Consider the following 57,671-nt stretch of genomic DNA (forward strand, 5'->3'; position numbering starts at 1 on the left):
TTGGATATCTCGGATCGATTTGTGCCAGTGATTTCGGTCGGTTAGTGCCAGGCATTTCGGTTCAAATTGTGCCACTTTTAGGTTATAGGTGAACCTATATCGGTTCGATTTGTGCCAGTTGTTTCGGTTCGTTTTGTGCCACTTTGAAAGATCAAGTAAATAATACCTTGTCGCTTAAAAACAAGCGATATGGCCAATACACTTGATCCAATGGACTTAAAACAAATTATTTCCTTACATCTCGATGGATTTAGCAACCGTAAAATAGGTGCCACCCTTGGGATCTCCCGCAATACGGTAAATACTTATATGCGGCTGTTCAAGGCCAGCGGCTCTTCCCTTAAGGAATTATTGGCCCTTGATAATGCTGGCTTAGAAAAGCTTTTTCCTTCACACACTACTATTGACAACCCTCGTTATGAGGAACTGATGTTATATTTTGAGGGGGTCAACAAGGCCCGGAATCATCCAGGGTTTACTTTTTTATACCATTATCAGGAATATGTAGCGCAGGCTAAAGATCCTTATGGTTATACCCAGTTTATGGAACACTACCGGCGCAAATATGCCAAGGTTAAAGGTTCGATGAAACTTGAACACGATCCTGGGAATGAAGTCTTTATTGATTATGCCGGCAAAAAGCTCCAAATTATTGATAAGGAAACCGGTGAACTAATCCCGGTAGAAGTATTTGTAGCCATCCTTCCCAACAGCCAGTACACTTACGTGGAAGCCTGCAGGAGCCAGAAACGAGAGGACCTGATTACCTGTTGCTGTAATGCCCTGCACTTTTATGGAGGCGTTCCCAAAGCCATTGTCTCCGACAACCTAAAATCAGCGGTAACCCGGGCCAGCAGGTATGAGGCTGACATCAACAGGAGTTTTAAAGACTTCGCACGGCATTACGACTGTGTGATAAATCCTGCCCGGGGCTATGCCCCGCAAGATAAAGCCTTGGTGGAGAATGCCGTAAACCTTGCCTACCAGCGAATCTATTATCCCCTTCGGGAAATGAGCTTCTTCTCTTTGGAAGATCTGAACCGGGAGATAAAACGCTTGTTGGAGCGGTACAATGACCTGTTGTTCTCCCGCAAGGAAGCCAGTCGCAGGGAACTCTTCCAATCTGTGGAACGGGAATACCTAAAGCCCCTGCCAGAGACAGTCTATGAACTGAAAGGCTACCGAAGGGCAAAGGTTCAGAAAATAGGCTATGTATACTTCTCCCCGGATAAAAGTTATTACAGCGCACCCTATCGTTACATAGGAAAGGAAACCACCATCCATTATACCAGTTCCGTTGTAGAAGTATATTATTATCATCAGCGGATCGCCCTGCACCAGCGCAACCCATCAAAAGGCAGTTATAATACCAACAAAGATCATTTAAGCAGTACCCATAAATACTATAGCGATTGGAGTCCTGAATTTTTTAAAAAGAAAGCGGCCATACATGGCAAGCACGTGCTGGGCTGTATTGAGAAAATAATCACCGCGGTAGACTATCCTGAAATAGGATATAAACGAGCTATGGGGGTCATCCAGCTCCATAAATCCTATGGCTCCCAGCGATTGGATGATGCCTGTAAAAGAGCTTTGCAGGCAGACGCGGTTACTTACCTGCGCATTAAAAATATCCTGAAAAACAACCTGGACAAAAGCTCCCTGTTTTACCAGGATCTCGAAGAAGATAAACCACACATCCCGGAACACGATAACTTACGGGGTGCTTCTGCATATAAATAATAAACCATTTAAATCCAATGAATATGAATAACAATCAGACTATTGAAAAACTTAAACAAATGCGCCTGGGGGCTATGGCCCAGTTGCACCAGCAGCACATAAAGGACAATCGTATAGAGAATATCACTGCTGATGAATACCTCGCTCTGCTGATCGATCACCAATGGGAAGACCGGCAGAACCGGAAGATAGAGCGGCTCTTAAAACAGGCCGGCTTTAAACAAGAGGCGAACCTGGCCGATGTAAATTACACCCAGCAACGAAACCTGGACAAGAACATGTTTACCCGCCTGGGGACACTGGATTTTATCACCAGAAAGGAAAATATTATCCTTACCGGGGCGTCCGGGGTTGGCAAAAGTTACCTGGCCCAGGCTTTAGGTCATCAGGGGTGTATGATGGAATACAAAACCATTTACACCAATACTGCCCGCCTTTTTAAGAAATTAAAACTGAGTAAAGTGGATGGCACTTATCTTAAGGAACTTGGGAAACTCATTAAAGCGGATGTACTGATCCTCGATGACTTTGGCCTGCAGAGTTTTGATAACCACGCCAGGGAAACACTGATGGATATCATCGATGACCGGTACAACAAAGCTTCCACAATTATATCTTCACAAATACCTGTATCCGCCTGGTATGATATTATTGGGGAAGGAACTATTGCAGACGCTATCCTAGACAGGATCGTGAACTCCTCGCATCGGATCGACCTCAAAGGAGAATCACTAAGAAAAGGAGCTTTAAAGAACGAGTAACATTAATTTTTTATATAATTGCAGTATCTTTCAAAGTGGCACTGTTTGACCGAAACAGGTGGCACCATCACTCCGAAATAGCCATTTGTTTCCGGGTCATAAGAAAGCCACGTTGGTAAATAAACTTTCCCCAGTTCTAACATTAGAATTCAATTTACAGGGTAATTACTTAAAAATAATATTTTTTACTTTTAAAAAGTTCGCTTTTAAGAGAAGCTTACAATAAATCATTTTACCTAAAAATCACATCTAGAGTGTAATCACCTCTTCTTTGCTGGCAATAAGACACTTTCTTATCTTTATTAATTCAGCATTTCTCCATTTTCATCAAATATCTTGAAACTTTTATAGGATTTAGAAAAGAAATTCTCTTCAGTTTCTGTGAGTAATTCTTCAAAATCATATCCTGGGATTTTAAAATCTTTCGGTATACTTAGCATAATTACATTACTATTTTCTAGTAGAATGTATCGAACATATTTTCTATTGGGATAAGAGATATAGAAGGATATTGCATTATTGTAATTTAATTTCTCAAGTTTTTTAGGCATTTCTTTTAGAACTCTATTCCTAAAATTCGAAAATGACCTATCTCCAGTAAATTTAAGATATAACTGATTCTCTGAATTTGTACTTAAGAGTTTATTTATAAAATCATGTTCTTTAATTCTATTGGTTAAAGAATCTTTTCTAAGTAGAAAGTTTTCTAGAGGAGTAATACTGTCCTCAATTGGCATTGTAAGATCATATATTATTTTGCTATTTTTCTCTTTATCTCGAATTTCCGCCATCCAACAATCTCCGCCATAACTATAAGAATATATATTACCGATAGAGGTATCTAAAATTTCAAATTTTTCAAGTTCATTTATTTCTTCACGTAGAAGGTCTTTAAGTTCTTTATTTGGGTTCTTAAATCTTGATTGTAGAACTGGCGGCATATGCTCTTCTAGTTTTGTAATTCTTTGTTCTATTTCATTCTTTTTAATAGTATCTTTTATGAAATATTGATAATGTTTTAAAGTATTATAAAAATGTAATTTATTGAAAGCATCAACATGCTCATCCTGAATTAAATCTGAAATAGTTTGTTCAAAAAACGCCTGATTTTTTTCATCCAATGCGGAAAAAGCTTTACCTATTTTTGATCCATCCGAAAAGTAATGTTGCTGGTTCTCATTATCGATTCTCAAATTTGACCCCAGTAATAATTTTGGAATATTAAGATTTAGCTTACTCAATTCTTCTATATACGTTTTTCTCGCGTTAGAAGCAATATTACTATTAGCTACCCTTGAAACCTGATCGTTCATCACATTCAAAAATGATTTTATAAAGACACCCCAATTTGGTATTTGGGCTGCCAAACTAGCCATCCTTTTTTGTTGAATAATTGGACCATTATCAAAACTACACGAACCAACGTGCTGGTTGAAACGCATTAATTTCAATGCTTTTTTTTTAGAAATTAACTCCGCAGTGAAAAATTCCAATTCACCGTTAGATTTTTCTTCGTTTTCGGCATATTCTAAAGATAAATTAAGTAATTCCTTAAATTTTGAATCTTCATTAAACAAGCTATCAGCAAAAAATGATCTTTTTTTCTCCCAATCATTTAAGCTTTTTTGGAAAGAAATAAATTCCTGATTTTTAGAGCGCTTTGGTTTATGTGTTTTTACTGCATAATAATTAACTAAGGAATCGATAATATTTTCCTGCCGATTATATAGTGAGTTGTGGTTACTATCAATATTGAAAAATAAATTTTGATTGGGTAAAACAAGAAAGTCTGTATATGAAACCCAGTCAGCATATTTTTCGGGTAAGATGACTTTTGAAAAATGCTTCTTAATCTTAAAACCTCTAATATTTGTTGAATTTAATTTCTTATTTGTGTAGGAAGTATAATAAAACTTAATATTTTCCCTAGACAATGAATCTGTATAATCAATTGTAATGCGATGCTCACTGTTATTTTTTATTTGAAAAGATTTAATTTGTAGTTTTTGTTCGCCATTGGAATATTCTACCCTGTTTTTTAAAACCAGTAGATCTCGATCAATTTGAAGATTTGGGAAATTTTTCAACAAAGAGTCTAATTCTACTTCATTGGTCAAAGCAAGAATAAATTCTTCAGGTTTATTCGTTTTTATTTCAAAATAATCCCCGGTTCCTTGAGGCAGTGATTCTATATTGGATCTGGGACTGTTCTGATACTCGGTTTCCAACGAATCTATAATAATATCCAATACTGGAATGTCTTCTTCAGCTATAATTTCATTTTGAGAAAAACTCTCTTGACTTGAAATTAATAATAGAAGTAGTAAAAATAAATTCCTCATTCGTATGTTTTGTGTATTTATGGCATTGGTCAGGGTTGACAACAGTAGATATTCAGGTTTTGAATTATTTATCTTTTCAATTACCAATTGTTTATTAACCGATGGTACCCTTTGTTTTTTACTTCGACAGCTTATAATTATTCACAAGTACTGAAGCAGAAATATTTAAAATCCGTTCTAATTCTCGAATCACATCTATTGTCAATCTTTTCTTTTTGTTTAAGATCTCCGAAACCCTGCTTTTTCCTCCAATAATTCCAACTAAATCTTTTTGTTTGAGATTCATTTCTTCCATTCTTATTTTAATTGCTTCTATTGGATCTGGAGCTTCTATTGGATAATGTTGATTTTCGTAATTCTCGACTAAAAGTGATAGGATTTCCGCTTCGTCTCCTTCTTTTGAATTTGAGTCAGCATCAAAAATTACTTCTACTCTCTCTAAAGCTTGTTTGTAATCTTTTTCTGTCTTTATAGGTTTTATTTTCATAGTCTTTTGTTTTAAATCGTGGCCGCATTTACTTTTTCATACTCGGCGTGAGTTCCCACAAATCGTATAAACGCCCATTGAAAAATACTCAATAATCTTTTAGAAAACTTACATTTTTATTTTTTTTAAATTGTCGCTTATTCTTTTTCCTTAACTATTTTCACAATACGATTGAACATTATTTCTGACATATTCCAATTATAACCATCAAAATTCACCGTGTTTGTAAATTGAATTACTACCACATCTATATCTTTATGATACTTGGCAATAGTTTGATAGCCTGGTATTAAACCAGTGTGCTCATATCCATAAATGGAAGAATATATCTCTTGTTCTTTTTCATTTCTAAATACGGAACCATCATTTAAGGCTCGAATAAATTTGCTCAAATCTTCTGCCGTAGCCAACATGGAACCTACATTATCCGTTTTTAAATCCTTATCATATCCCACATAGTAACCGCTCATTACATCATCTATGTTTACCTCCTGGATAGAACTAAAAGTATTTTTTAGGTTCAAAGGATCTAAAATTTCTTTTTGAATGTATTCGAATTTATCATATCCAAGCACCCGGTTCATAATTCTTCCTAGTAATAAGTAATTGGTATTGGAATATTCATAATCTTCATTGGGTTTAAAATTGGCAGGTTTATCCAAAACCAAAGCAAGTTGTTCGTCAGTGGTTTCCTTAGGAGCAACCCAATACATATAAGTGTCTGTAAAGTTTGGAATACCACTTCTATGCTGTACTAACATCCGTAAAGTAATTTTATCGGCATATTCTATTCTACCTTTCAATTCTGGTAAATAATCTGCGAGTGTTTTCTCCAATGATAATTTTCCATCATTAACCAGCTTTGCCACAGCTAAGGCATTATACAACTTACTTACGCTAGCAATTTTAAATAATGAATTCGGGTCTGCGGGGGTTTTATTTTCTCTGTTTTTATAGCCCGAAGTATAAAATTCTGATTGATTCCCTTTCTTGTTTACACATACAATTATCCCATCAAATCCGTAATCCTCTGCTTTATTTACCTGTTTTTGAATTGAATCCGGTAATGGAACTATCCAGGCTTGTAATATAGGCCAGGGCACAAAGTACAGGAAAACGATTGTTGCAGCGAACAATATTACTCTAATTATCAAAGTCCTTGTTTTCATTTTCATAGTATTTCAGCACCTGTTAAAAATTAGCCACAAGGCATATGATTGTAGACAAGTTATGGGATTAGGTAGGCGGTTTTTTGCGATTAACAATGTTACTTCTCAGGCAAACTAATTTAGTTATTTTCTTTCTAAGGCTGCCCTTTGAATTGTATTATCGTCATATCCTACAGTTTTTCTAAAAATAGGGAATTCAAATAAAAAGAAATTTAGGTAAACTGTCGCGAGTAATTTAATACCCGTTCTGCCAATTACCCTCCATTTCGCAAAAGCTTCATTTCGTGAAAAGCGCTTCTCTACACAAGTCTTGGACCCCATCGAAGAAATTGCGACTTCCATTACGCTAACCCGATGAAAAATCGGAACGCTCCATTACAATTTTTCGATGAAGTACGCCAGATTGGAATTCAGATCATACTCTTTCTTTCTCAATAAAGTGGTGGTGTTTCCTGATCCATATGCAAACATTATCCTTACGCCCCTCCCCTTTTTAAGATGTAAATAACAACATCCTTTCCCGGACAGCGGCATAAAGCCGCTGCGGCTTCGCCCACTCTTTTTATACGCTTTACCAGGCCAGGATGTTATAAAATAAATGCATCAAAAAAGTTAATGTAACGGCGCTATAGGGAGTAAATCTACAAGTAAAATATAGTGTCAATCCCAAAACCTAAGAGTTAGATCGAGTTTGAGTTTAAAATAAAAAATAAAATGCTCTGGATATAATAAGTAAATTGACAATATGAAACTATCTGCCAATTTTGGTACCATTATCAATAAATTTTTCTATTAAATTATACGTGAACGGAAGCTGGAATTCCAATCGTGAAAAAATATCCGCCGAAATGCTTCTTCTGCTAAAGGGTACGACTTTTACATACTCCTGAATTTCTCCTTCAGACCGGCCGTATTTATACTCATAAGGAAAATCTCCTTTTTCATTAGTTATAATATTTGGATTATCCTGGTTGGGGACACTAATGTAAAATTCACTGTTGTTTATATTACCGTTTTCATTGAAAAGCTTTTCCTCCTTCAAATGCTGAAATAATTCTAGGGCAGTATTTACTGCAGGATCAATAAGATCGATATCTTTAGTCATAAACCGACGGTAACGGAGACTCCCATCATCTTCACGGTAGTTATATAATTCGTTTAGTACACGATCGATTTCCCTTGTTAAATAAGGATAATGAGTACAGCCCAGAATAATAGATTTTAAAGGTTGTTGAACATTTGCCTTTCTAATCTTTTCCATTAAAGAAACAAGGTGATAGCGCACATAATTTTCAGCATCGTTAATTTGCAGAATATTACAATCATCGCTGGCCTGGGTATCACAAAGCATCTTGAAATCGTCATAGTCAAAATTATAAATATCCATAAGAGCCTTATCTATTTTTAAATTCCCCTTAAGATCGGGCCCTTTATAGCTTTCACGTGGCTCGGTTAGTTCTTTATCGAAATAATCGGAATCTTCATCTACTGCCTCTGCGATTCCAACTCCTCCTTGCTGAAAGACTTCAATATTTCCGGTGTAGCCCAGTTTGTCTTTTTGTTCGTAAAGGGTGTTTACATAGCCCTTGGAGGAAACTGTTCCAGCCGTGGCCATTACAGCTATGGTAGCGTCTTCATCGTGCTCCAGTTTTTCCAGAGATCCTCTTACCCCGGCATCAATAACTCCAATTACTTTTATATCTAACTCCGCCAATTTCATAAAAGCTTCAATATTCTCTTTTCCATAGGCCGTAGCCGTATTGCAGGCAATAACTAGCGCCTTAATAGGAGATTTGTCGGTGCTGAATGTTTGGGATTCCGGTGAGGTATAATATTTGTTTCCAAGGATGAACTGTACATCTTTAAGAATATGCTCTAGTAATAGCGCATCTTTATTTTCTGCAGAATAATTTCCATAAGGCATATTGGCCTGATCGGCCAGGTAAATGAATTCTTCTTTTTTAAAGTCGATTTCACCATCGGCACCTGCAGCAAGAGATTCATTGTTGAAGCCATCAAAATTAACAATGGCATCAAGCACCGTTAACCCACCAATTCCGGAATCAAATACGCCTATTGGAAGGCTTTTTTCCCCTTCAGGATAATCCTTGGTATTGATGTAATAAAAGCTATCCTTATCATTTAAGATGCTCTTTGTGATGGCTTCTTGGGCCCAAAGGAGGCTGGGCAGGAATAGAAATATTATGAATAATGATTTGTATGATCTCATGATTCTAAGGTTTTGTGGTTTGTGGGGTGATAAGTTTTCCGGCAGCAGCTCCTGTGAGTTTATTATCTTCCAGGCTTATCTGTCCGTTTATGATGACGGTTTCAATTCCCTGGGGATATTGATGAGGTTCTTCAAAAGTGGCCATATCTTTAATTTTTTTAGGATCAAAGATTACCAGATCAGCTATACAGCCTTCCATTATTCTGCCCCGGTCATTGAGTCCAAGGAGATCAGCCGGCATCGAAGTCATTTTTTTTATAGCTTCGGAAAGACCTAGCACTTTTTTCTCTCTTGCATATACACCGAGAACCCTGGGAAAGGTCCCGTAAGAACGGGGATGTGGATGATTTACGCCCGGTTCGGATAATTTCCCGTCTGAAGCTATCATGGTTGTAGAGTGTTTCATGATCCGGTTTACATCATCTTCGTGCATAACATGATAGATCATTTGCGCTCCACCGTTTTTTTGGGCCTCAATGATTAGGTTTACAGCATTGGCGGGAGTAGGCTCGAGCTTTTCCATTTCCAGCCAATCTACCATGGTTTTTCCCTGCAATTCCGGTTTCCAGCCGAACTTTCTGAATTGTAGACGTTCTAATTCGTCTCCAACCCTCACGTGGATTATATTATAAAGAATTCCTTTCTCTATACTGTCTCTTAATTTCTTATCCTGAAGTCGTTCCTTAAATTTTTCACTTCCCCCTGCGCGTGCCCAGGAAGGGATTAAAGCCGATATTCCTGTAGAACTGGCTGTATATGGATATTGATCTAATCTCACATCTAAACCGGCTGCATTGGCAGAATCCACCATTTTCAGCGTTTTTTCACTTGCGCCCCACATCCCGGCCCCCAGGGCTTTATGGTGACTGAGTACTACCGTGATATTGGCCTTTTCAGCTATTTCAATAGTTTCTGAGACAGCTTCGATCAAGCCCAGGCTTTCATCGCGAATATGGGAGGAATAAAAACCTCCATGTTTTGCTGCAACTTTGGCCAGGGCAATTACCTCTTCGGTTTCAGAATATGTCCCTGGCACATAGGTTAGCCCGGTACTTAGACCAAAGGCGCCGTGATTCATGGCTTGAGCTACCAGTTCCTGCATTAGCAATAATTCTTCTTCGCTTGGGTTACGGTTCTCTGTGCCCAAAACCCTCTCGCGAACCGAATTATGACCTACCTGGTAACCCACATTAACCCCTAACTTCAGCTCGCTTACTTTGTCAAGATAGCCGGGGAAATCATCGGGGCCGCCTCCGTCTGCCCCGCCAATGAGAAGACTTACTCCCTGGCGCATGGCACTTTCTGCAGTAGGTAGCTCTCTAATGTTTTCTATATGAGCATGGGTATCAATAAAACCTGGAGCCACAGCCTTATATTTTGCCTCAATATTTTTACTCGCTGTTTTATCTTTGAGGTCTCCCAACTTTACAATTTCATCCTGGTTTATTGCGATATCCTGTACCCTTGGTTCATCTCCTAATCCATTATAAATAGTGGCATTCCTTATAATAAGGTCATAATCCTGCGCATTAATATACTGTCCAAGGAGGAGCAGGAAGCTGAGTGGAATCATTAATTTGAATTTCATATTGCTCAGTTCTATATGTTAGTTTGAGTTTGTAATAAAAGAACTTAGGTCCTTTGCCAGATTTGCCTTTCGGGGCTCATCTATTTCCAGGTATTCCTTTTCCAGATCTGCTAAAGCCTCAAGAGAGATCTCGGCTTCGTCTGCAATACTTTCATACCAGGAATACAGGTTTTCTTTATTTAAATTACAGATTTCTTTTTGTAAAAGATGTTCTATTTTCTGTTTAGGCACCTCCAGAGTTTGACCCTTTAAATAACCTTCAACCTGCTTCCGGATATCTTTTAGGTAAGCGGTATTATACCTGTTATTTAATACAACGATCAAACTCTTATCATCGATATATCTTTTAATAGAAGTGAGGTTTCCTGCCCAACTCCCGGTGTGATAAACTACCTTCCCCAGACTATCATCATTATAAATATGCCATCCAAATCCGTAATCGGAGCTGTCTTTTTCTGGCTTATAAACCTGGAAGATTTTCTGCTTACTTTTTTCGCTGAATATTGCATTGGTATTTAATATACTATCCCATTTAACAAGATCATTTATACTTGAAGATAATCTGCCCGGGCCTAATCTGCCGCTTAAAAAGGTATAGTAATATTTCCCCGGAAGATTCTCCGGCTTGGTATATGCACAGGTTTTAAGGTCCAGCATATACGCGGGAGCATAATTTTTCATTTTCCAGATCGTGTCTCGTTCATAAAAGGCACTCGATCTCATATCTGCAGGTTGAAAGATGTTTTTATGTAGAAATTCATCTAGTTGTTCTCCACTAACTCTCGCAATTATTTCTGCCAATACAACATATCCCGAATTGGAATAGCTATATTTCTCCCCTGGAACGCTTTCCAGATCTGGCTTTTCAGTTTTAAAATAGGAAATTATGTCTTTATTGTATGCAACCTTAGTAGTGTCCCAATTTTTTCTAAAATGGCTGGCATAATTTACCAGGCCTGAAGTATGAGTTAAAAGATGTTTTATGGTAATTTCAGAGTAGGGAAAATCATCTAAATAAGTCTGAACATTATCTTCAATATTTAATTTACTCTGTTGTTCTAATAAAACTATAGCTGCTGCTGTAAATTGTTTGGAAACGGAGGCTACCTCCATAGGAGTATTAGCTTTAAAATCCTTATCAAACTGGAAATTTGCTTTACCGTATCCTTTTTTCAACAGAATTTTGCCATTCTTCTTTACAGCCACAGCACCACTAAACATTTCTTTTTCCTCAAGTTCCCGAAAAAATCCATCCAACGTCTTGTCAGTAGTAATTTCATTTGAATTCTGTGAAACGGACTCTGGTTTGGTTCCACACGAGAGATTCCCTAACAAGCCTAAAAGAAGGATGAAAGATAATAGGTTTCTAGTCATTATTGAAATCCTTGATTAATAATTAAAAATCTAAATGCGGAAAAACATGATGCCCTCCCGCGATTTAGATTAAAATACCTATTGAATTATGGCTAATTCATTAGAAACCGGGATTTTGTGGCCCTATCTGTGGATTGGCATTTAATTCGCTTAATGGAATTGGTAATATGAATTTCTCATTGGGATATGAAGCTTCAATTACCTGTCCTTCCCCCTGATCTATACTCACTCCTTTTTTATTCCTGTTTAAATCAAATAGTCTATGACCTTCAAAGGCCAGTTCCTTTCTTCTTTCTAATAGGATTCTATCAACTAATTCATTCCCGACTTCTGAGACCTCCTCAGCACCAGGATTTGCTCTGTTTATCACTTCCTGTAAATCTTGTTGAGCAAGCTCGTTTTGTCCGGTCTTCGCATAAGCTTCAGCTCTTATTAAATACTGCTCTGCTAGTCTTAAAATTTTAATATTATCATCATGCAAAGTCCCATTAGGGAACTTATTCACGAAATAAGCTTCCTCTTCTGCTCCCGGTTTAGAACCTTCTAAAATGGCAAGCAAGCGAACATCACTTTCATCATAAGTAGCAACAAGATCCTCTGTTACCAAGGCATCTGCATATCCAGTCACGTCAAAAAAGTGTCCCAAACCATTGGTCCCAGCATTATCTGCTATAGTATTGATAACTTCCATAAGGGTTTCTTCATTGAAATCCACCGACCATAGATCCATATACCTTTCATTTGGAATAAGTGAAAAAACACTACTTTCAATAACATTTGTACTATAAGTTATGGCCTGCTCGTTTTCTTCTTCATATAAGGCCACTCTTGCCGCTAAGGCGTATGCCGCATTCACGGAAAACCTGCCGTCCTGATTGGCTTCTGTCATTAATGAAACCGCTGTACTGAGATCTGAGTTTATATGTTGATAAACTTCATTTACCGAATTTCTAGATGGGGAAACTTCATTTTCATTAATTTCGGTGATTAGGGGTATACCAGGGTGGCTAGCATCTGCAGTAAAATTATAAGGTTGTGCAAATAAACGTACGAGGTCAAAATGAGCCAAACTTCTTAAAGCGTAAGCTTCTCCAAGTAATTGTTTTATTTGAGCTTCCTGACCGGGAAATTGCTCCAGTAAATTTTCGCCTCCCTCAATTACCCGTGTAGCATTTACCGCCACTTCATATATTGAATTCCAGGCACTTTCTACATAAGAATCCTCTTCACTTACAACGAAATTATTGAAATCAAGATATCTCCCCGTATTTCTCAAACTTAGGTAAAGATTATCAGCCATAAGTTCAGGCATAACATATACATTCCTTCCATAATACCCATTGCTTTGTAAATTACTATATACCCCATTTACCGCAGTTTGAAGCGTATTAATGTCTATTACTGCATTTTCTGCAGCTACATTTTGTTCCGGATCTATTTCAAGGAAATCCTCGCTACAAGAGATAGATAAAAAAGTCCAGAAACTAACTAATATAAATTTTATAATTTTTTTCATTGTGCTTATTTTTAAAATGAAAGATCTAATCCAACTAAAAGCTGTCTTGAAATAGGAATTCTGAGATCAGATTGACCTGTAATTCCAACTTCTGGATCCATTTCTATTTTATCGTCTTTCACCCAGGTCAAAAGATTATTCCCTTTCAGATATAACCGCAGATTATTTACTCTTATACGTTCTATAAAATTTTCAGGCAGATTATAAGATAGGGTGACATCCCGTAATCTTAAATAAGTACCATCATACAGAAATCTTGTGGAGTGTTGGCTTGAAAGTCCTGATTGAGAATTACCCCAAACCACTTTAGGTACATCAGTGATATCACCAGGGTTTTGCCATCTGTTCTCATAGATATTTTGTGTCATATTGCCTCTGTCATTAAGCCTTGCACTCCCGTCACTGTTTGTATACCTACCCCAATAATCATAAACTTTATTTCCATAGTTTAGGTAAAGCATGAAAGAAAAGCTTAAGTTCTTATAAGTTAACGTGTTCGTTAATCCAGAATAAAAATCAGGCAATGCGCTACCTTGTTTATAAGGTTCCGCTTCGCTATACTGATTGGTAGTATTAGTTTCACTGCCATCGGTATACCATAAAGCATCCCCATTTTCAGGATCTGCTCCTGCAAAGCCCGGCATAAAGAAAGTATAAAAGTCTTCTCCTACTTCTCTTTTGTAATATCCATCAACTATTGCTTCGTCATCCTGCAATTTTGTGATTTCATTTTCGTTAGAAGTAAAATTGAAATTACTAGTCCACGTAAACCCATCAGGATTATCAATATTTACAGTATTAAGTGCAAACTCCCAACCCGAGTTTTTCATTTCACCAATGTTTGCTAAAAAATTTGTTATCCCGTTTGTAGCAGATATAGGAACTCGAAATAAAAGATCTGTGGTTGTCCTATTATAATATTCAATAGTTCCTGTTATACGATGATTAAAATTAAAGTCCACTCCCACATTGAAGGGTTTATTCTTTTCCCAGGTTAAACCAGGATTTGATTGTTGACTATATACATATCCTGGTTGACCATTATAATCGGCTCCTGTGGAATATAAACCCCTCGAGGCAAAATCCCCAATTTCCTGGTTACCATTGACTCCATAACTGGAGCGCAATTTTAATTCTTTTACAACTTCTGCATTCTCCAAGAAATCTTCGGCAGCAATATTCCAGGCCCCTCCCACAGACCAAAAATTAGCATACCTAACATCAGAACCAAAACGCGAAGAACCATCTCTACGGCCGGTAGCATTCAAATAATATTTATTTCCAAATGCATAACTGGCATTAATAAAATAAGAGGAAATCGAAGATGCTGTTCTACTATTTGTAGCATTGAGAAAAACAGACGCATTGTCTAAAGTTGTCAAGCCAGGTGCTCCATAATTACTAACGTAGGCATAAACAGAACTTCTTTCAATTTTCTGAGCCTCTTGTCCTAAAGTAAAATCCAGATTATTATCATCGTTAATTCTCCAGTTGTACTTTAATAGGTTAGTGATATTATAATTAATTATTTTATTGTTATAGGCTCGCCCCCTACCACCGTCATTTCTACCCTCTCCAAAAACAGGATTATCAAAACGAAATTCATCCGCTAAATTGAAATCAACATTTCCTTTTGTTTGAAAACTAAAGTTTTCTGTAAAATCATAAGTTAAACTAAGATTACCCAGGATTCCATAAATTTTGGTTTCACGGATATTTTCTTCTACGAGTCCCACTGGATTATAAGTAAGGAGAATATCAGTATTATACCTTCCATCCTCATTATAGACCGGTTCCCAAGGCACCACCCTAGCCAATGCCCTTACTGGATTATGAGCACTTCCAGCATCGCTATTGGTATTTAATTTCTGATTATTTGCAGCAACCCCAAAATCAATTTTAAGCTTATCGGTTGCCTGATGATTTACATTTAATCTAGCATTCAGTTTATTATAGCCAATTCCTATAATCACTCCTTCCTGCTCATAAAGGCCTAAGGATGCGAAAAATTGTGTTTTTTCTGAACCGCCATTCGCGCTAATATTATACTGCTCATAATTTCCGGTTCGGGTAATTACATCTACCCAGTCTGTATCAATTGTTCGATCAACATTACTATATATATAATCTTCTGCCTCTTGTGGCGTATCACCAGCATTTACCCTACTTTCAATGAGTAATTCAAGATGCTGATCGGTATTGAGCGGTTTATTACGATCCGGTAGGAGCATTTGACTAACTCCGCGCTGAGCACTAACATCAAAGGTTGTTTTTCCTTCCTTTCCCTGCTTTGTAGTAATAAGAATAACCCCGTTTGCACCTCTTGATCCATAGATGGAGGTGGCAGACGCATCTTTTAAGACCGTTATGTTTTCAATATCTTTGGGGTTAATTCCAGCAATAGTATTGGAACTGGTAGCAATTTGAGAGATATTACCTGAAATCACAGGAATCCCATCTATAACATATAAGGGATCAGAACTTGCGTTAATAGAGCCAATTCCCCTAATCCTAATATTTGGAGCCGCACCTGGTTGACCGCTCTCGGTTGACATTTGCAAACCGGCTACATTACCTTGAAGGCTTTCTTGAAATGAAGCCAATGGAGATTCGTCAATTTTACTAACATCTACATCAACTGCAGCTCCTGTAAATGATGCCCGACTTTGCTTTCCATATGCAACTACTAATACCTCACTTAACTGATCAGCATCTTGCAACATTACTACTTCTATCGGGGAGTCCAGATCAGTGATTCGGTAGGTGAGTGATTCCATTCCCACATAACTAAATTCCAACACATCCCCTTCCTCGGCTTCGATGCTAAAAACGCCATCAAAATCAGTTTGCGTTCCTGTATTGGTATTTTGAATTATTACATTTACGCCCGGCAAAGGAAGCCCATTGTCATCCAGAACCTTTCCTTCCACTACCTGCTGAAAATCATCAGGATCTAAAATACTCTGCGAGGTTAATGACCGATCTGAGGGATGGTCTGTTATATATTCTGAAGCCTCTGAAAAATCATCTTTATATAGGACGATATTATTATTAATTATCCTAAAATTAATATTCGTTGATTTTAAAATTTGGGACATTACTTCCTGAACATTCTCACTGGAAAAACTGATATTAATTTTCACTTTCTCATTTACTAACTTATTGTTATAGAAAAAATTATAATCGGTTTGTTCTTCAAGATCATACAGGATAGCTCTCAATTCTGTATCCTGATAATTTAATTCAATGTTTTGACCGTATACCGTTAAGCTAGAAGCTGATATTTTTACAATCGTGAGACATAATATTAAGGAATAGATCTTCATAATTCTGATTAACTTTTTAGAAAAATCATCGGTGTCACGAATAGGCAGAGGGCCATTCAACTTTTTTTTCATAGTTTTGAAGGTTTAGTTATTATTCTGGTTCATTCAAAAAGAAACAATGCTAAACAGTAAGGGGAGTGTTGCCGCACTTCCCTTACCTTTTTAATTGTTTTCACTTAATATAAATATCTTTTGTTTTTTATCTAACTGGTATTTTATAGGAGAAGAAGCCTCAATTAACTCAAGGACTTCCTCTATATTTGTTTTACGCTTTACTTTACCCGAAAATGTATAAGTGTTAATCACACTATCTTTAATTTCAATTTTCACATCGTACCAGCGTTCCAGACTAGTAAGTACATTTTGTATAGGCTCATTATCAAATATGAGAATCCCTTCCTTCCAAGATATGATTTCAGCAGTGGAAACTTGCTCTATATTTATTTTATCCTCTGCCTTATTAAAGATGGCTTTCTGATCTGGAGAAAGAGCTATACCAGGCAGGTTTTTAGTGTTTTGAAGTAGTTCTACTTTTCCACTTACTAAGGTAGTTTCAATAGTTTGATCCGATTTATACGACTTAATATTAAAGCTGGTTCCTAATACTTTAACCTGTAAATTGCTCTCAGTATTTACAATAAAAGGTCTGGCCGTGTCCCGTTCAATTTCAAAAAAGGCTTCCCCTTCCAGATAAACGTTACGATCTGAGTCGTTAAAGTCTGAGGCTATTTCTATAATGCTACCTGAATTTAATAAAACCTTACTTCCATCGGGCAGAATGTATTCCTCCATAATACTGGGTTTAGCTTCATACACAGCCAGGGGTCTAGATGATAATTCTCTGTCCGTTAAATACCAACCACCACCGGCTAAAAGAGCGATAAAGATTACCGATGCAATCTTAAGGATTAAGCTCCGATTGATTCCTTGCTTTTTTCTTAAAAGGAATCGATCAAATTCTTTATCTATATCCACGTTTTGATCAATCTGAAACTTACTTACATACTCAGCTTTTACTCTATTATAATACCTACGGTTCTCAGGTGAGGCCTTCACCCAATCTATTACTGATTCCTGAAAACTTCTGTCTCCTGAACCTTTTATAAATTGTATTAAATCTTCTTTTCTCATAATTCTTATATAGATATGACGATACAGAACAAGGTTACCCCTATTCAGTTTTTGTTTTTTTAGTATTTTTTTTGATAGATTATTAGAAAAGCCCCATATACTCTTGCAGTTCTCTTCGAAATAAGCGCAAAGCTTTAGCGATTTGATGTTCTACAGTTTTGATGGAAATATTCATTTCGCTGGAAATCTCCTTATATTTTAAGCCTTCAAAACGACTTTTAATAAAGATCTGCTTACAACGAGGAGGAAGTTCATTCAGAATTTGATTCACTTTTTCTTCTAATTCTGATTCGATGAGAAGAAGATCTGGGTGATCCTGTAAGGATGTTTGATTAAGGGAAGCTCTTTCTCTTTGAATTACATCATGGTAATTGGCTTTTACCTTCTGATGCTTAAAATAATCCAAACATTCATTTTTTGTCATTCTGAATAAGTAAGCATTCAGATTGGAATCTATATTTAGTGAGGCCCTTTTTTTCCAGAATTTGAAAAATACATTTTGGGTAATCTCTTTTGCTTCATCCTCATCTTCCAGGTAACTTTTAGCAAAATAGAACAGCCTGTCGAAATAGAGACGGAACAAAGTCTCATAGGCAGTATTCTCGCCCTTTTTAAGACGATTGATAAAAAAAGAGTTATTTACTATACCGTGAGCCAATAGTGGAATATTTTAAACAAAACACCTTAGTATTTCGTAAATATAAAATTATTTAACCAAGAATATGATTTTAGTAGAAGATTTTAGAGTTTTGATTAAGTGTAAACTTCTGAAAATATTTGCAATATGCAGAAATAAAACGAAAAAGCGACTACAATAAATTTCATCGGGGCAAGCCCACAATGCATTTTATTAGAACACGTTTTCAAACTTTATAGCATTTATTAAAGAGGCGAGCCTCGAGGTATTTACCCTCCTAAAATAAAAAGGCTCCACATCTCTATGCAGCCTTGCCTTTCCTAATAGAGGGAATTGAACTATCTTAATCCAACCTCTGTTTTTTTTACACCCCTGTAAATTGGCAAAGGCTCCATTCCGGGAAAAGCGCTTCTCTATAAAGTTCTTGGACACCATCGAAGAAATTGCGACTTCCATTACACTAAACAGATAAAAAATCGGATCGCTCCATTACAGATCAAAATTTTTCGATGAAATAAGCCAGATTGGAATTCAGATCATAGTTTTTTTCCCAACAAAGTGGTGGTGTTTCCTGATCCATATTCGAAATCATCCTTTCGCCCCTTTCCTTTTTAAGATTCAAATAACAACATCCTTTCCTGGACAGCAACATAAAGCTGATTCGGCTTTGCCTACTTTTTAAATAGGTATTATCAAGCTAGGATATTAAAATAAATGCATCGAAAAAGGTTATGTGACGGCGCTTGAAGAGGTAAATGAAAGAATCAAAAAACAATTATATTTCTCTAGGTTCTCTTTATTTTACTTCTTTTTTCTACTTAAAAAGCAAATGTTTTAGATCAAAAAAATTGGTATAAATTTATCTACTAATCCTAGTACCATTACTATGAATTTTTCTCTTAAATTATAAGTGAACGGAAGTTCGAATTCAAATCGGGAAAAATATCCGCTGAGATGTTTCTTCTGCTAAAGGATACTACTTTTATATACTCCAGAATTTCTTCTTAAGACCGGCCGGATTCAAACTTAATTTACATATATTAATATTGGAAAGAGTTTCGTGGATTTAAAAATTCAAGGTATCTTATAAGTATGCTTAATTTCGAACTAATTTTGGATAAATTGACCTCAATTTTATAAAAAACAAAAATTATTGGCTTAGGCGGTAAAAATCATAATAACAGTGATTAACGGCTGTAACACCTTGCTTCAAAAATTGAAATGCATTAGCATAACATTCTAGAAGCTCTCATCCAACCTTTTATTTGAAATCAAAAAAATATTCTACCAAGATAATTTAAGCAGCACTACCTATAATTAATCCAAAATCTAAAACTTAAGAATTATCCTCTATTCCTGCATCGGGTGCATTCTTTTTCACTGAAGTAATTCCATTTTCCATAGCATTTAGGGTAGTGTAAACTTCGCTTGTGCCGATAACCTGACCGTTGGTTGACTTCAGATTGAATCTATGACCAGCAGCCGTTTCTTTACGTTCAAAAAGTTCATCAAACTGAGAATTTTTCCGAACAGACTCTATCCCATTCATACAAGAAGGCTTTGCTTTGTAGCCTTCACTGCTTAAAATCACTTGACCATTTCTGGCCTTTAGGTTAAAACGGAATTCTCCTGCTTTATCTTTTTTAATCTCAAATTTACCCATAGTAATAATTGGTTTTTAATGTTCTTTTTAAAGATATGAAAATTGTGTCAAATAAAAAGCTTTAACAATGCCTTCTCTATTAGCCAAAATTTCACATAGCAACTAATACTGATAGAATTAGTAATTACAAATACATCAAAAGAACACGGTCAAATTTAAACCAGTTCAATCTACTCTATATAGGTAATTAGAAAAATTCTTTGCATTTCCAATGTCTGGCTAATTTCTCTCCACCCGGCACAATTCACCCCACTTCAAAATGATTTGAAATCATCACACAATCACATAAAACATTACATATCAGTAATATATATTCTTTCTTAGTAAGTATCTTAAATACAGGTATAGAATTTGGATTTAGCACAATACGATTTCCTTAAGAGTTATTATGCAATTAAAAATATATAAAATTCTGGGGCTATGCATACTCTTTGCTCTGGCCTCATCTTTATACTTGCACAAGAATTTCTATTATTCGATTTGGCTAGATAATCAGATTACTATTTTATTCCTACTTCTTATCTTCGTCTTTTTCATAGTTTTAATTACGAAACTTAGAAGATTATAGAAGTAGTTAAAGGCTACTTTTTTATTCTACCCTGAATTTTAGTCTAAAGTTTTATCACTACCTCCATTAACAAATAAGACCTGACCGCTGGTCCAGTTTGAAATAGGAGCTGTAAAATACAACACCGCTCCCGCAAAGTCTTCTGGTTCACCCAATCTCTTAATTTTGGTTTCAGGTCTTAGAAAGTCTTACCTTGCTTAACTACTAATTTTATATATTCAGTCATAAATTTCTTAACAATTTAAAAAGAACATTAACTGTTTTAATACCTTTATTCGCACGAATCTGAACCCTTTTGAGTATTACCGGGAAAGTGGGTTAAAATTAATCTAAAGCGCTTTTAGCTATCTGGTTTAAGAGTTAGTTTTAGGCTATGATTGAGAAAAAAATATTTAACGATACCGAAACCGCATTTAGATTAAAAACAGATTTAGAACTTAATAGAGCGCTGCTTCTCTTTAATGTAATGGGAATTCCTTCATTAATTAAACCTGGAATTTTATTGACCAAATTCTCTTTAAAGGCAAGACTTCCTATACAACCATTAATAAAAAGTACCATTTTTGACCAGTTTTGTGCTGGCACCAGCAAAGATGATTGCAAACCGGTAATTAAAGAAATGCACCAGGTAAACCTCTCCAGCATTCTTGACTATTCTGTGGAAGGTAAAAAGACAGAAGAAGAATTTGATGCCGCCTTCCGGGTAAAAAAAGACCTCATCAAATTTGCACAGGAAGAAACCGAAATACCTTTCGCGATTTTTAAACCTACCGCCCTGGGAAGTTTCGAAATTTGGCATAAGCTTAGTTCGCATATTAACCTTAACGAGGAAGAAAAAGTAGAATGGCAGAAAACAAAAGCCCGGGTGGAAGACCTTTGTGAAGAGGCTTACAAGCTAAATGTACGTTTATATGCTGATGCCGAAGAAAGTTGGATGCAGGATGCCGCTGATGATCTTATGAAAGAGATGATGGAAAAGTACAATAAAGATAAAGCTCTTATTTTTAATACTTTTCAATGCTACCGCTGGGATCGGCTGGATTACCTTAAAGCATTGCATAAAAAAGCAAATGAAAAAGGTTTTAAAATTGGTGCCAAGATTGTACGAGGTGCTTATATGGAGAAGGAAAATAAACGTGCAAAAAAATACGGGAAGAAATCTCCCATTTGCGAAAACAAAAAAGCTACCGATCTTAACTTTAATAATGTGATGACGTATTGTTTAGACAATATTGATGATATAGCTGTTTTTATTGGAACACATAATGAAATGAGTAACTATTTGGCTTTACAGGCTATGGAAGACCAGGGAATAGCCAAAGATGATCCCAGGGTATGGTTTAGCCAGCTTTATGGTATGAGTGACCAAATTAGCTATAATTTGGCAAGCAAGGATTATAATACGGCCAAGTTAGTACCTTTTGGCCCCGTTAAAGAAGTAGTTCCTTATTTATTGCGAAGGGCCGAAGAAAATTCTTCTGTTGAAGGGCAAACAAACCGGGAACTTAATTTACTGCAGGGCGAAAAGAAAAGAAGAAAACTGGTTTTAGAAACTAATTAAGCATTCATTATCTAAAAAAAATTGAAACAAAAAACCCCGAAATTCTAAGATTTACGGGGTTTTTGTTTTTAAGACGATAATTGGGAAAAATCCTGAAAAGATATTCCACTTATCAATTCCTTTCTTTCAAATTAAAAAAAGCGATTAATCAACTTTAATATCTGGAATCTCTTTCATTTTTCCGTTCTCAGATTTTCCTAAAACAATTACCTCCTTGCTCTCCTTGTACTCCTCTATAGCAAGCAGCAGTTGTTCTTTGGTATCTCTTCTAATCTTGATACCGCTTCGTTGGTTCTTATTCCGGACTTCAATATAATATCCATCTCTCAAATCTTTAGCTTTTGTGGAAGGTCTGCCCATAGTCAATTTTTAAATATAAAATAGTAAATATTTTCGTTCTGTTACCAAAAACCGGTAAGATAATTAATTTTTACTACATGGTTAAGCTTAGAAGTTTGAAAACGAAGCTAACATCTAAAAAAACTTCATTTTTTCATCAAATTTGAAAGATTCTACCAACTTCAAGACTTTTAAAATCTCGATTTTCGAAAAACTTTAGTTTTAATATGATTTCAATCATTAACCTTCCTTTATTATAGCTGTTACTTTGTTACCGAATTAAAATTGAAATAAAACCCGAAAAAATTTCTAAATTGAAGAATCACACTTTTGGTAATAAAAAATTGAAAAATGATTTTTATAGATAACGAAGGAATTAATGATCCCACGATAAACCTGGCATTAGAGGAATATGCGTTGCGTAATTTTAATCCTGAAAATGATTACTTATTATTTTATATAAATGAACCTTCTATTATAATTGGTCGAAACCAAAATACTCTGGAAGAAATTAATTTTGATTATGTAGAAGAAAACGATCTTCACGTGGTGAGAAGAGTTTCTGGCGGAGGTGCCGTATATCACGATTTTGGCAATTTAAACTTCAGTTTTATCACAAATCACGATGTAAAAAGCTTAAATAACTTTGCGAAATTTACCGAGCCGGTAATAAAAATTCTTAGAAAAATGGGAATTCCAGCCGAATTAAAAGGCCGGAATGATGTGTTGGCAAACGATAAGAAAATTTCAGGAAATGCACAGTTTTCTACGGGAAAAAGAATGTTACATCACGGCACTCTACTGCTGGATAGTGATCTGGAAGAAGTTGTAAAAGCCCTGAATGTAAAAATGACAAAAATTCAATCTAAAGGACACAAATCCAGCCGTAGCCGGGTAGCAAACATTAGTGAATTCCTCTCAGAAAAAATAGAAATTGAAGAGTTTAGGGCGTTAATTCTTAAAGGGTTATATAACGAAAGTGAAGATTTTGAAACCTATCATCTCTCTGCCGAAGAATGGAAAGCAGTTTACGCCCTAAAAGATGAAAAATATGGAACCTGGGAATGGAACTATGGTAAGTCTCCTAAATTCAATATTCAGCGCAGTAAACGTTTTCCTGTAGGCGAAATTGATCTTAGGATTTTTGTAGAAAAAGGGGAAATAATAAATTTTAAAATCTATGGAGATTTCTTCGGAAAAGAACCTGTAACACAGCTGGAGAATCTTTTGCTGGGCGCGCGGTATGACCGGCAGGAAATCAATAAATTACTGGAACCGGTAATAATTGAAGATTACTTTGGCGCCCTACCCAAAGCAGATTTTTTAGAACTGGTATATGGCAACGATGAAATTGAAGCCTCATAAATAATCCTAAACCACATCGGAAGATTTTAAGCTCGATTAATCAAATAAATTGAAGAAAATAATTTTAAAAAATAATAAAATGAAGAAAGCATCCCTAACCGAAAATCTGGAATATAGCGAGAAATCGCCGGCGGTAAAAGTATTATTCGAAACTGAAGTCAGTAAAGAAATAAGAATCGCCTTTAAATCAGGACAGGGCCTTAAAGAACATAAAACTCCATTTCCCATCGTGGTAGAAATATATGAAGGAACTATTGATTTTGGAGTAAATGGAGAAAAACATGCCTTAGAAAAAGGAGATTTAGTTGCTCTGGATGGCAATGTACCCCACGATCTAAAAGCCAGGGAAAACAGTATTGTAAGACTTAGCCTTACAAAAGCAGATACTACCCAACGGGTTGAGGATGTGGCAAAAAATTCCTGATTTTTGAAAAAATAAGCTGCTCCAAAGCATTTCAATGTGCATAATAGAGTGAAACAATTAATACAGGGATTTCATTAAAATTCTTTGTATTAATTGTTCATTTTAAATTACCTGCGATGCCATCTTTTAGAAAACCACCAGATTGCAGCGTGAATAAAGGCCGTCATTCCGCAAATAAGCAGAATATTCCTCATTACCATAAAGCTTATATTTCCTCTAAAAGAATCTCCCAGAGACCATAATTCAAGTTCTGTCCCCTTATTTACATAAATGCCTAAAATGATAAAAGCGCTAATAGCAATAAGATAATCTATTATAAAAAGTATATGATTAGCATATTTCCATCTAAAATAAATAGCAGGGCCGGTGATTAAAAGCCATCCACACCATATACTAATTTGAAAATTCTGAATCGCTTGTTTTGAAGTTTCCGCAGTAGGACTTGCTGAGAACACCTGGTCCAGTTTGAATAAGAAAAAAGCCATTATACAAAATCCAAAAAAGGCAAACCCCCAGTTAATTACTTTTATAAAGGTCATAAATTCAATTCTCAAATATTAAAGAAAAAAAATCAGGCCTTACGGCTGCAAAAAACCAGAAAAAGGCCTGATAAAAAATTTGAATAATTAGGGTGTAAGTACAACCTTTACACATTTATCTTCTTTCTTCTTAAATAGGTCATAGGCCTTTGGTGCCTCGTCCAGCTTCATTCTATGAGTAATTATAAAACTTGGGTCAATAAGTCCTTCATCTACTTTATCCAGCAAAGGTTTTAAATAACGCTGAACATGAGTTTGTCCCATTTTAAAAGTCAGCGCTTTATTCATTGCAGCCCCAAACGGAATCTCGTTAACCATACCAATATAAACCCCCGGAATAGAAACCGTCCCCGCTTTTTTACAACTCATCATAATTTGTTGTAGTACATAAGGTCTGGACATTGGTAATTGAAGAACTTCCTTGGTTTTATCTACAGCCTTTCCAAAAAGCGTATCTCCGTGAGCTTCTGCTCCTACTGCATCAATACAGGAATCGGGGCCTTTGCCATTGGTCATTTCCATAAGTTTTTCATAAACATCATCCCTATCGGTTGTTCTAATAAGCTCTACCCTGGAATGTTTTTTTGCCATATCAAGTCTTTCTTTTACTGAATCTATGGCGATTACCCTTTCGGCTCCCAACATAAATGCACTTTGAATCGCAAACTGTCCAACAGGACCACAGCCCCAAATAGCCACGGTATCTCCTCTTTTAATATCAGCATTTTCAGCTGCCATATAGCCTGTAGGGAAAATATCTGATAGAAAAAGTGACTGGTCATCGCTTAAAGTTGAAGGAACTTTTATAGGGCCAACATCAGCATAAGGAACTCTTACATATTCTGCCTGTCCACCATCGAAACCGCCGAGCATATGGGAATATCCAAAAATTCCTGAAATGGAATGTCCTAAATTCGCTTTGGCTTTTTCGGGGTTAGGATTGGAATTATCACATAAACTGTAAAGGGTATCGTCACAATACTCACAATTTCCACAGGCAATGGTAAAAGGAACCACTACCCTGTCTCCAACTTTAAACTTTTTTACTTCCCGGCCGGCTTCCACTACTTCGCCCATAAATTCGTGACCTAAAATATCTCCTTTTTCCATGGTAGGGACCATTCCATCTACAATATGAAGATCTGACCCACAAATTGCAGTAGAAGTTATTTTAAGAATAACATCTGTAGGTTCTTTGATTTTAGGATCGGGAACAGTGTCTATTCTAACGTCGTTTCTTCCGTGCCAAACTAATGCTTTCATAATTTTTCTGTTTTTGGTGGTTATTATATACTTTCTATTAATTTAAAATTATAGGGATATTATTTTTTACTCGTGATCACTTATTCTCGGCAGTGCATCCATTGCTGGACCTTCAATTACTTCGCCCGATGGTGTAAACCTGCTCCCATGACAGGGGCAATCCCAGGATTTTTCTAAATCGTTCCAATGAATTACACATCCCAAATGCGTGCAACTTGCCGATACTATTTCGTACCGGTTATTTACGTCCCGGGAAACTCCAAACTTCTTACCTTCAATCTCCACTACTCTACCTTCTCCCGCGCCTAGTTTTTCTATTTCTTCAGTAGAACTTCCCAGGATATGATCTTTGAAAAATTCTTTCGCAACATTCAGGTTTTCCTTGATAAAAGATTTTGACGATTTTACCGGATTAACCCGCAACGGATTAAATAATTCTTTATACTCATTTTCCTTTCCGGTAATTAAATCGGTAATGATTTTTCCGGCAAGGCTTCCATAGATCAATCCGTCTGTAGAAAAACCGGTGGCTATAAATTCATCTTTATGCGTACCTTTTCTCCCGATAGATGGTAAAAGGTCTGCAGGTTTATAATTTTGACCACCCCAAAAATGTGTGAGTTTCTCTACCGGAAATTTTCCATGTAAATACTTTACCAGGGAATCCATTAATTCGGAATTATTATCAGACTGGCCTACTTTATAAGATTTTCCAACCGCCATCACGTAAGACTTTCCATTCCGTTTATAAGAACGGAAAGAGTATTTTTCTTTGCCTTTATATTCCCAGAAAATTCCCTGCGGATAATTCTCTGTTTTCAAACTTGCGGCTACGGCATATTCGCGGTAAGGCCCTAAAGTAGTATCAAACTTTATATCAATGCCTTTAGAACTATGCGCGGCATGTACCAAGTATTTACTTGAAACATCGCCTTTCGCAGTATTTAAATTGTAATGACCATGCTCCAACTTTTCAACTTCCTCTACTTTTGAATCCTGAAAAATCTGGCACTCTTTTGAGTTAATCTTATGGGCCAGTTGGTTTACATATAAAAAAGGATTAAACTGTGCCTGATTGGGATATTTAAGGATTTTAGTGGCTTCAAAAGAAAATTTCTCAGGAGAAACGTCTTCAAGAGAAACTCCCAGTTTGGACGAAACCGAAATTTCTTTCTCAATTTTATTGGCATTATCCGTAGAGAAAAGATACATGGGTTGCCGTTTGAAATCACAGTCTAGCGCTTCCTCGTGAATAATTTTTTCTATAATTTCTATAGCTGAAGTTCGGGCTTTTAATACCTTTTTAATAGTCGTTTCATCATATTTAGAATCTAGCGAAGAAAGTAATTCGGCTACTGTATGATAAAGGTTTCCCGTACTATGCCCGGTGGTGCCCATTCCAATCTTTCCTGCATCGAGAACCGCAACTTTTAAACCAGCTTTTTTGAGAAAATAAGCCGTAGATATCCCGGTAATTCCCCCTCCAATTATACTTACATCTACTTGAAGATTATCTTTTAGAACCGGAAATTCATGCGCTGTTTCAAAAGAATTCCAGATGGTATTTGAAATCATAGTTTATATGTTTTAAAATTAAATTCCAGGCAGGTAATCAGTTTTCAGAAATTGAATTACCACACTGTAAACACCTTGTAAATAGGGATTAAGCAAGGCTACATTATAAAATTAGAAAGGACATGGAATAATTTATACTAATTTCTGGCAAAACCTTTGTTAATAATGCACGGGAAAGAAATAGGTCTTAAAACAAGCTTCAGTACCAGTAATATCTACGCTGAAGTAATTTTTTTCTTCCGAATAAATGTTAAACGAAAACCAGATTTCTAAATTTTCTTATTAATTTTTTCCTATTGAAGAAAATGCTGGAAGGATGATTATTTCTGAAGATTACGTTCTGCATCGTAAATTTCCAGACAAAAAGACTTTAGTATTTATCTAATATAAGCAACAGACTTACTATTTGAAACTATAGGGAAATTACGAACTGGGATGGTTAAATTTTGGGACGGAAAACGAATCTACAATAAGAAGAAGGGCTAATTGAATTTCAAGTTTTTGATCCAAACTTTAGTAAAAAAATTAAGTAGAAATTTATTTTGTATTACTGTTTTTATCCTCTTCATCAGTTTCAGGTTTTGATGAAAACTCCGGGTTAAATTCTTCTTTTTTGGCTTTTATGTTATCAGTCTTAGAATCACGATTAGCGTGTCTTTTTCTCCAAAAAAATATAAGAAAAAAGAGTACAATAAAAAACAGAATATACCAGATAGAAATCATAATCTCTTGTGTTTGATTACTATAAAAGTATCAATAGAAATATGCATTGCGATGAAATCTCTAATAAACTTTAGTTAATCTTTCTAAAGAAATATTAAAATACTCCGCACTATAAGGGGTGAAAATTTAATGATTCTCAGTCCTAAACACAGCCCTTGAAGTTTGCAGTTATTTGCTTCTTACTTCCGCTTACTTCTAAATTACTTTCCCGGCAAGATATCTTTGTACGGCATAAATATCTATGCTTTTATTAAAGCGTTTACATACGCTTGGTACATTTTCACTGGAAATCCAGATTTTTAATTCGGCGTCTAAATCAAAGGTGCCTGCAGTTTCAAGAGAAAACCTGGAAATGTGCCTATAGGGTAGCGATAAATATTCTTGTTTTTTCCCGGTTAGCCCCTGGATATCTATTAAAATAAGTCGTTTGTTTGTAAACATAAATATATCCCGTAACAAGGAAAAACCCAATTCAATTTCTTCGGTTTCAGTTAATAATCGGCCATATTTTTTATCTAATTCTTCTTTAGAAATACTGGCCGCATTGCCCATTAATTTGTTCAATAAACTCATGACTTTTTCTTATAAATTTAAGTACTACTAACTTAGTAATTCTTTTTAATCAATTATAATTTGATATTTATTCAATAATCCGCTTACCTGATCAAGGCTGAATTTAGCCCCTTTTAATTTATTATTTTCCGGATCTATAATATAATTCTGCGCACTGCTGAAGTCGGCTTTGGTAAGATTTGTATTCTGAAATACAGCCCCGAAAAGATCAGAATTCAGGAACTTTGAATGCGATCAATAGGCCGATGAAAAATCTACTTCCATAAGTTTTGAATGCTGAAAAAGAGTTTTATTCAGCTTCATTCCAAAAAAGGAAGAGTGGTTTAGAATACACTGATTAACCGAAATAGAGAAGGCAAAAGGTTCACAATTATTAAACAATAAGCCCATCATTTTACAGGCTTTAAAATTGCAATTTTGGAATGAGGTATGATCAAGATTTACGTTACTCAGGTCGCATTCTTCAAATTCACAATCTATAAAAAGAATTCCTTTTAAATTTCCGGTAGAAAAATTACAGTTAGTAAATTGGCAGGATTCATAACTATTAGCGAAGCTATAATTTAGCAGATTTTTATTGTTAAAAACCTGCTCTTCAATTTGGTTTTCCATAGGTTAGAAATACATCTTTTAATTTTTTTGAAGCTGTACTTTTAAAATTTAAGTATCTTAAAATATAAGTCGGCATTGAGCTATAGCTCACCTCATGGAAATTCTGTACAATTTTAAGCTTTTAATTTCTATAATTTTCACCGCTTCTTTTTATCCCAATACACATAGAGGATAAAAAGCACTAAACTTACCAAAGAGCCCCACAACAAACCACTTTTTAATTGCTGAGTGCTATCTCCTATTAAGGCGATAAAAATTGTAAGTGGCGTAATTCCCAACAAGGTGGCACCAATAAATTTCCAGTAACCTATTTTTAAAATTCCGCCTACAAAACTAATTGCATCATTGCTTAGAAACGGATTGATCCTGGTGACAATCACTGCCCAAAACCCATAATCGTCTAAAAAGTCACTTATCTTATTTTCAGTCTTTGGCCCCAACAGTTTTTGAACGATTACCGGCCCAAAATAGCGACCTATAAAATAGCCTACCGAAGAAGCGCAAAAAATGGCCGTAAAAACTATTAAGCTTCCCCATACGGGCCCATAAGCTAAAATTGAAACGATCATTAAAGCTACCGATGGAATTACTAAAAGAAACATTTGGGCTATCATAGCTATAATAAGCACCAAAGGACCTATCCATCCAAAATTGGAAACCCAGGCTTTTATTCTTTGGTTATCGTTACTGGTTAAAACCTCCCAGGCTTCATTAAAAAATTGATGCATACCAGGGATAAAAAAGTAACCGCCAACAAGAACTAGAATTACGATTAATGAAAATATTAAGGGGGCTTTACTTTTCTTTACGTTCGTATTCTCTTCCGTTTCCTTCATACAATCTATTTGAATATTACTTCAAGGATATTTGCTTTTCCGCCTTTTCCTTCGTTAGAGATAAATAACCTACCGTTTTCACTAAAAGTAAGTCCTTCGGCCTGCTCAAAATCATCTTCATGTAAACCGTAACGCTTTTTTAGTTTCATATCACTATTCGCAATAACCAACTGGGGAGCCCGACCATCCAGAATGTAAAAATCTTTATTTTTGGGATGTATGGAAAGTGCAGAAGGTTGGAGCTTTTTATTGAGTTTTGTTTCTCTTTCCCTTAATAAGCTGTCTTGCATATTTAAACGATAAAGCGGATTTCTCTCCAATTCTTTATTGGTTAAAGAGAATTGATAAACTCCTTTATAGTTATCGTCTTTTAGTTCTCTATCTTTTATGGCCAGCAGCAAACGTTTATTATTTTTGTCCCAGGCTAAGCTTTCCAGGTTTTGTTTTTCGGTTAAAAAATTACTGTAGGTTTTTGTTTTTGAATTACCCGATAAAAAATCGCTAACTTCAAAAATTTCACCATCGCTTCTCAAAACATAGGCAGTTTTACCTACAATACGAATATCTTCGTAATCACCCGCGCCCGCGAATTCTATACTTTTCTCTACTTTTGAAGTTTCAAGATTAAAAATAAAAATGATGCCATCTTCATCCTGAATGCAAGCCAACTTATTATCACCTACCCAGTCTATTCCCGAAACCTCATCAAGCTCTTTAGGCAGCTGCCATTCATTAATTATCTCGTAAGCTACAGGTTGATCCTGCAGGGTATCTTTGGTTATAAATTCATTATATCCAAAGAGTATTAAGCCGGCAAGGCTTAATACTCCCACTACAATTAGCGTTGCTATTTTATTCACCATTTTCATTTCTTTAATAATTACCAGGTGGTAACTTCCGTATTCACCGCTCCCGTTTCTTCAAAAATAATCTTAGTATCGGTTGGCTCTTCATCAAACTCTACCTGGTAATAAGTGTTTTCAGAAATTTTAAGCAACTCTACCTCATCTACTTTGGTTTTATCATAATCGGTAGTGATTGTAGTTTTTATTGCTTCAGGAAGTTCCTCGTACACAATGTCGTATTTATACTTCAAAAGACTTCCTTCAGTATTTAGAATTGCTTCATGATCTACATTATCAATATCAAATTCGGCTTCATAGATATCGGCTTTCTTCTCCCATTCTACACCTTTTGCATCAGGAAATTGTTCGGTAAACCCATTTAATACTACTGAAGGGATCTCAGAATTTCGCATATCATCATCTTCGCAAGCGGTAAATCCCATGGCGATAGCCAGGATTAAAAAAATTGACTTTTTCATCTTTATAATTTTTAATTTTAAACAAAGTTGAACTACAATACTGGAAGAAATCTGGAATTATTGAGGTGCAGGATTTTATTTAGGAAATAAATACCAGTTTAGCGCGGAAATCTTAGTTGAAAAGTGTGTTTTTGTTCGTAGTAATAGGTTAACTGAAACTCATACTTTTTAGCAATAGTTTGGGCAATGGCCAATCCTATTCCCGTGGAAGTTTTGGAAGAAGAATCTTTTTGAAAGCGTGAAAATACTTTTTCTGGATCTAAAGCACCGTTATTGGCAGTATTACGTATAATAAAGTTTTTTGCAGAAATTTCTATTTCAATCTCACTATTTCTTTGGCCGTGAATAATAGCATTTTTCAACAAATTTGAAAGCAAAATTCTCGCCAGGCCTTTATTCATTTTATATTTTAATGAAGTCGTACTTTTTAAATTAATCTTCATTTCTTTATGACCGGCAAGGTCTTCAAAATCACTTTTTAAGTCGGTAATTACCGCATTGAAATCTACTATTTCTTCCTCCGGAAATTGCTGATTTTCAATTTTAGAAAGCAAAAGCAAAGACTTGTTCATTCGGGTTAAACCCTCTAAGTTATTTAAAACTGAAGCTATTAACTCAATTTGCTCCTCGTTTAATTCTTCCTTTTCTACTAGCAACTCCAGTTTATTGATGCTAATAGCCAAAGGAGTTTGTAATTCGTGTGCGGCATTTTCTATAAATTGTTTCTGGCTGTTATAACTGGAAATAGATTTTCCCAGCATTTGCTCTACGCGTGTATTTAGCAGGTTAAATTCATCAATATTTGAAGGAACAGTTTCAATTTTTTGATCTTTCCCAAGCCTGAAGTCTTTGAGCTGTTGCAACAAAGTATAAAACGGGTTCCAAATTTTCTTCAGGATTAAATTATTGAGTAAAACTATACTCAAAATCAAGCCTACATAAAGAAGAATAAGGGAAAACAGTAAATCTTCAATAAGGTCGTCTTCCTCGACCATAGAAGTTATAATTTTCAGCTTATAAAATTCGTCATCTTTTTTAAAAACGGTTTCCAGCAGCCTTACCGGTTCATATTCATCTTCGTTTTGCATATACATAAGCGTATCACGATAAAAATCTTTAAAACTTATCGCGCTATTTTTATCTATAGGCCGTATGGTATAATTGCCATCTTTAAATTGTGAACGTTGAAGTAACTCAGCATCTTGTTTTGCCCGTTTAATCACCAGCATTTTTTGATTATCCAGGCCATCGTCCAGGCTGTCATAAATTTCATCCAGCATTTCCAGGTAGAAAATTACCGCCCATATCCCCAACAGAACCAGCAGTATTGCCGAAAAATAACTGGTGGTATAATTTAATAATTTCATTGGGTAATTAATTTATAGCCAATTCCATAAACCGCTTTAATTTCTATATCGGCACCGGCGGTTTTTAGTTTTTTCCGAAGATTTTTAATCTGGGAATATATAAATTCAAAACTATCGGCCTGGTCTATATGATCGCCCCAAACGTGTTCTGCCAAAGCCGATTTATTTACCAGCCTGTTTTGGTTTGATGTAAAGAATAATAGAATTTCGTATTCTTTTCGGTTTAAATTTAAGGGATTATCATCTATACTTGCTTCGTGCTCGTCCAGGTCTATACTAAGGTTGCCAATCTTTATTTTATTATTCCCGTTAAACTGGCGTCTTCTTAATACAGCTTTTACGCGGGCATTTAACTCTGCCATATGAAAAGGCTTGGCGAGATAATCGTCGGCACCGAGGTTTAGACCTTCAAGCCTGTCGTCTAAAGAATTCCTGGCAGAAACAATAATTACCCCGTCTTCTATATTCTTTCGCTTCAATTCTTCCAAAAGCTGAAAGCCACTACCGTCTTTTAAATTAATATCCAGCAAAATACAATCGTAGGTATAAACCCCAATTTTATTACGAGCCTCGGCGATACTTTCTGCTGTTTCTACCACAAAATTCTCTTTTAATAGAAAATCTTTCATGTTCTGCAACATATCCTGTTCGTCTTCTACAATTAGAATTTTCATGGCTATATTTTTAAAACTTCAGTTAGTTTGTCTTCGCACCTATAAAGATTATAAATGGAAATCTATCTGAAGCCTGTACATTAGATTATTCCATTCTGGATCTGGGCTATCTCTAAAACTTAAATCGGTTTGTATTTTTAATTTATGCTTAGCTAAATATTTAGAAAGTCCCAAAGTATACTGTTTTTCGTTAGGAAACAGGGAGCCTATAATATCTTCTTTCACCTGGGTGAACCTACCTACAACTTCTATATTATTATCAAATAAATATCCACCTTGCAGGTTAATGGAATTCCCCACATTTACAACGGCACCGGTGCGCGTTCCATCTTCTTCTATCGCTATAGGATTCTCGGCATCCCGGTGAGCAAATTCACCTAAAACTGATATTCCTTTATATTTAAACATAAAGTCTGCAAAGAAGGTAGAAATATCGGTCGAATGTAAACCGTTTTCGGTAAACATATATGCCCCCATATTAGAGCGGGTTTTTACCGCATCGTTATTATGATCATAAGTAACGCCCATTGCTAATTTAGGCGTTTCATACCTTTCTAAAGAAGCCTCTCTATAATCCTGAAATTCTCCAAAAGGTAAAGCTTCCAGGCGTCCCGTATATTGAAAACCGCCAAGATTGCCGGTCACTACATTTCTTCCTTCCCCCTGTGAAAAAGCAAAAATTTCTTTTACTACAAATTGGTTCCCCAAATAGATTTTATGGTGTAATTGTACCCCAATATCCCTGTCTATATTAAACCTGCTATTTAATAAAGACCTGTCTACAAACTGCAGGTCTCCAGAAGATACTACACGTTCCCTGTTGCCCGGCAATTTAGCTTGGCCGGCCCATAACACAAAATTCTCATAGAAATTCCACTTTAAAACCGCATCAAGTATGTACCGGGGCGTATTATTTGTAAATTCTGAACCTCCCGAAATATCCCGGTTAGATAGCCCTAACTCAATTTTATATTTTAATTTGGGAGAATAAGCAAAACCATCAAATTTTAATCTGGCACGCCTAATTAGAATATTAGAGCTTTCTGATTCAAATCCTTCAAATTCAGAGTCGCGCCATTCATTCACAAATAGAGATTGAAATCTTGCTCCAAACCTTAGGCTGAAAGAACTATCTCTTGCCACCGTATTTATTATCCCATTCCCAAAACTGTTTTCGGTAATATCCTGGGCTTGCGCATTACTAAAGAATAAAATTGAGCTTAGAATAAGTAAATGTTGAATCTTCATGGAATATGTTTATCTGCTTGAAACCTTATAATTTGCAAGAATAATATATAAGTTTCAAATCTGACACTTTTTTTACAATTCTCCCAAAAAATACAAATATGAATCTCAAAACTGGAAAAAAATGGGAAGGTATACCAAACTTTAAAATAGAAAATTTGGCAGAATTTTAGGATTTATAACTGTCAAATTCCAAATTCTTTCCAGATTTGAAGGCTTACTTCGCATCGAATAAAGAAACAAATATTATGAAAAGAGTAATTTTATCAGGAATTTTCGCATTGTGTACAATGGGAATTTTTGCACAAACAAATACAAATAATTTACCCTCTACAGCCCAGGAATATATTCAACAGAATTTTTCTTCTGCTGATGTAAAAGAGGTTAAAGAAAATAGTAAATGGAAAATTTGGGAAGATGAAAAATTTGAAGTAGTTCTTTCTAACGGCCTTGAACTGGATTTTGACGAAAATGGAAATATTTCTGAAATTGAAAGCCAAACCGATGTAGTAATACCTACTTCTGCCCTGCCATCTAAAATGGCTTCTTATTTGCAAGAAAATTATGCTGATGCACAGGTAATTGGATGGGAAAAACAGAAAAAAGAGCAGGAAATAGAACTGGCTGACGGTACCGAACTTGAATTTGATGGCGAAGGTAACTTTAGAAAAGTAGACTAAGTTATTCGAGTTTTTTAATAGATTATTAATGTAAAAGCGCCCATTGGTTATAGACCTATGGGCGCTTTTTTTTAGAATATTTTTCCGTAAATTCTTTTAAAATCCTCACGCCTTAATCAGGAAACTCTCACAACAACAGCTCACCCTTCACTTAATATTCTAAATATGATGCGGGTCATATTTTAGCAGTTTTCAACTTCTTTCCTTTACAAATTGCAATCTTAACTCCTTATTTTAAATAGGATCGGCCAGGCTTAATTTAGCCTACGCCGCAAATAATTATTAGAATATGACCAAAACAAACCAAATGCACAGTTTTCATATCCCGGTAATGGGAACAGCTTTTACAATTGACAGTCCGCTACGGGTCGCTAAATATGGAATATCTTCGGTAATTTCAATTATAGACGACGAGCTTATTGAAAAAATGAACGCCTTTTACAGCAAGAAATTTAATTTGCCTTATAAAGAAATTCCGAAGAAAAATCCCGATTCCCGCGCAGCACGTATTACCTCTTATTTAGACCTGGTAAACAATATCGTTCAGGATAAGTTTGAGAGTTTTAAAAAGGAATTGACAGAAAGCAAAACAGCTTTAGAAAATTACCTTTCCATATTGCCTAATCATTCTGAAATCAAGCAAGGTTTTCAAAATTTGCTGGATAACGGCGCCGATGCGAAAGAAAAATTGAGTACATATATTGAAAACCATCTTAGCCCCGGCAGTATAGATGTAAATATTATGGCGAAAATTGATAAGGATAATTTCGCTAAAAACGAGCAGTTGCCGGTAGAATTCAATGATGCCCATGCTGCGCTACGCGGATTTGCCAATTCGAAACTTTCCTCTTCTATTGTACTTTCGGCAGGATTAAACCCCAGGCTTTATAGCTATTTTGAAAATTTCAAAGATTTCTTTCCTGATGCAAGTGGCAAGCTTAAAAAGAAAATTATCCTGAAAGTAAGCGATTTTAGATCGGCTTCAATCCAGGGAAATTACCTGGCCAAAAAAGGTTTATGGGTTTCAGAATATAGAATTGAATCGGGCTTAAACTGCGGCGGCCACGCCTTTGCTACCGATGGTCACCTGTTGGGGCCAATTCTGGAAGAATTTAATCAGAAAAAGGATGAACTTGTTCAATCGGCTCATCAATTAATGAGCAAAGCTTTAGAGCAGAAAGAAATTCCGGTTCCTCAGAAACCTCTTGACCTTAAAATAACAGTTCAGGGCGGGGTTGGTACGGCTGAAGAACATAACTTCTTGCTGGAGCATTACAAGGTATCTTCTGTAGGTTGGGGAACGCCATTCTTACTGGTACCTGAAGCTACATCAGTTGATATTGAAACGCGTAAATTACTGGTAAAAGCAAAAGAAAAAGATCTTTATCTAAGTCATATTTCACCTTTGGGCATACCATTCAACACCGTGAGGGGAACCACCAATGAACAACTAAAAGAAAAACGAATTGCTGAAAATAAAAGCGGTAGTTCCTGCCCTAAAAAATTTCTGGCCCTAAGTAAAGAATACGATGAGAAAGGAATTTGTTCTGCTTCTAAAAAATTTCAGGATATAAAGCTTAAAGAACTGGAAGATAAGAAAGATAATTTCTCCCAGGAGGTATTAGAAAAAAAGAAGAACAAAATTACCGAAAAAGCCTGTTTATGTGTTGGGTTGGGAAATGCCTCTTTTCTTGAAAACGATATTAGAATAAAAGGCCAGGCACAGGGCGTTGCCATTTGTCCCGGGCCAAATATGGCGTATTTCTCAAAAGTTGTATCGCTCTCAAAAATGATACAACATATCTACGGAAAAATTTCTGTGATGGAGATGCCTAACCGGCCTAATATGTTTGTAAAAGAATTAAAAATTTACCTGGACTATTTCAAGAATGAAATTGAAGAATTTATGGATGAACCTTCTACGAAACAGAAGAAAAAATTAGAAAAATTCAAGCTTAACCTTTTAGACGGAATCTCCTATTATCAGGAATTATTTACGAATAAAACCAATCTTTTTCAACAAAGTAAAAATCAACTGCTGGGGGAATTGGAAGAACTAAAAGATTCTCTAACCGGAATAAATTTAGAACCGAAAGTTTCAAGAGCGATTTCAACTTAGATTCTAAAATAAATTTAGAAAGACGACTTTTTACCTGTTTTTTAAAGCGGAAGCAAGAAACTTCCGCTTTAAAACAGGTTTTTATTTATAAAAATAATTTTATCCCTCCATTTACTACAAAACCATCAACCGGGGCATAAATATCCCTAAATTGAGGATTGGAAATAGAACCGGTATATATAGAATCAAACCGGGTTTGACGGGTATCGGTAAAGTTTTCGAAATTCAGGAAAATTGAGAAATCTTCCCATAACTTTTCCATCATTAAACCAAAAATCCAGTATTCCTGTCCGGTTGCGCCGTCGCTTAACTGCTGCGGACTAAAATAATAACCCTCCAAACCAATTTTAAGTTTTTCATGCTGCTCATACATCAAAACATTATTTAAACGGTGTTTGGAAACCAGCGGCATTTCAAAGGTATTTCCGTTCTCAGTGCGGTCTACATCTGCATAAGTATAACCGGTAAATAATTTAAAATCTTTATAGCCAAACTTTAAATTTGCTTCTATTCCCCTGCTTTCCACAAACCCGTTTGGTTGTAAATATTCAAAAACGCCTTCTGCAGTATTTTCAAGAATTATGGGCTTATCAATTTTAGTATAAAAGAAAAGTGTATTGCTTGTAAATTCTATAGTTTCAAAAAGTTCGGTTCGGTAATTAATATCAAAATTTCCCCCAATGGAATTTTCGGCTTGGGTAGTGCTCACATCAATAGGCATCACATTTCTAAATTGAAGTCGTTCTGCATCTTCGGTAAAAACCGAAGGTGTTTTGTAGCCCATTCCTCCTCCAATCCTAGTGGTAATGGCATCAGAAATTGTGAACATTGCCGAGATTCTTGGTAAAACAAACCATCCATATTCATTTTGATAATCTGTTCTAAGTCCGCTTTCCAGTTGAAACCAGTCAGTAGCCCGCCAATTATTCTGAACAAAAGCTCCATACGTTAGATGCTCATAATCTACCACGGGAGCATCAGTTAAAATATCCTGTTCAAAGCTATCTACCCATAAATTGAGGCCACCAATCCATTCCATTTTATCACCACCCAAAACTACAGAAGCTTCATTATAAGAGGCAAACTGGTTCCCTGCAAAAATATAGTCACCGGTTTGAATTTCCCGGTCAAAAAAACTGAAACTATTTTTTAGGTTAAAGCGATTATCATCATTCCACGAATGCTCAAAACCAGACTGTAAAGTGGTTCTAGCCGTATTATTTCTCTCAAAAAATGGGTCTTCCACGTCTTCACCTTCCAGGTAAGCTATATTCCCACCGGTGCGTTCTTCCACCGTAGTATTCACTCCCACATCTAACTTCGTATTTTCTGAAAACTCGTAAAACACCCTGGGATTTATAGTATAACGATTAAATTCAGGAATAGCGGTTAAACCAATATCTGCAGGGTCGTAAGGAGATCCAAGGTTGTAAGAAGCAAAAACGGTAGTCCCCAATTTCCCATAGGTATCAGCATAAAATCCGCTAAGATCCAGGCCCAATGCTGAGGTTGCATTCAGCATAAAATTAAGTTCTCTTTCCTCTCCCGGAGTTTTGGAAATAAGATTTACCAGTCCGGCTATGGCTCCACCGCCGTACAGAGTAGACGAAGAACCTTTAATTACCTCAACCTGTTGCAGGTCTAAAGGTACAATTTGAAGCAAGCTGAGACCACCGGAAAAACCGGAATAAAGCGGATATCCGTCTTTTAATAGCTGTGTATATTTTCCATCCAGCCCCTGGATTCTAATACTTGAATTACCGGAAATTGCTGAAGTTTGCTGAGTTTGAATTCCCGTAGTTTCGTTGAGCAACATCCTAATGTCACCGGGTTTCATATTTCCTTTTTCGGTGAGTTCTTCGCCAGAAATTACTTCTACCCGCGTAGGTAAATCGGCAATACTACGCCGGGAACGGGTAGATTGAATAATAACTTCTTCCATTTCTTCCCCGCCGGGTTCAAGAAAAATTTCCAACGTATCCTGGGTGGCTCTGGGAAAATCCAACGTGATTTCTTCTGAAGCAAAACCCACAAAACTAAATACAATTGTTTGTTTACCATTTGGGATTTTGGTTAAAGTAACTTCGCCGTCTATATTTGCAGTGGCTCCAATATCTGTTCCCGAAACTACCGCATTAGCCCCAAGTAAAGGCATTTTATCTTCAGCATTTTTAATTATGGCTTCCAGGGAATTTTGTCCCACAGCGTTAAAAGCGACCAGGAAGATCGCCAGTTTAAATAAGATTTTAATCATTATGAAAATTTAGGTTATTATTAATTCTGTTTTCAAGAAATAATAACCTGTTTTGGCGGTTGCCAAACTCTTTCGGCATAATCGGCTTCAACACTTTTAAAAGTGAGTCCGAATAAATTTGAAAATGGTATGGGGTGAAGGTCAGGGACCGTCACAATTTCATCTGTATTTGGAATAAAACCCGTACAACTTCCGCAGCTTATAAAAGGAGAGCATAAGGCGCAATCATCGTTTTGCTGATCCTGATTTTCAGAAATTTTTATCTCAGAAGCTGATTCACAATCATCGCCTATACAGCAAGGATATGCTGAAACAAGCAAGCAAAATATGCCTAAAAAAGTTGCCAGGATTTTCATATTTTCAAAAGTAAGAAATTCCTGAGAAGGAAGATTATTTTTAATGATATCCGTCATATTTAATTTCGAGATTCCGCAATAAATTAGACCGAATTTTAAAGCAGAATTATTTCTTATCGTTATTATACACCTTCTAAATTAAATATTATGAGAGCTATGACCACAGAGGAAAGTATTAAGCTACTCGCCCATAATTATATAGGCAGGCTCGGCTATATTTCCAGGGCAAGAGGAGAAATAATTCCGATTACCTATTATTATAATCCTGAACAGCACAGTATTTTAACCTATTCGGGGCAGGGAGGTAAAATTGAAGCCATGCGCAAAAATCCTTTGGTCACTTTTCAGGTAGATGAGATTTCATCATTAGAAGAATGGAAATCGGTTTTATTGTACGGCAAATTTGAAGAATTAGAAGGAGCAGATGCTAAATATATGCTGCGTTTATTTTCTGAAGGCGTAAAGAAAGTAATAAAAAATACAGGAAATCCCTGCCCAGATTTTATTGAAAATTTTTCCAGTAAAAGTAACTCAGAATCACCTGTAGTTTACCGTATTAATATTGATGAAGTTAATGGACGCCAAAGAGAGTAGGTTAAAGCTAAATAATTTGTAATTTTTTAATAATTTTAAGCCTATTAATTCACTTGATTAAGCAAACCACCGCATTTAATTAAACTTATAATATGCAGGGGAAACCCGAAAAATTAATAAAATTAATTTGAAGAAATTTTACTCCACTTATTCTAAGACCAGAACTGGACCCGAGAGCCAAAGCTCCCACTCAGCCAGGATAAAATCTCAATTATTTAGAACCACATCCCAGCAAACGCACGAGGCGTATATGGCAAACAATTGTTTAATTTTCGCGGCAAGCTTCGGAGTATTTTAATCACGATTATCAAATAAATAAAAGATTTATTGATGAAAATTTTTAGGCTTGTAAACCTGATACTTACGTTATTTTTTGTATTTACAAATAGTGTATATGCCCAGTTTAATGTTGACGGGCAAATTGTTCAAAGAGGCGAATACCGCCACGGTTACGGTAAACTTATTGAAGAGAACCAGGATGCAGCTGCTTTTATTGCGCAACGCGCCCGTATAAATGTACAATATGAACTGGAAAAATTTAAATTCTATGTGAGTATTCAGGATGTTCGTACCTGGGGAAACGCCCCGCAGGTAAAAGCCAACGATAATTTTCTTTCCCTGCACGAAGCCTGGGCCGAAACTTTTTTATCTGATAATTTTAGCATCAAATTAGGCCGGCAGGAACTCAACTATGATAATTTTAGGTTCCTTGGCAATTTAGATTGGGCATTACAGGGAAGAGCTCACGATTTCGCACTCTTAAAATATGAAAAAGGCACAACAAAGTTACACGCCGGGGCAGGTTATAACCAGGATAACCAAAGCCTAAGCGGGAATTTCTTTAGTACACCCAACCAATATAAAGTCGCTCATTTTTTGAGGTATGAGAATTTTAGTGGAAAGTTTAATTTTTCGGTACTCTTCTGGAATAATGGATTACAATATTCTAAATTAGACACTAACGAAGAAGTAATTAATACCGGCATCTATTACCGGCAAAGTCTGGGTTTTCCGACTTTAAAATATCAGTTAGGAAATACAACCTTAGCAGGTTTTTATTATCATCAATTCGGTAAAGATTTGCAGGGCAGAAAAGTGAATGCTTTTGATGCCAGTGCCCAGATTTCTCAAAGCATTCCCCTGGATTCAGAAAACGGAAAAAATCTAAAATTTACCCTGGGAATAGAATTGCTTAGCGGCACAGACCCTGGCGGTAATAACGGAGAGAACAATTCTTTCTCTCCGCTGTATGGTACTAACCACGCCCATAACGGATACATGGATACCTTTTATGTTGGCGGCCGGCACGAAAATTCTGTGGGTTTACGGGATATATTTCTTAGGACGAGGTACAATTTGAATCAGAAGTTATTTGTGTCTCTAACCAATCATGCTTTCAACAGTTTTACGCCTTATTCTGGATATGACGATTTTCATCTTGGTTATGAAACAGATCTCGCCCTTGGATTTATTCTGAATAGATCGGTTTCCCTTCAGGCGGGTTACAGCCAGTTTTTTCAAGACAACAATCTTGTAAATTTGCAAAATGTACAGAACCCGGCCGGAACGCAAAACTGGGTCTATCTTATGCTAATGTACAGGCCCACAATGAAAAATAGGTTTATAGGTCTACTGTTTTAAAAAAGACGATTAACTGATTAATTTCTGAATGAATTCTGTTCAAATTATCTAAAAAGGTCTTAAAAGATTTATTGTCAAATCATTATCGCCGGATTTATATAACATAAAAATTTCATCAGCTTATATGTTTAAAATTGTGAATATCTATTAAGCATATTGAATGGCTGACGCTTTTTAAATCCTATTTTTGAAGCCCTAAAAAAATATAGATTATGAGCGTAATTTGGTTTGAATGTAAGGTGAAATACAAAAAAACACACGAAACCGGAGAACAGAAAATGACCACAGATACCTATCTTTTAGATGCCGTATCTTATACCGAAGCTGAAGCAAGAATTAGCGAAGAGATGACTGCCTACACCAGTGAGGATTTTAGAATTATGAATATAAAAGTCGCTAATTTTTCTGAAGTGCATCCTTTTGAAAATTCTGATAGGTGGTTTAAATCCAAGGTTTCCCTCGTGGCTTTAGATGAAGAAAGTGGAAAGGAAAAAAAGACAAATATTTACCTGTTAGTCCAGGCGAATGATGTGAAAGAGGCTTTTGAAAATACTACCAAAGCAATGGAAGAAACTATGGGAGATTACTCCATCCCTTCTATTACGGAATCTCCAATTTTAGATGTATTTCCATATTTTAGCGGTGAGGAAGAACAACTGGAAAAATTTAATGTGCTTGATGCCGATGAGTCTTCAGAAGCAGAAACGGCTGAAGATACTGAAGAAGTTGTATAAAATTTATTTTCAAAATAGAAATAGGCTGGCTTAAAGTAAAGTATCAAATCAATTGGCCTTAGATTCTAAAGTGTTTTTGCTATAAAACATCTTAGATTCTGAAACCAGTTCAGAATGATGAATTGAAAACTTTTAAGCCAGCCTCTTTTTTTAAAGTTTCTCTTAAAGAATTTTCAGTTTAGATAAAACCTAGTTTTTAAATTTCTTCCAGATTTTAATACCGAGTTTTATAATAACAAAAACTACAAAACCAACTACCAGGCCGGTTAGAAATTCTACGATAATTCCAGGAATATTTTCAAATAAACCGTGGAAGAAATCGAGATTGTGTACAAAAATTCCTCCCGAAACCAAAAGCAAAGCTATGGTACCAATCACCGATAAACTTTTAATAACTTTAGGAAGCGCACTTACCAGAAATCGACCAATTTTATCAGAAAAACTATTTTCTTCCTCGTTTAAATTTATAAGTTTCGCACCAAACTCATCCATTCTTACAATTAGGGCTACAATACCATAAACCCCTACGGTGGCAATAATCGCAATTAGGGTAACCACAAGAATTTGCGTAAGTAAAGGCTCCTGCCCTACCGTACCCAGGGCAATAATTACAATTTCTACCGAAAGTATAAAATCGGTTAAAATTGCAGATTTTATCTTCTCTTTTTCCCGGCTTAAAACTTCTTCTTCTGATAGTTTTTCGAGTTTCGGTTTTTCCTTTTTATGAGAATGAGGAAATAAGTACTCGTGAACTTTTTCGGCGCCTTCATAAGCCAAGTAGAGCCCGCCAATTATAAGAATAACCGTAATTGCCGATGGCAGAAAAGCACTTAACAAAAATGCCGCTGGCAAAATAATAAGCTTGTTTAAAAAAGAACCTTTAGTAATTGCCCATAAAACCGGTAATTCCCGGGCAGACATAAAACCTGAAGCTTTCTCTGCATTAACCGCAAGATCGTCACCTAAAAGTCCTGCTGTTTTTTTTCCGGCCACTTTTCCCATCACCGCTACATCGTCCATTAAAGCTGCGATATCATCTAAAAGGGCAAAAATTCCTGACGCCATAATTATTTACTTTAATGCCGAAAGGTAAGTGTATTTAATAAATTGAAATCTAAATATTATTGTAATAATTCTTTCAAATTGAATGCACTATGGAATTAACTGCAATGAAGATCTCTATTTAAAAATATTCTAAATAAAATTTGTGCTTTAAAAGAGAACATTTTACTTTCGCTTTAATATTTATTTAGACCTATTCTAATTAGATATAAAATCAACAATGATTATCCGGTAATGGCCGGGTTAAAATTTGGGTAATGGATAAAAATAAACCGGGAAAAAAGTTCAGAAAATACATTAGAACCCTTCATTTATACCTTGGGCTGGCCACAGGTTTAGTTGTTTTTATAGTTTCTATTACCGGTTGTCTTTGGGCGTTTCAGGAAGAAATTACCGCATTAACTTCTAAAGTGCCAGAAGTTGTACCGCAAACCAACCCGGAGATAGATCCATTAGAAGCTAAAAATATTGCGCAAAGTGTTTTTCCTGGAAAATATATTCACGGCACTTTATACGGAGGAGGAAAAAAGCCTATTGAAGTTATTTTTTATGAAGAAAAACCGGAATTTTACCAATCGGTATTTCTTCATCCCTGGACCGGAGAAATTCTTCATACAGAAGATCATTTATCAGGATTTTTTCATTTTGTTTTAGATGGTCATATGCATTTATGGTTGCCTAAAGAAATAGGAAGCGAAATTGTAGCCTGGAGTACTTTTATTTTCTTTCTTATGCTGGTTTCTGGCATTATACTTTGGTGGCCTAAAAACAAAAAAGTTAGAAAACAACGCACCTGGTTTCAATGGAAACCAACCACCAGGTGGAAACGTAAAAATTACGATTTGCACCAAATTGTTGGTTTCTATGCCAGTTTTATAGCGGTTATTTTCATCTTTACCGGGCTTGTAATGACTTTTGAAACTTTTGCTAAAGTATTTTATAAAGGTATTGGAGGAGAAAAAGAAGTGGTTTTCGCGGTTCCTGAAAATACAAATGGAAGCTTTAAAAATGTACCAGGAAAAGATGAACCCATTAGAGAACTAATGCCCTTTTTGAAGGAAAAGTTTCCCGGGGCAAAAGACTTTGAAATTCATTATCCCCATGATGAAAACCATAGCATTTATGTAGAAGTTAGCAATAGTGATGGCATTTATTACGATTCAGATTATAGATTTTACGACCAGAATGACCTTACTGAAATTCCTTCAAAAACTATTTACGGGGTCTACGAAGAAGCCGGTGTAGCCGAGAAAATATTAAGGATGAACTACGATATTCACGTGGGCGCAATCGCCGGTTTGCCGGGGAAAACTCTGGCCTTTTTAATTAGCTTATTATGTAGCTCCCTGCCGGTAACGGGCTTCCTTTTATGGTATGGTAGAAAAGTGAAAACAAAAGCTCCCCAACGGCAGGAAAAACAGGTTTTAGCTACTTCAAATTAATAATTGACAATTGCTTTATGCAGGAACCGGTTTTCAGAACAACCTCAACTTTTAGCAAAAATATCTTCCCAGGTATAGTTTTCACTTCTAAATAATCCTTCCAATATATTCCTGCGTTTTTGTAGGTCTTTTTCAACTTTCTTAGAGTTTAACGAAGGAAAATTATAAGACTCACCCGCGTTATCTCCTATTAATAAATTTGAAGCGAAATTCTTTTCCATAGCTTCTAAGAAATCAGACAAAGAAGAGCGTAGAACATTTAATTCCTCCCTGTATTTATTTTCTTCTATGGAATAAAGAAGAATGCTAAGTGCTTCGTCTAACCTTGCAATATTAATACTAAAACTGTCCCGTTTCTTACTTTGCCTGTAAAAATGAACTACCGGATATGCGTGATGATTTACCGCATGTTTATCTATTAAATTTTGTAGCTCTGAGATTTGCTGGTAGGTGAAAGATGAATCAAAACTTAAAATATTCGTTGCTATTTCCCGTGGCGTTTTTCCTAGGTGATAAATACTTTTAGACAGGGTTCTTTTATTTACCAGTGCCGATGCAACCGAGAGAAAATAGGTCATTGAACTGGTAAAGAAAATAAAACCAAAGAAGGAAAATGCACCGGTTAGCATTTCAAATATTGCGGTTGTTGGTGTGAAATTTCCCATTCCCAGGGTGGATAGCGTATAACTTGTAAAATAAAGGCGCTCCCAAAAGTTTGCTATTTTACCACTGCTATTGGTGATAGCTTCGGGATTTGAAGAGAAAACCAAAAACAGACCACCCCAAATTAGGAGAAGCCAGAAAAACAGGATCATAAGATTCACGAACAAACCATTATAATTGTATGTTTTTCTACCAAAAATCTTTACCCCAAACTGAATGATCTTATCAGATAAAATAGAAATATTCCTCGAGACGAACCCGGTACCACTTCCCGAAAGCGTGGTGAAAAAAAAGTCGTGAATTGCTATAAGTAATAAGACAATTCCGATAAATAGTAATATTCCAGACATTTATTATTTTTTAAAATTTTTCTTCAGACTTCTAAAGGTAAAAACAATTTGATTAATCTTTCGTATAAATTCAAATTGGTAGCAGCGCCTGGCATTGATTAGTGTCTGGGCTATATTTTTATGAAAATTTTAAAAAAGACCCGCTTAATAAGCTATACCTTAGATACTCATGTATAATCTATGAGCATAGTTATGAAATATACAAGAAAGTACTGGTTGCTTCCCTTACTGTTTTTTGTTTTTACATCCTGTAATGATAATAAACAAGAGCAAAGCGTAGAAGTAAAAACCGAGGAAGAAGTTAAAGAAAAGAAAGAAGAAATACCTGATATTGCCGACAGCAGTTTTAAAGATGGGATGACAGGTACCGTTTATCATTATTATTTAAAAGTACGAACCGCTTTATTTAACGATGACCTGGAAGCTGCTAAAGATGCTTCCCAAAATATTGCAAACAGTTTTGATGATGATTTTGCCGAATTAAAATCTCTTTCGGAAGAAATGGCGAAAGCTGAAGATATTGAAAAGTTAAGAAGTACTTTTTCTGATTTTTCTGTTGAAGTTGAATCCCTATTTAAGCAAAACCTTTCTGAAGGAACAATTTACAAACAACACTGCCCAATGGCTTTTAATAACAAAGGAGCATTCTGGTTTGCAGAAGTTGAGGAAATTAAAAATCCTTATAAAGGTGAAGAAATGCCGAAATGTGGCAGTATAAAAGAAACAATCAAACCAAAAAAATAAATTATGCAAAAGGGAAATTATGCAAAATTTGGATTAATGATGTTAGTCTCATTCATAGTAATGTACGGCATCATGTTCTTAAATGCTGATAAGTTTGAATATGTGATGTTAAGCACGATGCGAACGTATATGACACTTTTAATGATAACAGCTATGGCGGTTATTATGCTATTATTTATGCTGGGGATGTATAAGAACAAAACCCTTAACGCAATTATATTAGTGGTTTCTATAGTTGGTTTTGGTTCTGTTTATTATATGATGCGTACACAAACCGGGATTTCAGACGTTCAATATATGAAAGGGATGATTCCCCACCATGCTTCGGCAATTTTAACCAGCCAGGAAGCCGATTTAGAAGATCCCGAAACCAAAGAACTTGCTAAAGAAATTATTGCCGCTCAAAAAAGAGAAATTGCTCAAATGAAGAAAATAATTTATAGACTGGAAAATGAGGAGGAATAATACATAGAAAATAATTTCCAGTAGTGTAGCAGTAGAATATCCTGCCTATTTATAGATTTTAATTTTTCTACTTCTAATCAGGCTTTGCTGCGCTTTTCCTTATAAAATAGCTTTCCACTTAAGAATAGGAATACCAAAGGGATTAAGGAGATTGGACTATATTCTTCTTTGTTCAGAAAACTTACAATTAAAAGAATTGCCGCAATTATTACGATCATCAAGTTTTCAAATCTTGCTTTATTCATCATTTATATTTTTTGAAACTTTTTTTAATTGATTCTCAATATCTTCAAGGTATATTTTATCCATTGGATTTGAATAGGGATCAGAAATTTGCTTTCCTTCCTTGTAAAGTTTCCTGGCTTTTTCCAAAGACGATTTATATTCAGTGGGTTTATCTAAATTCAAAAAAGCTAATGCCGAATAATATTGATTTTCAGCTAAATCATTATTTTGAGATTGTTTTTTAAATAATTCAATTGCCTGCTCAAATCTCTCGGTTTCTAAATAAAGTACCCCGAGATGTAAATAATCATAGGCACCTACAAAATCTTCAGCCTCATTTAGTTTTATTTGGTTTTCAATAATTGCTATTGCTTTTTCTTTTTCCCCAATTCCTTTATAACACAAGCCTTTTGCTATGTTTAAATGATAAGTTCCATTTTGGCCCTGACCAATGTCGTAATCTACCAAACTATCTAACTTTTCAATATCCTTAATCGCTCCTTTATAATCTCTAAAAAATTGGTAGCGACACCAGCCCCTATATCCAAGATGTTCTTTTGGGTTGAGCTCTACAGCTTTATCTATAAGTTTTTTCCAGGTTACAAAATCTCCACTTTTAAGATAAGCAATAGATTTTGCCCAGTAAGCATAATCGAATGTGGGATCTATGGCTAAGGATTCGTCCAGAATAGTTTGGTATTCTTTACTAAACTGGTAATGCTTTCCAGCCTCCATCGCTTTTATACAGGCTTCGTATTTTAATGTGTTTCCCTGATATTTGTATGCTTCGCAATTGGGTTGTGCAAATAATCCGGAAAATGAAAACACCAATAATATTAAACTTAGCTTTTTCATTAAGGCAAAATTTCGGTTAGTTGGCCATCTTTAATTTTAAAAATGAGATACATATAATAGTCAATAGGATCATCCTGGCGGTAAAAAATTCCCCATTTTTCAATACCTTTGGTTATAGTTACAAGTTGATTAACTATTTTATTATCAAACTCAATTTCCTCGAAATTTTCATCAGATTGCAATACTCTAAATCGGCCTGTTTTACCTTCACAGTTTACTATAAAACGCAACCTGATAAAGCCGTTTTGATCACTATCTGACAAGGTTTCGTATTTTGACTTAAAAGTGTTTAGAATAGACGATTTTTCTCCGGTATAAACAGGACCCTGGCCTAAATTGAAATACTGAAGAATCTGACTATCACCATTGCAAACTTTAAAGGTTACATCATCAATCTTTTCATTTTGCGCTATGTCACCAACCCAGCGTGAATATGATTGTTTTTCAGTATTTTTTCTATCAGATTTGCAACTTAGCAGAGCAAATAGGGTAGATATTATTAAAAGTGATTTTTTCATTCGGTTTGTTCAAATGGCCAACAGATCCATATAATTTTTACAAGCATTCCTTTCTATCTATTTTAAAAATTCAAAACCTACATCCATTTAAAATAAACTTTAATAGATTGGAAATATAGATCCTATAATGACTTATTTATTATCCCCCATTTTATTAATAATCTCTCTTAAGAGCCCATTTTGTTCTTCTCGTAAACTGATAAATTTGTTAACCCACTTAAAGATCAAATAAAGTATTCCAAATATTATTGCGAAATAAACAATCATAATTATAATCGGAAAAAAAGAAAAAAAGCTCATATTTTATTTTTTAGTTATTAATTATTGAAAAAAGCGTGTAGGGAGCGATTGCCATTTTGTTAATGAGATCTTAAAAATAGAAAAAATATTGAATTTTTTGCTCAAATATTAAGAAATACCTGTCCAAAAATTGGTATCTTTTAATAAACCTAAGAGTAAACATATTATAAACTCTTTTATAAATACTTGTTCAGAAAATGAGCAAGAGGTTATTGATTATTTTAAAGCAAAAAATAGAAGCTACTTATAGGCAAAAAAATTCTATAATTTTTACGAATCCATAGGCTGGAAATTGAATGGTAAAAATCCGATCACAAATTGGCAGGCCTTTGCCCGAAGTTGGATGCTGAAAGCTGATGAAATAAAAAATGATCCAAAGTCTAATTCACCGTCCCAGAACCGAGACAACTTGCATACTGGCACCTATAAAAACTATGGAGAGCCTTTATAGATTTAAAATTGGATTAAATTCAAAATTTAATCCAATTTATTTTTACGTTTATCCTCTTTTTTATTTTACTTAGTTAACGAAAACAACTTGGGACAGTTGTAAGTGCAATACTGCTTTCGCACAGTTATTTAATGTTTGTAAAGGTGAACAGTACTAATTAAAATTAATTATGAGTTTAGATGTTCAGTTAATTAGAAAAGTATATTTAAGTTACGATGAAGGTAAAACGCATATTGAGAAGGAAGAAGAATTGTATTGGGCCAATATCACTCACAACTTAAATAAAATGGCAGCGGAAGCTGACATTTATCAAGCATTATGGCGACCTGAAGAAATTAATTCGACCAAAGCAAAAAATATTATTAAATTACTTGAAAAAGGATTGAAGGATCTAAAATCAAGACCTGAATATTTTGAACAATTCAACTCGAGTAACGGATGGGGTTTATATGAGAACTTTGTGCCATTCGTTGAAAATTATCTGAAAGCATGTAAAGAATTTCCCGACGCTGAAATTTATGTTAGCAGGTAATTTTTGCTTTAACCAAAAAGTAAAAAAACAACAAATTGCTTTCTACAAAAAGCATAAAACAAGTATATTTGCTTTTTACAGAAAGCAAATATGGAAAATTTATTATTAGAATTTCAGTCAAAAATTGCACGGATACCCTTAGCAATACAGCGTTATCTTATTGATCAAATTGATTTAAACAACAGGCTTATTGCTATAAAAGGAGCAAGAGGTGCGGGAAAAACAACATTGCTTTTACAGCTAGCAAAATTACATTTGCCAATATCATCCAGTCTTTATGTGAGTTTAGATCACCTCTATTTCTTTGAAAATAAACTGTATGATTTAGCGAAACAATTCAACCAATTTGGAGGAACGCATTTATTGCTTGATGAAGTTCATAAATACCCTAATTGGTCAAGAGAAATAAAACTGATTTATGATAACTTTCCAGAGCTTCATATTATTTTTACATCATCTTCGATGCTCGAAATCTATAAAGCTGAATCGGATTTAAGCCGAAGAGCTGTTGCATATGATCTAAAAGAACTCTCTTTCAGGGAGTTTATTGCTTTTGAAACCAAACAAAAAATTCAACGCTATACATTTTCAGAAATTTTAGCGAGGCATAACGAAATTGCTGATGAACTTTTAAATGAAATAAAACCTTTACCACTATTTGACAAGTATTTAAAAACCGGGGTGTACCCTTATTACAAAGAGAATGAAACGCTTTATCTTCAAAAATTACAAAATACCATCAACCTTATTATAGAAATCGATATCAATGCGGTAGAAGATTTACATTATGAAACCCTGGTAAAACTTAAAAAACTATTGATCAGTATAGCTTCCAGTGCTCCCTTTACTCCTAACATTACAAAATTGAGTGAAAAAGTAGGAGTTTCTCGCAATATGTTGGTACAAAGTATAAAAATACTGGAACGTGCCGGTCTGGTGAATGAGTTGTATAAAGATACTTCCGGAATTGGTATATTAACCAAACCTGAAAAACTATACTTGAACAACACGAATTTAATGTATGCTTTAGCAAAAGAAAACACCAATATTGGGAATGTTAGGGAGACGTTTTTTTTGAATCAGTTTAAAGGCTTACACGAAATCAACCGATCAGAAACTGCTGATTTTTTAATTGATAAAACCTATACGTTTGAGATAGGCGGAAAGAACAAAAGTAAAAAACAAATAGCCGGTACAAATAGTGCCTACATTGCAAAAGATGGTATAGAGATAGGTTTTGGAAATATCATTCCTGTTTGGCTTTTTGGTTTTATGTACTAAATGGAGAGAAGGGTGATGGCAAAGAATGTGCAAATAAAACAAAAGACTATTTATGAAAGTACTTTACTTTGCTACGCATTTTCCATTAATAATCACTTTTAGATTAGTTTCATTAGGCACTTGATTTGTGGTGATTGCTCTAGGTTTTGTATTAGCTAAAATCCGATTGTCTTCATTTTGTATATGTATAATATCTTGGGAACCATTTAGGCTCAGATTTTATGCTTTTAACCAGTTCGTAAATCGGGAGGAGGTCAATTTGTGCTGAGTGAAATCCAAGACAATACATCTTACTTTATTTATGCTTGGGAACAATTTAGTACAATATATTCATAGAAGTACTCTTCAATAACGTAAAATACTATTTACTATTTTACCTATATTTGTAAAATATATTTAACGTTATGTCTAGAAACAAGATTGTATTATTGCCTAAAAACAAAAAGCTTTTACAAGCAGTGGGTGAAAATATTAAGTTAGCACGCTTACGGAGGAAACTGACGATGGATCAGGTTTCAGAACGAGCAGGGATTTCCCGTCCAACGCTTTCATCTTTAGAGAAAGGAAATCCTGCGGTTTCTTTAGGTATTGTTTTGCAAGTTTTATTAGTATTAGGTCTGGAGAAAGATATATTGCTTTTGGCCGACGATGATGTATTAGGTAGAAAAATACAGGACGCCGATCTAACCGTAAAGGAACGCGCCCCAAAAAACACTAAGAAATAATGGCACTGGAACGAAAAGAAATATTGGTATATGCGCATTGGGATGGAATTGAATCTCCATTCTTAATGGGAAGTTTATATGCTACGCCATCTAGGGGCAAAGAAATATTTTCCTTTGAGTACGATAAAGGATGGTTACGATCGGATTATGCACAGATCATAGATCCAGACTTGCAATTGTTCGAAGGTGCTCAGTACCTGAATGATGAAAAATCCAATTTCGGAATTTTTTTAGATTCTTCACCTGACAGATGGGGACGGGTGCTGATGATGCGTAAAGAGGCTGCTAAAGCCAGGAAAGAAGAACGCCGACCTAAAACTTTAATGGAATCAGATTATCTACTCGGAGTTTACGACAATAACCGAATGGGAGGACTTCGTTTTAAAACCGCACAGGATGGTGCTTTTTTAGATGATGATGAAACTATGGCCGCCCCACCTTTTGCTGCACTTCGAGATCTTGAATTTGCCAGCTTACAACTAGAGAAAGAAGATGCCTTAGATAACCCAGAATATCTAAAATGGCTCAATATGCTAATGGCTCCGGGGTCTTCTTTAGGAGGTGCAAGACCTAAAGCCAATATTAAAGATATTGATGGCGATTTATGGATTGCTAAATTTCCAAGTCAAAATGATCGCCAGGATATGGGCGCCTGGGAAATGCTAGCGTATCGACTTGCCATTCAATCCGGTATTGAAATGGCACCGTCAAGAGTACAAAAATTTTCACACCACCAACATACATTTCTAACACAACGATTTGATCGTAAAAATGACGGTACCCGCATTCACTTTGCTTCTGCAATGACTTTATTAGGATATACTGATGGAACGGATTATCAAGATGGGGTTAGTTATTTAGAGCTGCTGGAATTTTTAATGCAGAATGGGGCTGATGTTGAAAATGACCTCCGGAAGTTATGGAGACGTATTGCGTTTAATGTTTGTATTTCGAATACGGATGATCACCTTCGCAATCACGGATTCCTCTTAACGGATTCCGGTTGGATACTTTCGCCGGCTTATGATATCAATCCAACTCTGAACGGCACCGGTTTAAAACTTAATATTTCAGAAAATGACAATGCTTTGGATTTAGACTTGGTAAGGGAAGTCGCTCCTTATTTTCGGTTAAAAGAAAAAGAAGCCAATGCTATTATCAATAAAATTCAGCAGAATGTAGCCCAATGGGAACAACTAGCGACGGATTTAAGTATTCCAAGAAATGAAATGGAATTAATGAAAAATGCGTTTAAACATTAAAATAGTTCATCAATACTATTTCTTACAATAAAATGATATTTTTGGACAATCAAGCAGTTCTAATTAGGGGAAGCTTACAAATTACCCTATCTGTTTACAAAAAGTAAATTTAGAGTGATAAAATTTGTTAATCAGATTCTTCAAAAACCTGTAAACAAATAACTTTGTTTACAGAAGTTGAATTCAAAAAAATTTGTCTTTCAAATCTACCTTTAAACTGGAAACAAACCTTTTTGCCTACAAAACCTGAATTCAAAAAAATTTGTCAATTAAATCACGAAATAAACTAGAAATAAATTATTCCATAATTTTAAAAGGATATTAAAATACGGAGAAACAAAGAATATTATAAACAAAAAACCTTGAAAATCCTCCGATTAACAAGGCTTTTAAGTATTTGATCTTGCACTGTGGCCATTTAAACCATATCTGTTCATGGAATTTTAAAAACACCATAACTTTCATTACGCCCATTTTTCAATGTACAAAAGCCTTAAGAACAGGATTGGTTTAATACCTACTATCAGATTTCGTTTAATCTATAATTAAACATTAGGTTTCCAATTCCTAAGCTTTCTGCTGAGTTCAGACATATCTTGACTTAATTTATCTTCAAGAACTCGCGCATATATTTGGGTTGTTGCTATTTTCGTATGCCCCAAAAGTTTAGAGACAGTTTCTATAGGTACTCCATTGGAAAGCGTAACAGTAGTAGCAAAAGTATGTCTGGCCATATGGAAGGTTAAATTCTTCTTGATATCACAGAGATCAGCGACTTCTTTTAAATAAAGATTAACCTTAACATTGGTTATAACTGGCAAAAGACTTTGGCTTATTTCTGTCATTGGATGATCCTCATACTTTTCGAGTATCTCTAGAGCTTTATCCAGTAAAGGTATCTTAACTTTGGCTTTAGTCTTATTTCTTGAAGTGAAAAGCCATTTCTGGCCGTCCAGACCATTCCTAACATTATCCTTGGTTAAATCATTCATATCTGTAAAACTGATTCCTGTATAACAGCTAAAAACAAATAAATCCCTCACCCTATCCAAACGGTCATTATGAAAATTAAAATCCTCGATTTGTTTTAACTCACTAAGATTTAGAAAGTCTCGTTCCTTTTTTTGAAAAGTAGGTTTCCAGCGTATAAACGGATCCTTTTCAACCCATTCCAAATGAAAAGCAAGAGTTACTATTTTACGAAGTCTCTGTAAATGCTTCATTACCGTGTTATGACTCATGGCGTTCACATGGCCTTTTGGCCAGTAGTTAAAAAGGAAATTCGCAAAGTCATTGATAAACTTATAATTAAGTTCGTTCAGATAAATAGTGGTCGTCTTAAGTTCTTCGTTTAAGAATTTAAGAACATATTTCTCTGTAACACCGAAATTACGGATGGTTCCTTTGGTAAGCGTTTTCTCAATCTTTTGTTTGTGATACTCTAAAATATCTAACAAGGTTTTATCTCTAGGCCCTTCCCCTAAAAAATTTGATTTAAGAAGGTCTGCGGTTACTTTTTTATTCTGGAACCTTAAGTCCTGGTAATTCTGGAAAATCTTTGTTCTGGTCTCCGAAATGAGATTATTAGCCTCCCTAGCTTGTTTAGAATTACCATCGACACGTTGTGTTGAAGGATCCCAAAGATCGAATGGAACTTTAGATTTTAAACTAATGTTTACTCTACGGCTATCTAGAGAAATTCGAACGTAGAGATTGGCTTGATTGTTTTTCACTCTGGAAGCATACACCCAGAATAAGATGGAAAATGTTTTAGAAGTACGCATAGTTATCGTCTTTAAATTAATATTCAGTTAAAAGACGAAAGTCAAATCCACAAAAAAATTTAAGCTACTGGTAATCAAACTGTCAACATGTTGACAGGATAAATTTTTATGTTGACGATTTGTTAGATATTAAATATAATAAAAGTCTTTCTAACAAAACCCCTAAAAAACATAAAACCCTGTAAATCATAGCATTTACAGGGTTTTGATATCATTTGAATTCTCTAAAAGTGACCTTGCCAGGATTCAAACCTGGAACCTCCTGAGCCGTAATCAGGTGCGCTATTCAGTTGCGCCACAAGGCCATTAAAATATCGCTTTTCCTAGGTGGTTAAGCGGCTGCAAATATATTATTATTTTTATAATCTGAAAAGAATCTTCAAGTTTTTTGATCTAAATTATCTCTGCATTTAATCCCTCTTCCAGTAATTTTGAACATCTGGGTTTTAAATCATCAAAAGAACCGGTTTTAACAATACATTTTCCTTTGTAATGAACCAGGATAGCACATTGTTCTGCCTGCACAGGAGTATGCTCGCAGGCATAGATTAAAGTTTCTATTACGTGATCAAAAGTATTGTAATCGTCATTATAAAGTACGATCTCATTCTCCTTCTGCGTAGTGGTCTTTACTTCTTCTAATACTTCTTCTTTAGTACTCATCGTCATTTACAATTTTAAAGCTTCAAAGATACAAATTATCTATAAAATGCTTACGCTGAAAACTTTACAGCAACCCAATTACTTCGCTCAATATGTTCTATATAATTTAAACCTAATTTCTGGCAGGCTTCTGTTATCACCGGGATATCCTCTTCGTAAAATCCGCTTAAAAAAAGATTTCCACCTTTTATAAGGCAATCTTTATAAATTGGAAGATCTCTAAGTAAAATATTACGATTAATATTCGCCAGGATCATATCATATTTTCTATCCTGTAATAATTCGGCGCCGCCCTCTTCTACATTAATATTATCGCAATCGTTTCTGCCCACATTTTCCAGGGTGTTTTGGTAACACCAATTGTCGATATCTATGGCATCTACAAACTTTGCCCCTTTCATACTTGCCAGAATCGCTAAAACGCCAGTTCCGCAGCCCATATCCAGAACCACTTTCTCATTCCAGTCGTTTTTTAAAATATGCTGAATCATCATATGTGTGGTAGCGTGATGCCCGGTGCCAAAAGACATCTTTGGCTCAATCACGATATCAAATTCTGTATCGGGTTCTGGATGAAATGGCGCCCTAACACTACAAATATCGTCTACCATAATGGGGCTGAAATTCTTTTCCCATTCTTCATTCCAGTTTACCTGCTCAATTTCTCCTTTGGAATAGGTAATTTGAAATTCATTCGATTGTAAAATATGAACCCCTGCCAGAAGATCATCTTCATATTCTTCGGCAGGGATATAGGCTGTAAGGCCGTCTTCTTCTTCCACAAAACTCTCAAAACCCAAATAGCCAAGCTCTGCTACCAGGATTTCTGAAGCAGGCTGAAGCGGCTCTATTTTAAACTTGAATTCGAGATAATTAGAAGACATATTAAAAGGCGTTTATAATTTCAACAAAATCTACAGCTTTAAGGCTGGCACCCCCAATAAGTCCGCCGTCTACATCTTCTTTAGCGAAGATCTCTCTAGCGTTGGCCGGTTTCACACTTCCTCCATAAAGAA

Annotated in this window: 52 protein-coding genes and 1 tRNA gene (1 of these 53 running past the window's edge); 17 read left to right on the forward strand and 36 right to left on the reverse strand. The window is 35.4% G+C overall.

Features of this window, described 5'->3' with window-relative positions; genetic code table 11:
- Positions 1–189 precede the first annotated feature (189 nt).
- Both istA and istB read left to right on the forward strand, forming a co-directional pair.
- A complete protein-coding gene (gene istA, locus BM084_RS14695) occupies positions 190–1,743 on the forward strand; it encodes an IS21 family transposase (protein ID WP_093303511.1) in 1,554 nt (517 codons plus the stop codon).
- Positions 1,744–1,766: 23 nt separating this feature from the next.
- Positions 1,767–2,504 (forward strand): IS21-like element helper ATPase IstB, encoded by a 738-nt coding sequence (gene istB / locus BM084_RS14700; RefSeq protein WP_075327970.1) that lies wholly within the window; start codon positions 1,767–1,769, stop codon positions 2,502–2,504.
- A gap of 302 nt (positions 2,505–2,806) precedes the next feature.
- Here the strand turns inward: istB and BM084_RS14705 are convergent, their stop codons facing one another.
- From BM084_RS14705 to BM084_RS14765, 11 genes are all read right to left on the reverse strand, one after another.
- Positions 2,807–4,846: a hypothetical protein gene (locus tag BM084_RS14705; protein WP_093305766.1), complete on the reverse strand. Its 2,040-nt coding sequence runs from the start codon at positions 4,844–4,846 to the stop codon at positions 2,807–2,809.
- A gap of 118 nt (positions 4,847–4,964) precedes the next feature.
- Positions 4,965–5,333: a helix-turn-helix domain-containing protein gene (locus tag BM084_RS14710; RefSeq protein WP_075327668.1), complete on the reverse strand. Its 369-nt coding sequence runs from the start codon at positions 5,331–5,333 to the stop codon at positions 4,965–4,967.
- A gap of 137 nt (positions 5,334–5,470) precedes the next feature.
- Entirely contained in the window at positions 5,471–6,508 is a 1,038-nt protein-coding gene (locus tag BM084_RS14715) for a serine hydrolase domain-containing protein (RefSeq protein WP_218152253.1), read from the reverse strand.
- A gap of 745 nt (positions 6,509–7,253) precedes the next feature.
- On the reverse strand, positions 7,254–8,732 hold the full coding sequence (locus BM084_RS14725) for a glutamate racemase (protein WP_075327671.1): 1,479 nt from the start codon (positions 8,730–8,732) through the stop codon (positions 7,254–7,256).
- A 4-nt stretch (positions 8,733–8,736) separates the two neighbouring features.
- The gene (locus BM084_RS14730) at positions 8,737–10,305 is read right to left on the reverse strand and encodes an N-acyl-D-amino-acid deacylase family protein (RefSeq protein ID WP_198036119.1); all 1,569 of its coding nucleotides are present in this window, start codon (positions 10,303–10,305) and stop codon (positions 8,737–8,739) included.
- A gap of 33 nt (positions 10,306–10,338) precedes the next feature.
- Positions 10,339–11,694 (reverse strand): serine hydrolase domain-containing protein, encoded by a 1,356-nt coding sequence (locus tag BM084_RS14735; RefSeq protein WP_093305768.1) that lies wholly within the window; start codon positions 11,692–11,694, stop codon positions 10,339–10,341.
- Between the two features lie 100 nt (positions 11,695–11,794).
- Positions 11,795–13,210 carry a RagB/SusD family nutrient uptake outer membrane protein gene (locus BM084_RS14740; RefSeq protein WP_075327674.1) on the reverse strand — a complete coding sequence of 472 codons (1,416 nt, stop codon included), beginning with the start codon at positions 13,208–13,210 and terminating at the stop codon, positions 11,795–11,797.
- An 11-nt stretch (positions 13,211–13,221) separates the two neighbouring features.
- Positions 13,222–16,608, reverse strand: a complete 3,387-nt coding sequence (locus BM084_RS14745; protein WP_218152254.1) for a SusC/RagA family TonB-linked outer membrane protein — start codon at positions 16,606–16,608, stop codon at positions 13,222–13,224.
- Between the two features lie 90 nt (positions 16,609–16,698).
- Complete coding sequence (locus BM084_RS14750) at positions 16,699–17,667, reverse strand: FecR family protein (protein WP_093305770.1); 969 nt, start codon at positions 17,665–17,667, stop codon at positions 16,699–16,701.
- Positions 17,668–17,749: 82 nt separating this feature from the next.
- On the reverse strand, positions 17,750–18,325 hold the full coding sequence (locus tag BM084_RS14755) for an RNA polymerase sigma-70 factor (protein WP_177195719.1): 576 nt from the start codon (positions 18,323–18,325) through the stop codon (positions 17,750–17,752).
- A 1,315-nt stretch (positions 18,326–19,640) separates the two neighbouring features.
- A complete protein-coding gene (locus BM084_RS14765) occupies positions 19,641–19,967 on the reverse strand; it encodes a YegP family protein (RefSeq protein WP_093305772.1) in 327 nt (108 codons plus the stop codon).
- A gap of 941 nt (positions 19,968–20,908) precedes the next feature.
- On the opposite strand from BM084_RS14765, the gene BM084_RS14770 reads away from it, so the two are divergent.
- The gene (locus tag BM084_RS14770; protein WP_093305774.1) at positions 20,909–22,096 is read left to right on the forward strand and encodes a proline dehydrogenase family protein; all 1,188 of its coding nucleotides are present in this window, start codon (positions 20,909–20,911) and stop codon (positions 22,094–22,096) included.
- A 144-nt stretch (positions 22,097–22,240) separates the two neighbouring features.
- Here BM084_RS14770 and BM084_RS14775 read toward each other — a convergent pair whose 3' ends face one another.
- Complete coding sequence (locus BM084_RS14775; RefSeq protein WP_075327680.1) at positions 22,241–22,456, reverse strand: hypothetical protein; 216 nt, start codon at positions 22,454–22,456, stop codon at positions 22,241–22,243.
- A gap of 330 nt (positions 22,457–22,786) precedes the next feature.
- On the opposite strand from BM084_RS14775, the gene BM084_RS14780 reads away from it, so the two are divergent.
- Both BM084_RS14780 and BM084_RS14785 read left to right on the forward strand, forming a co-directional pair.
- Entirely contained in the window at positions 22,787–23,800 is a 1,014-nt protein-coding gene (locus tag BM084_RS14780; protein ID WP_093305776.1) for a lipoate--protein ligase, read from the forward strand.
- 79 nt (positions 23,801–23,879) lie between these two features.
- On the forward strand, positions 23,880–24,224 hold the full coding sequence (locus BM084_RS14785; RefSeq protein WP_093305819.1) for a cupin domain-containing protein: 345 nt from the start codon (positions 23,880–23,882) through the stop codon (positions 24,222–24,224).
- A 107-nt stretch (positions 24,225–24,331) separates the two neighbouring features.
- Here the strand turns inward: BM084_RS14785 and BM084_RS14790 are convergent, their stop codons facing one another.
- The 13 genes from BM084_RS14790 to BM084_RS14850 all read right to left on the reverse strand — a co-directional run bounded on the left by BM084_RS14790 (position 24,332) and on the right by BM084_RS14850 (position 34,958).
- Positions 24,332–24,763 carry a hypothetical protein gene (locus BM084_RS14790; RefSeq protein WP_093305778.1) on the reverse strand — a complete coding sequence of 144 codons (432 nt, stop codon included), beginning with the start codon at positions 24,761–24,763 and terminating at the stop codon, positions 24,332–24,334.
- Positions 24,764–24,850: 87 nt separating this feature from the next.
- Positions 24,851–26,026: a zinc-dependent alcohol dehydrogenase gene (locus BM084_RS14795; RefSeq protein WP_075327683.1), complete on the reverse strand. Its 1,176-nt coding sequence runs from the start codon at positions 26,024–26,026 to the stop codon at positions 24,851–24,853.
- Between the two features lie 66 nt (positions 26,027–26,092).
- Positions 26,093–27,601 carry an FAD-dependent oxidoreductase gene (locus BM084_RS14800; protein ID WP_075327684.1) on the reverse strand — a complete coding sequence of 503 codons (1,509 nt, stop codon included), beginning with the start codon at positions 27,599–27,601 and terminating at the stop codon, positions 26,093–26,095.
- A 537-nt stretch (positions 27,602–28,138) separates the two neighbouring features.
- Entirely contained in the window at positions 28,139–28,324 is a 186-nt protein-coding gene (locus tag BM084_RS14805) for a hypothetical protein (protein WP_075327685.1), read from the reverse strand.
- Between the two features lie 195 nt (positions 28,325–28,519).
- On the reverse strand, positions 28,520–28,897 hold the full coding sequence (locus tag BM084_RS14810) for a PH domain-containing protein (protein ID WP_075327686.1): 378 nt from the start codon (positions 28,895–28,897) through the stop codon (positions 28,520–28,522).
- A gap of 45 nt (positions 28,898–28,942) precedes the next feature.
- The gene (locus BM084_RS19700) at positions 28,943–29,116 is read right to left on the reverse strand and encodes a pentapeptide repeat-containing protein (protein WP_093305821.1); all 174 of its coding nucleotides are present in this window, start codon (positions 29,114–29,116) and stop codon (positions 28,943–28,945) included.
- Between the two features lie 15 nt (positions 29,117–29,131).
- A complete protein-coding gene (locus BM084_RS14820) occupies positions 29,132–29,509 on the reverse strand; it encodes a pentapeptide repeat-containing protein (protein ID WP_093305780.1) in 378 nt (125 codons plus the stop codon).
- 137 nt (positions 29,510–29,646) lie between these two features.
- Entirely contained in the window at positions 29,647–30,345 is a 699-nt protein-coding gene (locus tag BM084_RS14825) for a TVP38/TMEM64 family protein (RefSeq protein WP_075327688.1), read from the reverse strand.
- Positions 30,346–30,350: 5 nt separating this feature from the next.
- Positions 30,351–31,208 (reverse strand): SdiA-regulated domain-containing protein, encoded by an 858-nt coding sequence (locus BM084_RS14830; RefSeq protein WP_177195720.1) that lies wholly within the window; start codon positions 31,206–31,208, stop codon positions 30,351–30,353.
- 17 nt (positions 31,209–31,225) lie between these two features.
- Entirely contained in the window at positions 31,226–31,669 is a 444-nt protein-coding gene (locus BM084_RS14835; RefSeq protein ID WP_083634208.1) for a PepSY-like domain-containing protein, read from the reverse strand.
- A gap of 98 nt (positions 31,670–31,767) precedes the next feature.
- Positions 31,768–33,036: a sensor histidine kinase gene (locus tag BM084_RS14840; protein WP_075327689.1), complete on the reverse strand. Its 1,269-nt coding sequence runs from the start codon at positions 33,034–33,036 to the stop codon at positions 31,768–31,770.
- Positions 33,033–33,710 (reverse strand): response regulator transcription factor, encoded by a 678-nt coding sequence (locus BM084_RS14845; protein ID WP_075327690.1) that lies wholly within the window; start codon positions 33,708–33,710, stop codon positions 33,033–33,035. Before BM084_RS14845 ends, BM084_RS14840 begins: the two co-directional genes overlap by 4 nt.
- A gap of 48 nt (positions 33,711–33,758) precedes the next feature.
- Positions 33,759–34,958, reverse strand: a complete 1,200-nt coding sequence (locus BM084_RS14850) for a porin (protein WP_075327691.1) — start codon at positions 34,956–34,958, stop codon at positions 33,759–33,761.
- A 245-nt stretch (positions 34,959–35,203) separates the two neighbouring features.
- On the opposite strand from BM084_RS14850, the gene BM084_RS14855 reads away from it, so the two are divergent.
- Both BM084_RS14855 and BM084_RS14860 read left to right on the forward strand, forming a co-directional pair.
- Entirely contained in the window at positions 35,204–35,635 is a 432-nt protein-coding gene (locus BM084_RS14855) for a PepSY-like domain-containing protein (RefSeq protein WP_083634209.1), read from the forward strand.
- 289 nt (positions 35,636–35,924) lie between these two features.
- Complete coding sequence (locus BM084_RS14860; protein ID WP_075327693.1) at positions 35,925–37,754, forward strand: hypothetical protein; 1,830 nt, start codon at positions 35,925–35,927, stop codon at positions 37,752–37,754.
- 85 nt (positions 37,755–37,839) lie between these two features.
- On the opposite strand, the gene BM084_RS14865 is transcribed toward BM084_RS14860, so the two are convergent.
- Positions 37,840–40,008 (reverse strand): TonB-dependent receptor, encoded by a 2,169-nt coding sequence (locus BM084_RS14865; protein ID WP_093305784.1) that lies wholly within the window; start codon positions 40,006–40,008, stop codon positions 37,840–37,842.
- Positions 40,009–40,040: 32 nt separating this feature from the next.
- The gene (locus BM084_RS14870; RefSeq protein WP_075327695.1) at positions 40,041–40,421 is read right to left on the reverse strand and encodes a DUF6660 family protein; all 381 of its coding nucleotides are present in this window, start codon (positions 40,419–40,421) and stop codon (positions 40,041–40,043) included.
- A 90-nt stretch (positions 40,422–40,511) separates the two neighbouring features.
- On the opposite strand from BM084_RS14870, the gene BM084_RS14875 reads away from it, so the two are divergent.
- From BM084_RS14875 to BM084_RS14885, 3 genes are all read left to right on the forward strand, one after another.
- The gene (locus tag BM084_RS14875) at positions 40,512–40,958 is read left to right on the forward strand and encodes a pyridoxamine 5'-phosphate oxidase family protein (RefSeq protein WP_083634210.1); all 447 of its coding nucleotides are present in this window, start codon (positions 40,512–40,514) and stop codon (positions 40,956–40,958) included.
- A gap of 330 nt (positions 40,959–41,288) precedes the next feature.
- Positions 41,289–42,599: an alginate export family protein gene (locus tag BM084_RS14880; protein WP_093305786.1), complete on the forward strand. Its 1,311-nt coding sequence runs from the start codon at positions 41,289–41,291 to the stop codon at positions 42,597–42,599.
- Between the two features lie 212 nt (positions 42,600–42,811).
- On the forward strand, positions 42,812–43,333 hold the full coding sequence (locus BM084_RS14885; protein ID WP_075327698.1) for a DUF4494 domain-containing protein: 522 nt from the start codon (positions 42,812–42,814) through the stop codon (positions 43,331–43,333).
- A gap of 189 nt (positions 43,334–43,522) precedes the next feature.
- Here the strand turns inward: BM084_RS14885 and BM084_RS14890 are convergent, their stop codons facing one another.
- Positions 43,523–44,398: a DUF808 domain-containing protein gene (locus tag BM084_RS14890; RefSeq protein ID WP_093305788.1), complete on the reverse strand. Its 876-nt coding sequence runs from the start codon at positions 44,396–44,398 to the stop codon at positions 43,523–43,525.
- A gap of 254 nt (positions 44,399–44,652) precedes the next feature.
- On the opposite strand from BM084_RS14890, the gene BM084_RS14895 reads away from it, so the two are divergent.
- Positions 44,653–45,837, forward strand: a complete 1,185-nt coding sequence (locus BM084_RS14895; RefSeq protein ID WP_093305790.1) for a PepSY-associated TM helix domain-containing protein — start codon at positions 44,653–44,655, stop codon at positions 45,835–45,837.
- Between the two features lie 44 nt (positions 45,838–45,881).
- On the opposite strand, the gene BM084_RS14900 is transcribed toward BM084_RS14895, so the two are convergent.
- Positions 45,882–46,850: an ion channel gene (locus tag BM084_RS14900; protein ID WP_093305792.1), complete on the reverse strand. Its 969-nt coding sequence runs from the start codon at positions 46,848–46,850 to the stop codon at positions 45,882–45,884.
- Between the two features lie 192 nt (positions 46,851–47,042).
- Between BM084_RS14900 and BM084_RS14905 the strand changes: the two genes are divergently transcribed.
- Both BM084_RS14905 and BM084_RS14910 read left to right on the forward strand, forming a co-directional pair.
- Positions 47,043–47,594, forward strand: a complete 552-nt coding sequence (locus BM084_RS14905) for a DUF3347 domain-containing protein (protein WP_075327702.1) — start codon at positions 47,043–47,045, stop codon at positions 47,592–47,594.
- A 3-nt stretch (positions 47,595–47,597) separates the two neighbouring features.
- Positions 47,598–48,059, forward strand: a complete 462-nt coding sequence (locus BM084_RS14910; protein WP_075327703.1) for a DUF305 domain-containing protein — start codon at positions 47,598–47,600, stop codon at positions 48,057–48,059.
- 237 nt (positions 48,060–48,296) lie between these two features.
- On the opposite strand, the gene BM084_RS14915 is transcribed toward BM084_RS14910, so the two are convergent.
- Together BM084_RS14915 and BM084_RS14920 are read right to left on the reverse strand one after the other, a co-directional pair.
- Complete coding sequence (locus tag BM084_RS14915; RefSeq protein ID WP_093305794.1) at positions 48,297–49,139, reverse strand: tetratricopeptide repeat protein; 843 nt, start codon at positions 49,137–49,139, stop codon at positions 48,297–48,299.
- Positions 49,139–49,657 carry a hypothetical protein gene (locus BM084_RS14920; RefSeq protein WP_075327705.1) on the reverse strand — a complete coding sequence of 173 codons (519 nt, stop codon included), beginning with the start codon at positions 49,655–49,657 and terminating at the stop codon, positions 49,139–49,141. The genes BM084_RS14915 and BM084_RS14920 overlap by 1 nt, the downstream gene beginning before the upstream one ends.
- 920 nt (positions 49,658–50,577) lie before the next feature.
- Here BM084_RS14920 and BM084_RS14925 point away from each other — a divergent pair.
- The 4 genes from BM084_RS14925 (at position 50,578) to BM084_RS14940 (ending at position 54,208) form a co-directional block, all read left to right on the forward strand.
- Entirely contained in the window at positions 50,578–50,940 is a 363-nt protein-coding gene (locus tag BM084_RS14925; protein ID WP_075327706.1) for a hypothetical protein, read from the forward strand.
- 90 nt (positions 50,941–51,030) lie between these two features.
- Positions 51,031–52,221 (forward strand): ATP-binding protein, encoded by a 1,191-nt coding sequence (locus BM084_RS14930; RefSeq protein WP_093305796.1) that lies wholly within the window; start codon positions 51,031–51,033, stop codon positions 52,219–52,221.
- A gap of 404 nt (positions 52,222–52,625) precedes the next feature.
- On the forward strand, positions 52,626–52,946 hold the full coding sequence (locus tag BM084_RS14935; RefSeq protein ID WP_075327708.1) for a helix-turn-helix domain-containing protein: 321 nt from the start codon (positions 52,626–52,628) through the stop codon (positions 52,944–52,946).
- The gene (locus BM084_RS14940) at positions 52,946–54,208 is read left to right on the forward strand and encodes a type II toxin-antitoxin system HipA family toxin (protein WP_093305798.1); all 1,263 of its coding nucleotides are present in this window, start codon (positions 52,946–52,948) and stop codon (positions 54,206–54,208) included. Before BM084_RS14935 ends, BM084_RS14940 begins: the two co-directional genes overlap by 1 nt.
- Positions 54,209–54,753: 545 nt before the next feature.
- On the opposite strand, the gene BM084_RS14945 is transcribed toward BM084_RS14940, so the two are convergent.
- The 5 genes from BM084_RS14945 to tpiA all read right to left on the reverse strand — a co-directional run.
- Positions 54,754–55,992, reverse strand: coding sequence for a site-specific integrase (locus BM084_RS14945; protein WP_075327710.1), 1,239 nt, complete (start codon positions 55,990–55,992; stop codon positions 54,754–54,756).
- A 231-nt stretch (positions 55,993–56,223) separates the two neighbouring features.
- Positions 56,224–56,297: transfer RNA gene (locus BM084_RS14950), tRNA-Arg, on the reverse strand.
- A gap of 88 nt (positions 56,298–56,385) precedes the next feature.
- Positions 56,386–56,655: an ATP-dependent Clp protease adaptor ClpS gene (locus BM084_RS14955; RefSeq protein WP_093305800.1), complete on the reverse strand. Its 270-nt coding sequence runs from the start codon at positions 56,653–56,655 to the stop codon at positions 56,386–56,388.
- Between the two features lie 50 nt (positions 56,656–56,705).
- On the reverse strand, positions 56,706–57,539 hold the full coding sequence (gene prmA / locus BM084_RS14960; protein ID WP_093305802.1) for a 50S ribosomal protein L11 methyltransferase: 834 nt from the start codon (positions 57,537–57,539) through the stop codon (positions 56,706–56,708).
- A gap of 1 nt (position 57,540) precedes the next feature.
- Positions 57,541–57,671, reverse strand: partial view of a triose-phosphate isomerase gene (gene tpiA, locus BM084_RS14965; protein WP_093305804.1) — the end only. 622 nt of this gene lie beyond the right edge of the window; the window shows 131 of its 753 coding nt (coding positions 623–753); its start codon lies off the right edge, out of view — the gene reads right to left on this strand; its stop codon occupies positions 57,541–57,543.

It is taken from the genome of Salegentibacter agarivorans, assembly GCF_900113135.1.
Classification (GTDB): domain Bacteria; phylum Bacteroidota; class Bacteroidia; order Flavobacteriales; family Flavobacteriaceae; genus Salegentibacter; species Salegentibacter agarivorans.

Coding starts and splice junctions, on each gene's coding strand:
- istA (WP_093303511.1), top strand. CDS start 190: ATGGCCAATACACTTGATCCAATGGACTTAAAACAAATTATTTCCTTA.
- istB (WP_075327970.1), top strand. CDS start 1,767: ATGAATAACAATCAGACTATTGAAAAACTTAAACAAATGCGCCTGGGG.
- BM084_RS14705 (WP_093305766.1), bottom strand. CDS start 4,846: ATGAGGAATTTATTTTTACTACTTCTATTATTAATTTCAAGTCAAGAG.
- BM084_RS14710 (WP_075327668.1), bottom strand. CDS start 5,333: ATGAAAATAAAACCTATAAAGACAGAAAAAGATTACAAACAAGCTTTA.
- BM084_RS14715 (WP_218152253.1), bottom strand. CDS start 6,508: ATGAAAATGAAAACAAGGACTTTGATAATTAGAGTAATATTGTTCGCT.
- BM084_RS14725 (WP_075327671.1), bottom strand. CDS start 8,732: ATGAGATCATACAAATCATTATTCATAATATTTCTATTCCTGCCCAGC.
- BM084_RS14730 (WP_198036119.1), bottom strand. CDS start 10,305: ATGATTCCACTCAGCTTCCTGCTCCTCCTTGGACAGTATATTAATGCG.
- BM084_RS14735 (WP_093305768.1), bottom strand. CDS start 11,694: ATGACTAGAAACCTATTATCTTTCATCCTTCTTTTAGGCTTGTTAGGG.
- BM084_RS14740 (WP_075327674.1), bottom strand. CDS start 13,210: ATGAAAAAAATTATAAAATTTATATTAGTTAGTTTCTGGACTTTTTTA.
- BM084_RS14745 (WP_218152254.1), bottom strand. CDS start 16,608: ATGAAAAAAAAGTTGAATGGCCCTCTGCCTATTCGTGACACCGATGAT.
- BM084_RS14750 (WP_093305770.1), bottom strand. CDS start 17,667: ATGAGAAAAGAAGATTTAATACAATTTATAAAAGGTTCAGGAGACAGA.
- BM084_RS14765 (WP_093305772.1), bottom strand. CDS start 19,967: ATGGGTAAATTTGAGATTAAAAAAGATAAAGCAGGAGAATTCCGTTTT.
- BM084_RS14770 (WP_093305774.1), top strand. CDS start 20,909: ATGATTGAGAAAAAAATATTTAACGATACCGAAACCGCATTTAGATTA.
- BM084_RS14775 (WP_075327680.1), bottom strand. CDS start 22,456: ATGGGCAGACCTTCCACAAAAGCTAAAGATTTGAGAGATGGATATTAT.
- BM084_RS14780 (WP_093305776.1), top strand. CDS start 22,787: ATGATTTTTATAGATAACGAAGGAATTAATGATCCCACGATAAACCTG.
- BM084_RS14785 (WP_093305819.1), top strand. CDS start 23,880: ATGAAGAAAGCATCCCTAACCGAAAATCTGGAATATAGCGAGAAATCG.
- BM084_RS14790 (WP_093305778.1), bottom strand. CDS start 24,763: ATGACCTTTATAAAAGTAATTAACTGGGGGTTTGCCTTTTTTGGATTT.
- BM084_RS14795 (WP_075327683.1), bottom strand. CDS start 26,026: ATGAAAGCATTAGTTTGGCACGGAAGAAACGACGTTAGAATAGACACT.
- BM084_RS14800 (WP_075327684.1), bottom strand. CDS start 27,601: ATGATTTCAAATACCATCTGGAATTCTTTTGAAACAGCGCATGAATTT.
- BM084_RS14805 (WP_075327685.1), bottom strand. CDS start 28,324: ATGATTTCTATCTGGTATATTCTGTTTTTTATTGTACTCTTTTTTCTT.
- BM084_RS14810 (WP_075327686.1), bottom strand. CDS start 28,897: ATGAGTTTATTGAACAAATTAATGGGCAATGCGGCCAGTATTTCTAAA.
- BM084_RS14820 (WP_093305780.1), bottom strand. CDS start 29,509: ATGGAAAACCAAATTGAAGAGCAGGTTTTTAACAATAAAAATCTGCTA.
- BM084_RS14825 (WP_075327688.1), bottom strand. CDS start 30,345: ATGAAGGAAACGGAAGAGAATACGAACGTAAAGAAAAGTAAAGCCCCC.
- BM084_RS14830 (WP_177195720.1), bottom strand. CDS start 31,208: ATGGTGAATAAAATAGCAACGCTAATTGTAGTGGGAGTATTAAGCCTT.
- BM084_RS14835 (WP_083634208.1), bottom strand. CDS start 31,669: ATGAAAAAGTCAATTTTTTTAATCCTGGCTATCGCCATGGGATTTACC.
- BM084_RS14840 (WP_075327689.1), bottom strand. CDS start 33,036: ATGAAATTATTAAATTATACCACCAGTTATTTTTCGGCAATACTGCTG.
- BM084_RS14845 (WP_075327690.1), bottom strand. CDS start 33,710: ATGAAAATTCTAATTGTAGAAGACGAACAGGATATGTTGCAGAACATG.
- BM084_RS14850 (WP_075327691.1), bottom strand. CDS start 34,958: ATGAAGATTCAACATTTACTTATTCTAAGCTCAATTTTATTCTTTAGT.
- BM084_RS14855 (WP_083634209.1), top strand. CDS start 35,204: ATGAAAAGAGTAATTTTATCAGGAATTTTCGCATTGTGTACAATGGGA.
- BM084_RS14860 (WP_075327693.1), top strand. CDS start 35,925: ATGACCAAAACAAACCAAATGCACAGTTTTCATATCCCGGTAATGGGA.
- BM084_RS14865 (WP_093305784.1), bottom strand. CDS start 40,008: ATGATTAAAATCTTATTTAAACTGGCGATCTTCCTGGTCGCTTTTAAC.
- BM084_RS14870 (WP_075327695.1), bottom strand. CDS start 40,421: ATGACGGATATCATTAAAAATAATCTTCCTTCTCAGGAATTTCTTACT.
- BM084_RS14875 (WP_083634210.1), top strand. CDS start 40,512: ATGAGAGCTATGACCACAGAGGAAAGTATTAAGCTACTCGCCCATAAT.
- BM084_RS14880 (WP_093305786.1), top strand. CDS start 41,289: ATGAAAATTTTTAGGCTTGTAAACCTGATACTTACGTTATTTTTTGTA.
- BM084_RS14885 (WP_075327698.1), top strand. CDS start 42,812: ATGAGCGTAATTTGGTTTGAATGTAAGGTGAAATACAAAAAAACACAC.
- BM084_RS14890 (WP_093305788.1), bottom strand. CDS start 44,398: ATGGCGTCAGGAATTTTTGCCCTTTTAGATGATATCGCAGCTTTAATG.
- BM084_RS14895 (WP_093305790.1), top strand. CDS start 44,653: ATGGATAAAAATAAACCGGGAAAAAAGTTCAGAAAATACATTAGAACC.
- BM084_RS14900 (WP_093305792.1), bottom strand. CDS start 46,850: ATGTCTGGAATATTACTATTTATCGGAATTGTCTTATTACTTATAGCA.
- BM084_RS14905 (WP_075327702.1), top strand. CDS start 47,043: ATGAAATATACAAGAAAGTACTGGTTGCTTCCCTTACTGTTTTTTGTT.
- BM084_RS14910 (WP_075327703.1), top strand. CDS start 47,598: ATGCAAAAGGGAAATTATGCAAAATTTGGATTAATGATGTTAGTCTCA.
- BM084_RS14915 (WP_093305794.1), bottom strand. CDS start 49,139: ATGAAAAAGCTAAGTTTAATATTATTGGTGTTTTCATTTTCCGGATTA.
- BM084_RS14920 (WP_075327705.1), bottom strand. CDS start 49,657: ATGAAAAAATCACTTTTAATAATATCTACCCTATTTGCTCTGCTAAGT.
- BM084_RS14925 (WP_075327706.1), top strand. CDS start 50,578: ATGAGTTTAGATGTTCAGTTAATTAGAAAAGTATATTTAAGTTACGAT.
- BM084_RS14930 (WP_093305796.1), top strand. CDS start 51,031: ATGGAAAATTTATTATTAGAATTTCAGTCAAAAATTGCACGGATACCC.
- BM084_RS14935 (WP_075327708.1), top strand. CDS start 52,626: ATGTCTAGAAACAAGATTGTATTATTGCCTAAAAACAAAAAGCTTTTA.
- BM084_RS14940 (WP_093305798.1), top strand. CDS start 52,946: ATGGCACTGGAACGAAAAGAAATATTGGTATATGCGCATTGGGATGGA.
- BM084_RS14945 (WP_075327710.1), bottom strand. CDS start 55,992: ATGCGTACTTCTAAAACATTTTCCATCTTATTCTGGGTGTATGCTTCC.
- BM084_RS14955 (WP_093305800.1), bottom strand. CDS start 56,655: ATGAGTACTAAAGAAGAAGTATTAGAAGAAGTAAAGACCACTACGCAG.
- prmA (WP_093305802.1), bottom strand. CDS start 57,539: ATGTCTTCTAATTATCTCGAATTCAAGTTTAAAATAGAGCCGCTTCAG.